A 50,696-nucleotide genomic window follows, 5' to 3' on the forward strand; every position below is an offset into this window, starting at 1 on the left:
GCACCCCGACGCCGTCAGCTCCGCGATCTGCTGCAACGTCGCACCCACGTCCGACGTCCGCGTCGTCGTCATCGACTGCACCGACACCGGCGCATCCCCACCCACCGCCACCGACCCGACCTGGATCTGCCGGCTCTTGCGGCGCTCGGCGAGCTTGGTCGGAACGGACGGCATGCCGAGAGAAATCGCAGTCATCTGCTGTGCAACCCCAAGTCGTGGATCAAGGTCCGGCCCCGTCAGCGGCGGGCTCCAGGCTTCGAGATTACGGCACCGGTGCGCGCCGGAGCACATCCCACCCGGCAAACCCACTCGATGGAAGGCGGCCGGGCGGAGGTCCGCCCGGCCGCCCTGAACAGCGGGTGACTAGGAGATTTTCACCGGATTGACGACGTCCGCGATGAGCACGAGGATCGTGAAGCAGATGAAGATCCCGGCCACCACGTAGGCCACCGGCATCAGCTTCGCCACGTCGAACGGACCCGGGTCCGGGCGGCGCAGCACCCGCGCCAGGCTGCGGCGCAGGGACTCCCACAGCGCGCCCGCGATGTGACCGCCGTCGAGCGGGAGCAGCGGGAGCATGTTGAAGAGGAACAGGGAGAGGTTGAAGCCGGCCACCAGCATCAGGGCCATGGCCAGCTGCTGGGTGGGCGGGATGTCCAGGGTGAAGATCTCGCCGCCGACGCGGGCCGCGCCGACCACGCCCATCGGGGAGTCGGGCTGGCGGGGGGCGCCGTCGAAGGCCGCGTTCCACAGGGCGGGGATCTTGCCCGGCAGGCTCGCGATGGAGTCGACGGCCTCGCCGATGCGGTCGCCCATCCAGGCCGTGGACTGTCCGAAGTCCTGGCGGACGATGCCGGTGGCGGCGCTGAAGCCGAGGAAGCCGGCGGTGACGTACTGGCCCTGGACGATCTGGCCGTGGGCGTCCTTCCTGGCGACCTGGTTGGTGGCGATCTTCGCGTGCAGGGTGACGTCCTGGCCCTTGCGGTCGACGACGATCGGCACCTCCTTGCCGGGGGTGGAGCGGATCAGGTCGGACAGCCGGTTCCAGTCGTCGGTGGCGACCCCGTCGAAGGAGACGATCCGGTCGCCCGGCTTCAGGCCCGCGGCCGCGGCCGGCGAGGCGGCGTCGGACTTCTTGCAGGTGTCGCGGTTCTGGCTCTGTGCGATGACGCACTGGGAGACCGAGCTGACCGTGGTCGTCTGCTGGGAGATGCCGAAGCCCATGAGGACCGTGAGGAACAGCGCGACGGCGAGGACCAGGTTCATGAAGGGGCCCGCGAACATCACGATGACCCGCTTCCACGGGGACCGGGTGTAGAAGAGGCGGCTCTCGTCGCCGGGCTCCAGCTCCTCGAAGGCCGCCGAGCGGGCGTCCTCGATCATGCCGCGCCAGGGCGAGGTGGAGCGCGCCTCGATCCGGCCGTCCGGACCGGGCGGGAACATGCCGATCATGCGGATGTAGCCGCCGAAGGGGATGGCCTTGACGCCGTACTCCGTCTCGCCCTTCCTCCGCGACCAGACGGTCGGGCCGAAGCCGACCATGTACTGCGGGACGCGGATGCCGAAGAGCTTGGCGGTGGAGAGGTGACCCAGCTCGTGCCACGCGATGGAGACCAGCAGGCCGACCGCGAAGACGACTATGCCGAGGATCATCATCAGGGACGTCATGCACGCGCCTCCGCGGTCGTCTGCGCCGTAAGTTCGCGGGCCCGGGCCCGCGCCCAGGTCTCCGCTTCGAGGACGTCCGGCACGGTGAGAGAAGTTCCCGTGCCGGGGGTGCCGTGCTCCTCGACCACCCGGGTCACGGTGTCCATGATCCCGTCGAACGGCAGCGCGCCGCGCAGGAACGCGTCGACGCACTCCTCGTTGGCCGCGTTGAAGACCGCCGGGGCGGTGCCGCCGAGACCGCCCACGTGCCGGGCCAGGCCGACGGAGGGGAACGCGTCGGTGTCGAGGGGGAAGAACTCCCAGGTCGAGGCGGTGCTCCAGTCGAAGGCGGGGGCTGCGTCGGGGACGCGTTCGGGCCAGCCGAGACCGATGGCGATGGGCCCGCGCATGTCGGGGGGCGTCGCCTGGGCGAGTGTGGATCCGTCGGTGAACTCAACCATCGAGTGGACATACGACTGCGGATGCACGACCACCTCAATGCGGTCGAAGGGAATGTCGTAGAGAAGGTGCGCCTCGATGACCTCCAGCCCCTTGTTGACGAGGGTGGCGGAGTTGATCGTGATCACCGGGCCCATGGCCCAGGTGGGGTGGGCGAGGGCGTCCTCGACGGTGACGTCCGCCAGCTCCGCCTTCGACCGGCCGCGGAAGGGGCCGCCGGAGGCGGTGACGACGAGCTTGCGGACGTCGGCACGGGTCCCGACGGCCAGCGCCTGGAAGAGGGCGGCGTGCTCGGAGTCGACGGGGATGATCTGGCCCGGCTTGGCGAGCGCCTTGACCAGCGGGCCGCCCACGATGAGCGACTCCTTGTTGGCGAGCGCGAGGGTGCGGCCCGCCTCCAGGGCGGCGAGGGTCGGGGCGAGGCCGATGGAGCCGGTGATGCCGTTGAGGACGGTGTGGCCGTCGGACGCGGCGAGCCCGGCGGCCGCGTCCGCTCCGGCGAGGATCTCGGGGAGCGGCTCGGAGGTGCCGTACTGCACGGTCAGGGCCTCGCGCAGGGCCGGCACGACGTCCTCGCGCGCGACGGCGACGGTCCGCACGCGGAGCCGGTACGCCTGCTCGGCGAGGAGGCCGACCCGTCCGCCGTTGGCGGAGAGCCCGGTGACCCGGAAGCGGTCCGGGTTGCGCAGCACGAGGTCGATGGCCTGGGTGCCGATGGACCCGGTGGAGCCGAGGACCACCACGTCCTTCGGCCCGTCGCCGGCGACGGGGTCGAAGACGAGGTGCGGGTCGGCGAGAGGGGCTGGACTGTCGCTCATCCCTCCATTGTTGCCGCAACCGCGGCCGGGAAGGACAGCACGTCCCCCGGGAGGGTGCCCCGCGGGGCGCCCACGGGCGGCGGCGGGGCCGCGTCCGCCGGGGGCGGGGCGATCAGGAGTGCGGCCGGGATGGGCCGGTCCGGGGTGACGCCGGCCGGGCGCGAGGCGTGCTCGCGTCCCGGCCGGCGGCGGTCACCGGACGGGCCGGTGCATGTTCTCCCTGCGGCTTTCGCCCGGTGACGTGTCCGCGATCCACGGGCCGTCGTCGGAGGGGTCGATCACGCCTTCCTCCAGCCAGGTGTAGGCGCCGCCGAGGACGCCCTTGACGACCTTGCGGTCGAGGTCGTCGGTGTTGGTCCACAGGCGGTCGAAGAGTTCCGCCACCCGGATGCGGGACTGCCGGCAGAAGGCGTCGGCGAGCTGGTAGGCCTCGCGGCCGTGGTCGCCCTGGCTGCGCAGCAGCTCGGCGCGCACACAGGCCGCGCTCATCGCGAACAGCTCGGCTCCGATGTCGACGATCCGGCCGAGGAAGCCCTGTTTGGTCTCCATCCGGCCCTGCCAGCGGGACATGGCGTAGAAGGTGGAGCGGGCGAGTTTGCGGGAGTGCCGTTCGACGTGGCGCAGGTGCGTCGAGAGGTCGACGTGGCCCGCCGGGTGGAACTCGGCGTACGAGCGCGGGAGCTGGCCCGGCCCGGCGACGAGCTTCGGCAGCCATTTGGCGTAGAAGACGCCGGCGTTGGCGCCCGCCCTCGCCTTGTCGGACAGGGACTTGTCGGGGTCGATGAGGTCGCCGGCGACCGACAGGTGGGCGTCGACGGCCTCCCGCGCGATCAGCAGGTGCATGATCTCGGTGGAGCCCTCGAAGATGCGGTTGATGCGCAGGTCGCGCAGCATCTGCTCGGCCGGGACCGCGCGTTCGCCGCGGGCGGCGAGGGACGCGGCGGTCTCGTAGCCGCGGCCGCCGCGGATCTGGACCAGTTCGTCGGCCATCCTCCAGGCCATCTCCGAGCCGTAGAGCTTGGCGAGGGCGGCCTCGATGCGGATGTCGTTGCGCTGCTCGTCGGCCATCTGCGACGACAGGTCGAGGACGGCCTCCAGGGCGAAGGTGGTGGCCGCGATGAAGGAGATCTTCGAGCCGACCGCCTCGTGCAGCGCGACGGGCCGGCCCCACTGCTCGCGGACCGCGGACCACTCGCGGGCGATCTTCAGGCACCACTTGCCGGCCCCGGCGCACATCGCGGGCAGCGACAGCCGCCCGGTGTTCAGGGTGGTCAGGGCGATCTTCAGGCCCTGGCCCTCGGCGCCGATGCGGTGGGCGGCGGAGACGCGGACCCGGTGGAAGCGGGTGACGCCGTTCTCGATGCCGCGCAGGCCCATGAAGGAGTTGCGGTTCTCGACGGTGACGCCCTCGGAGGCCGCCTCGACGACGAACGCGGTGATGCCGCCGGGGTGGCCCTCGGACTTCGGGACCCGGGCCATGACGACGAGCAGGTCGGCCACCACGCCGTTGGTGGTCCACAGCTTGACCCCGTCGAGGACGTAGTCGTCCCCGTCCGGGACCGCGGTGGTCGCCAGGCGCGCCGGGTCCGAGCCCACGTCCGGCTCGGTGAGCAGGAAGGCGGAGATGTCGGTGCGGGCGCAGCGGGGCAGGAAAATGTCCTTCTGCTCCTGGGTGCCGAAGATCTTCAGCGGCTGCGGCACGCCGATCGACTGGTGCGCGGAGAGCAGCGCGCCGATCGCGGGGCTCGCCGAGCCGGCCAGGGCGAGGGCCTTGTTGTAGTAGACCTGGGTGAGGCCGAGGCCGCCGTACTTGGTGTCGATCTTCATGCCGAGGGCGCCGAGCTCCTTGAGCCCGGTGATGACGTCGTCGGGGATCCGCGCGTCGCGCTCGATCCGCGCCGCGTCGACCTTCGTCTCGCAGAAGTCGCGCAGCTTGGCCAGGAACTCCTCGCCGCGCTGGACGTCGTCGTCGGCGGGAAGCGGGTGCGGATGCACCAGGTCGAGTCGGAGGCGGCCGAGGAACAGCTCCTTGGCGAAGCTGGGCTTGCGCCAGTCCTGTTCCCGGGCGGCCTCCGCCACCTGGCGGGCCTCACGTTCGGTGACGGTCGGCCGTTTGGTCGGTGGTGCGGACATGAGGCTCACCTCGCCGCGAAGAGGGATCTGTGGGCAGTACGTTACCGATCGGTGCTACTGGAACGTATGTACCCGATACCGGGCGCACCCACCACCCCTCGCGCACGAGCCGGAGCGACCCGCCGCCTGTTTCGGTGCGGTTTCACCCGGCATCACGTGTCCGGAGCGTGAAGGCACGATGTGAACTCCTTCACCGAATTCCTATGAATTTCTCGAAAACGGCGGTCGATGCAGACCGATGTGTCGTAGGGTCCTCGATCACTTGGGCGCATCCGCTCGGTGGGGAGCGGCAGGACGCGGATGGGCCCGTGACCGCGACGTATGGCTGGGGGGCACATGCGGGATGTCGGCGTGTCCGAGTCCGCCGGAGAACCGGGAGCGAGGACGCCCGGGAACGGGACCGGGGTGACGCGTGTGACACGCGTGACGGGGGCGACGGAGGAAACGATTCGGCGGGCGGGAGGCCCGGCGCCGGGCGCCGCGGAGGGCCCCGGGGGGCCCGTGCCGGACCGGTCCCGGAGGGCGCTCCGCGTCCGGTCCGGGAACCGGATCCGCCCGGGGGGCCGAACGGGTGACGGCAAGGCCCGCTGGTACGGGCCGCTGACGGTGCTGACCGACACCTGCGGCATCGGCATCCCGCTCGCCGCGGCGCTCGCCGCCGACGGCCGGGAGGTGCCGCTCGCGGGCGGCCTGGCCGGCGCGGGCGCCTGGACGGCCATCCGGGCGCTGCGGCGCCGCTACGCCGCCCAGCGGCTCGGGGAGTCGTGGGGCGTGCTGGCCGCGTTACGGGACTGGGTGCTGCTGGCCGGGCTGCTCGCGCTGGCCCTGACCCTCTCGGACGCGCAGGGCGGGCCGCGGCCCACCCTGGCACTGGCCGCGCTGACCCCGGGCCTGTTGCTCAGCGCGACGGTCGCGCCGATGACCAGGCTGCACCTGAACCGGCAGCGGCGGGAGGCACGGGCCGTCCGCAGGGCCCTGGTGGTGGGCGAGCCGGCCGCCGTGGACCACGTGGTGGGGCGGCTGGCCGCCCGCACGGACCACGCCTACGTGGTCGTGGGGGCGGTGCCCGTGGGCCTCCAGTCCCTCCAGTGCGGCATGCCGGTCGCGGGGCGGCTCCCGGCCGCGGGCGCGGACCGCGGCCGGGACGCGGACGCCGTGCTGCGGGCCGTGGCGGACTCCGGGGCCGACGTGGCCCTGGTGGCGCCGGGGCTGCGGATGACCGGCGAGCGGCTGCGGCAGGTGATCTGGGCGCTGCACGGGGCCGGGCTGCAGCTGGCGGTGGTGCCGGGGCTGACGGAGGTCGCCGAGGCGCGGGTGCGGCCGACCACGGCCGCCGGGCTGACGGTGCTTCAGGTAGCGCCGCCGGCGCAGCAGTTCGGGCAGCCCTGGCTGAAGTCACTGGCGGACCGGCTCGGCGCCGCCCTCGGGCTCCTGGTCCTGGCCCCGCTGTTCGGGGTGCTGGCGCTGGCCGTGCGGGGCACCTCGCCGGGGCCGGTGTTCCATCGGCAGACCCGGTGCGGGCTGCGCGGAACCCCGTTCACCATGTGGAAGTTCCGCACCATGGTCGCCGACGCGGAGGCCCGCCGGGCCGAGCTCGCGCGCTCCGGGGCCAACCAGCACGACGGGCACATGTTCAAGATGCGCCGCGACCCGCGCGTCACCCCGCTCGGCGCCGTGCTGCGCCGTCTCTCCCTGGACGAGCTTCCACAGCTCCTCAACGTCCTCAGGGGTGACATGTCCCTGATCGGACCACGCCCGCCGCTGCCCGACGAGGTGGCCCACTACAGCCCGACCGAGCTGCGGCGGCTGGCGGTCAGGCCGGGCATGACCGGGCTGTGGCAGGTCAGCGGGCGCTCGGACCTGTCGTGGGACGAGACGGTCGCGCTCGACCTCTGGTACGTCGACAACTGGTCCGTCGCCACGGACGTGGAGATCATGACCCGGACCCTGCGCGCCGTCGTCGACGGCCGCGGGGCGTACTGAGGGGGCGCCGGTGCGCCGCCACCACCCCGGGCCGCCGCCTGCGCCCGGCGGGTGCCGACCCGCGCCCGCGAAGCCCTCCGTGCATGCGTCCGCGCCGCCGCGGATGTGCGCCCCTGCAGTGTGGCGCCCGGCCGGACCCGGCCCGGCGGCCGGTCCGCCGGGGACCGCCGCGGAACCGGCCCCGAGCCGGTGGGCCGCCGCCGCAGGGCCCGCGGCCGGACGCCTCCCGGGCCGACGGGCCGCCGACGGCCCCGCCCCGGACGGACGGGCCCCCCGGGTCCGGGGCGCCGGGGGCCCGGCCCCGGGCGGACCGGCCCGCGGCCGGCGGGCCGTCGGGGCGCGGCCGGCAGGGCGGGCCCGGGACCGGACGGCCGGGCCGGGGGCGTCAGGGGGTGGGACGGGAGCGCCACCATGCGTACGTGGCGGCGATGCCGTCCCGCAGCGGGACGGCCGGCTTGAAGCCGAGGCCGGTCAGGCGGGAGACGTCCAGCAGCTTGCGCGGGGTGCCGTCGGGCTTGCCGGTGTCCCAGGCGATCTCGCCCCGGTAGTCCGTCACCTCACGGACGAGGGAGGCCAGTTCGCTGATCGGGAGGTCCTCGCCGCAGCCGATGTTGACGGGGGCGTCGCCGTCGTAGCGCTCCAGGAGCAGCGCGCAGGCCGCGGCCACGTCGTCGACGTGGAGGAACTCCCGGCGGGGCGTGCCCGTGCCCCACAGCACCACCCGGGGCGCGCCCGACTCGCGGGCCTCGTGGAAGCGGCGGATCAGCGCGGGCAGCACGTGCGAGGTGGCGAGGTCGAAGTTGTCGCCGGGACCGTACAGGTTGGTCGGCATGGCGCTGATGTAGGCGGCGCCGTACTGGCGGCGGTAGGACTGGACCTGGGTGATGCCCGCGATCTTGGCGATGGCGTAGGCCTCGTTGGTCGGCTCCAGGGGGCCGGTGAGCAGCGCCTCCTCGCGGATCGGCTGCTCGGCGAGCTTCGGGTAGATGCAGGACGAGCCGAGGAACAGCAGGCGCGGCACCCCGGCGGCGTACGCGCCGGCGATCACGCCGAGCTGTATCCGGAGGTTGTCCTCCAGGAACTGCACCGGAGAGGTGCTGTTGGCCATGATGCCGCCCACCCTGGCGGCGGCCAGCACGACGGCGTCCGGCCGGACGTCGCACAGGAATGCCTCGGTCCGCGCGGCGTCGCGCAGGTCGAGCTGCTCCCGGCCGCGGGTGACGACCTCGTGTCCGTCGGCCGCGAGCCGGCGGGCCACCGCGGACCCGACCAGGCCGCGGTGACCGGCGACGAACACGCGCGCCGCGCGCGGGAGCAGCGGGGACGTGGGCTGGGGCGAAGCGTCAGCAGTCATGCGCGGATTGTGCCAGCGGCCGGGGCCCTCGGGGGACATTCCTCTGAATATCAGGGCACATCACAGGCAAGCGTGACCTGTTGGTCACGTCCGAGGGGGTACTGCATGGGCAAGTCGGCACTCATCACCGGGGTCACCGGCCAGGACGGCTCCTACCTGGCGGAGCTGCTGCTCGGCAAGGGCTACACGGTGCACGGCCTGATCCGCCGCTCGTCGAGCTTCAACACCGAGCGGATCGACCACATCTACCAGGGCCCGGACCGGCCGGAGCGGTCCTTCGTGCTGCACCACGCCGACCTGTCCGACGGGGTGGCCCTGGTGAACCTGCTGCGCGACCTGCGTCCGGACGAGGTGTACAACCTCGGCGCGCAGTCGCACGTCCGGGTCTCCTTCGACGCCCCGCTGTACACGGGTGACGTGACGGGCCTGAGCACGATCCGGCTGCTGGAGGCGGTGCGGGCCAGCGGCATCGAGACCCGGCTCTACCAGGCGTCGTCGTCGGAGATGTTCGGCGCGACCCCGCCGCCGCAGAACGAGCGGACGCCCTTCCACCCCCGCAGCCCCTACGGCTGCGCCAAGGTCTTCGGCTACTGGGCGACCGTCAACTACCGCGAGGCGTACGACATGTTCGCGGTCAACGGCATCCTCTTCAACCACGAGTCCCCGCGTCGCGGCGAGACCTTCGTGACCCGGAAGATCACCCGCGCGGTGGCCCGGATCGGAGCCGGCCTGCAGGACCGCCTGTACCTCGGCAACCTCGACGCGGTGCGCGACTGGGGGTACGCACCCGAGTACGTCGAGGCCATGTGGCGGATGCTCCAGCGCGACGTGCCCGACGACTACGTGGTGGCGACCGGCGAGGCGGCGAGCGTCCGGCAGTTCCTGGAGGTCGCCTTCTCCCACGCCGGCCTCGACTGGACCGAGTTCGTCCGCTACGACCCCAAGTACGAACGGCCCAGCGAGGTCGACGCCCTGATCGGCGACGCCTCCAAGGCCGGGGAACTGCTGGGCTGGAAGCCCTCGGTGAAGGTGCAGGAACTCGCCCGGATCATGGTGGACGCCGATGTGGCCCGCCTGGAGGACGAGTTGGCCGGCACCGCCGTCCGCGTGGACCGCTGACCCCGGTCCGGCGCCGGACGTCCCCGACCGGTTCCGTCCGCGACCGCCGGCCCCTCGGTCCGCCCTCCCGCGCCGTGCGGCCCGGGACTCCCCTCCCCCGGGCCGCACGGCCTCCCGTGCCCGCGCGGCACGTCCCCCACACATCCCAGGGACACCCCCCACTGCGCACGACGTACCACCCGCTCGCACCGCAAGGAGAAGCCATGCACGGCAGATCGACCCGACCCAGACTCCTGAGCCGCAGGTCCCGGTACCGGCGGAGCCTCACCGCACTCGTGCTCGCGAGTGCCGCTCCGCTGCTGTGCCTGCCGCTCACCGCATCCGACGCCGCCGCGCTCACCCCGCCGGTGGCACTGACCGCCGACAGCCTGCCGACCTGGCAGACCAACGGCATCGTCTACGCCCTCGCCCAGGCCGGAGGGACCGTCTTCGCGGGCGGTACCTTCTCGGCGGTCCGCCCCGCGGGCACCTCCGCCGGGGACCCGGCCGAGCGGTCCGCGGTGAACTTCGCGGCCTTCGACGCGGCCACCGGCGCGCCCACCGGCTGCTCGCTGTCCTTCACGGTCGGCAGCGGCACCGCCACCGTGCGGGCGCTCGCGGTGTCGCCGGACGGGCGGACCCTGTACGCCGGCGGGTACTTCGGCGCGGTGAACGGGGTGGGCACCAGCAGCCTCGCCGCCATCGACATCGCCACCTGCACACCCCGCACCGACTTCCGCCCCTCGGTGCCCGCGACCGTGCGGGCTCTGGCCGTGACGGGGTCCACCGTGTACGTCGGCGGCGACTTCACCAGCGTGGACGGGGCCACGCGGCAGCGGTTCGCCGCCGTCGACACCTCCGGCGCCCTCACCCCGTGGACCGCGAACGCGGACGCCCCGGGACGGGCCGTCGCGGTCACCGCGGACGGGCGGCACGTGGCCGTCGGCGGCGACTTCTTCACCGTCAACGGCAGCGACTCGCACGCCCTGGCCGTCACCGACGCCGCCACGGGCGCGGTGACCCGGAACTACCCGCGGGGCTTCTTCCCGGACACCTCCGTCGTGAAGGACATCACCGCCGACGCCTCCGGCGTCTACACCGCCAACGAGGGCACCGGCGGCGGCGTCTTCGACGGGCGGACCGCCTTCGACCCGGACACCTTCGCGGAGCGCTGGCGCGACACCTGCCTCGGTGCCACCCAGGCGCTCCAGCTCTACAAGGGCCTGCTGTACAGCGCCTCGCACGCGCACGACTGCTCGTCGATGGGCGAGTACCCGGACGGGCAGCGCCGGCACCTGCTGGCCGAGGGCACGAACGACCCGCACCTGGTGGGCTGGGCCCCGGACACCAACGACGGCATCGGCGAGGGCATCGGCCCGCGGGTGTTCGCCCTCGCCCCGAAGGGCGGCACCGACTACCTGTGGGTGGGCGGCGAGTTCACCACCGTGGGCGGCGTGGCGCAGCAGTCGCTGACCCGGGTCTCCTCCGGTCCGGACACCGGCGCGCCGACGCTGCCGCAGGTGAAGGTGGAGAGCATCGAGCCGGGCAGGGTCGCCGTCCACTGGCGCTCCAGCTACGACACCGACGACAGCCACCTGACCTACAGCGTCTACAAGGACGGGGGCACCACACCGGTGTACCAGGTCGCCGGGGACTCGCTGCCGTGGTCGCGGCCGCAGCTGACCTGGACCGACACCGCGGTCGCGCCCGGGGAGACCCACTCCTACCGGGTGAGCGTCAGCGACGGCACCAACACCTCGGCGAAGTCCGCCGCGCAGTCCGTGAAGGTGGCCTCCGCGGCCGACTCCTACGCGGCGGCGGTCCGGGGCGACGGGGCCTCGCTGTACTGGCGCTTCGGCGAGACGTCGGGCGCCTACGCGGCCGACAGCTCCGGCGGCGACGACAGCGGCGTGCACTGGAACGCCCCGGGCCAGGGCGTGTCCGACGGGGCGGCCGGGTCCGGCTCCTCGGTGAACTACACCGGCTCGCAGGGCGAGTGGACGTACAGCGACAAGCTGCACAGCGCCCCGTCGGCGTACTCGCTGGAGCTGTGGTTCAAGACCACCTCCACCACCGGCGGCAAGCTGATCGGCTTCGCCAACAAGGTGCAGCTGCCGTCCACCCGCTTCGACAAGCACGTCTACATGACCGACGGCGGGCAGCTGGTCTTCGGCGCGTACCCCGGGGCGGTGCGCACGATCACCACGGTCCAGCGGTACAACGACGGCAAGTGGCACCACGCCGTCGCCACCGAGGGCTCCGACGGCATGAAGCTGTACGTGGACGGCGCGCTGCGCACCTCCAACCCGTTCGTGACCACCAGCGAGGCGGGCTCCGGGTACTGGCGGGTCGGCGGCGACAACCTGGACTCGTGGACGAACCGGCCGTCGAGCCGGTTCTACACCGGCCAGCTCGACGAGGTCGCCGTGTACGGCAAGGTGCTGTCGTCGAGCCAGGTCCTCGCCCACTACAAGCTCGGGACGGGCGCTTCATGAAGAGAAGTGCGCTCGCGGCACTTGCCCTCCTGCCCCTGCTAGCCGCCTGCGGCAGCCCGGGCGGGCACGGCCGGCCGGCCGGGGCGGCGGGGGGCGGCTCCGCGCTCCCCGCCGTCCCGGCGGGCACGGCACCGTCCACCGGCACCGCCTCCGGCGCGTCCTCGGGGCCCGCCTCGCCGGGCGCCGCGGGGGCGCCGCGGAACACCCGGCCCGACGGGCCCGCCGCGCCGGCGGCCGGTTCGTTCACGAAGAAGGAGAAGAAGTACCTCGCCGGGCGGGTGCCGCGGGGCACCGACCCGGCGGCGATCCTGCAGTCCGGGCAGGACACCTGCGACCGGCTCGCGTACACGGTCAGGATCGACCGGGACGCGGCCGTCGGCGCGGTCATCGCCGGGGACGTCAAGGGGGCGCAGGCGGCCGTGGACAGTCTGTGCCCGGACCTGAAGCCGGTCGTCGCGGCGACCCGGGGCGGCTACGCGGACGGCACGCACGCCTCCCCCGCGCCCGGCACCTACCGTGCGCTCACCCCGTCGGCGGACTGCTCCTGGTCCCTGGACGGCACGAGCGGCTCCGGGCACACGCTCACCGTCCGGAAGGGCACACGGACGTTCACGTCCACCGGGTGCTACGCCTGGGCCCGGACCTGATCCGCCGGGTGGAGCAGCACACCGTGGGGGCCGCCGGACGGCGGCCCCCACGGTGTGCTCAGACCAGCGACTCGTAGAGGGTGTGGAGGCGGTCGGCGACCGCGTCCAGCGAGAAGGAGGTGCGGGCGAGCTGCCAGGCCGCGGCGGACGCACGGTCGTTGGCGGCCGGGTCGAGCAGCGTCAGGATCTGCCCGGCCAGATGCCCGGGGGTGCCGGCGACACGGCCCGCTCCGGTCCGGGAGAGGTCGTCGGCGAGTCCGTTGGTCGGGGTCACGACCGACGGCACGCCCAGGGACAGGGCCTCCAGCACCGACATGGGGAACGGCTCGTCCACCGACGGCAGCACGTGCACGTGGGCGCGGCGCAGCTCGTCCGCGACGGCGTCCGGCGCGAGGGCGCCGAGGTACTCGACGGAGCCGGCGACGCCGAGGGACGCCGCCAGTTTCAGCGCGCCGTCCAGCTCGCCCTCGTCGGCCCCGGCCAGCACGAACCGGGCGCCGGGGTGGCGGTGCAGCACCTCGGGGGCGGCGGCGACGAAGTCCGCGGGGCGCTTGCGGGCCTGCATCCGGGCCAGGAGGAGCAGCCGGGGCGGGCCCGGCGGCCGGGGCCGCCGCTCCTGTGCGGGCACCCCGTTGACCAGCCGGACGCCGTTGCCGGGGTCCGGGGTGCCGAGGACGGCGTCCAGCGCCCGCCGCTCGTACGGCGTCAGGTGCAGTACGGCGCCGGCGCGGCGCAGCACCCGGCGCACGGCGACCGCGTCGAGCAGCCGGGCGAGCGCCTTGTCGCTGGGGTCGACCATGCCGTGGGTCTGCACCACCAGCGGGCGCCCGGCCCTCAGCGCGGCCAGTGCGATCGGCAGGGTGACCAGGTCCCGGGCGAGGTGCACGTGGACCACGTCGGCGGCGCGCACCAGGCGCCGGGCGCCCGCCAGCAGGCCGGGCGAGGTGATGCCGCTGAAGCCTGCGCCGGGCAGCACCCGGCGGGCCGGGTAGAGGCGGGCGGGGCGGCCGTCGACGTGGTCCGGCAGCGGTCCGTCGAAGCCGGAGCCGAGGGCGACGATGCGGCTCTCGACCCCGCGGTCGGCGAGGCCCGCGGTGAGGTTGACGGCGACCCGGACCGGGCCGCCGAAGGCCTGGGCCGGGGTGTGCAGGGTGACGGCGTGCAGGGCTCTCACGGGGTGGGCTCCTTCAGCGCGCGGGTGCCCTCCGCGGTGTGGAGGGTGAGGTCCGGCAGGTCGCGGGCGAGGACCGTGCCCGCCGACACCACGGCGTGCCGGCCGACCCGCACCCCGGCGAGCACGGTCGCGCGGGCGGCGATCCAGGCGCCGTCGCCGACGTGGATGGGCGCGTTGCGGTACCGGAAGTCGGTGGTGCGGTGGTCGTGGCTGCCGGTGCACAGCAGCGCCTCCTGGGAGACGCAGACGTGGGCGCCGAGGGTGACCGGCTCCAGGTTGAGCAGCCAGGCGCCCTCGCCGATCCAGGTGTGGTCGCCGACGGTCAGCTTCCAGGGCCACAGGACGCGCACCCGGTGCCGGACCAGCACGCCCTCGCCGATCGTCGCGCCGAAGGCCCGCAGCAGCGCGACACGCAGCCGGGCCGGGCAGCACCAGGCCATGAAGAGCGTGTTCATCACGCAGAACCAGAGCGCCTGGGCGACGAACCCGCGCCCCTTGTCGTACCCGGACAGTGTGAACGTTCGCAGATCGCGCAAGAGTTCCCCCCTCCTGAGCGATCCACCCTAGGCATTCCGCACCCGGTTCGTACGGGAATCCGTAGACTCTGTGAACGAATCGTGGAGGGGGACTTATGGCGGCGGGAACACCGGCTGCCGGATCACCGGCTGCCCTGCGTCCGTGGCGGTCAACCGCGGCCCGGGCGGACCGCGGTTCGCCGCGGGGCGCCCTGCGCCGGGTGCTCGCCCTGCCCCTGGTGCTGGGGCTGACGGTGCTGCTGCCCGCGTTCGTCGCGCTGCGGCCGGGCGCGGGCCTGCGCGACCAGGCGTACTGGCTCCAGCTGGTGCTGACGGTGTACGCGGGGGCGCGGCTGTCCGCGATGATCCTCGGCCGGCACCGCAAGCTGCTCCAGGGCACCTTCTGGCTCTTCGTCTACATGGCCATGGGGATCGCGCCGCTCGCGCAGACGGTGGTGGGCAAGTACCCGGTGCCGGTGGCCGGTTCGCGGTCCGACCTGGCCCTCGCCGTCGGGCTGGTGCTGGTCGCGTGCGCGGTCTTCGACGCCGGGGCGCTGCTGGTGCGGCCGGGCGTGCGGCCGACGGCGCGCACCGTCTTCCGGCCCGCGGTGGTCGCACGGCGGCGGGTGGCGCTGCTGGTGGCGCTGGCGTTCGCGGGCAGCGGGCTCTTCGTGGCGAAGCTCGGTGGGCTCGGGGTGTTCTTCTCCAGCCGGATGGAGATCAGCGAGGCGGTCGGCAACAGCGGGGTGGCCGGGGCCGGTTCGCAGGCCGGCACCGCGATGCTGCGCGGTTTCGGCACGGTCCCGGCGCTGCTCGCCCTGATGGTGGTGACCCGCTGGCTGATCACCTCCCCGGCCGCGCGGCGCCGCCCGCTCCCCTGGCTCACCCTGGTGGCCCTGGCCGGACTGAACGGCATCGTCAACAACCCGATCTCCAACCCGCGTTACTGGTTCCTGACGGTCCTGCTGGCGCTGCTGTTCACCGTGTTCCCGCAGAGCCCCGCGATGTACCGGGCCGCGCTGACGCTGGGTGTGGCCGCGGCCGTGCTGATCTTCCCGTTCGCGGACCGGTTCCGCTACGACAGCGCGAACACCCCGGCCGCGGCGCAGACGTCGTCGGTGCTCGACCCGCTGGTCCTGAAGGACTACGACCAGATGGCGATGTTCGCCAACACCCTCACCTACGCCGACGCGGGCAACGGCCACACCTACGGCCGCCAGCTCGCCGGTTCCGTGCTGTTCTTCGTGCCGCGGTCGGTGTGGACGGCGAAGCCCCGGGACACCGGGGTGATGGTGAGCGAGTGGATGGCGGCGGCCAACACCAACCGCTCCTCGCCGCTGTGGGCGGAACTGTGGCTGGACTTCGGCCCGGTGGGCATGGTGGCCGGGTTCGGGCTGATCGGCTGGACGGCGGCCCGGGTCGACCGGCGCTACGCGCACGGAGTGCTGCGGGCCGGACCGGCCGGCGTCCTCACTCTCGCCGTGCCGCTGGTGGCGGGCTACTCGTTCATCCTGCTGCGCGGCCCGCTGCTGCAGGCCTCCGGGCGGATCGCGATCGGGGTCGTGTGCCTGGCGCTGATCACGACACTGCGCCCGGAGCGGTGGCGGCAGCTGCGCTGACGGCCGGCTGCGGCTCGGGCCGGCGTGCGGCCCGCAGCCAGGCGGCGGCGCCCTTGAGCACCGAGCCCGCCGCAAGGCCCCAGGCCGCGCCCGCGACCCCGGCTCCGGCGTACCCGGCGAGCAGCAGCCCGGCGGAGACCGGCGAGAAGACGAGCTGGACCGGAAGGGTGGTGCGCGGGGCGAGCACCCGCAGGGCGAGCAGCCCGCACACGCCGAAGGCCATCGCCGCGTACTGCGCACCGGTCGCCGGGAGCACCTTCGCCGCGGACTCCCAGGTGTCGCCGAGGAGTTGGCGGCCCCGGACGGGGGGCAGCGCGGAGAGGACGGCGGCCCAGCCGGCGGCGACGGCGGCGAGCGCGCAGCCCGCGGCCAGCGCGGCCCGCCGGGGCGCGTGGTACCGGGTGAGCAGCGGTGGGCCGAAGCCGGTCGCCGCGTTGAAGGCCACGTTCAGCGGTCCGAACAGGGTCGTCGCGCCGCGCAGCGCGCCGACCGCGAGCGGGGTGGCGAACAGGCCGAGGGCGAGGACGGCGAGCTGGCTGGTGGCGTTGCCGACGCCGAACTCGACCAGGAAGCGCCGGCCGAGGTGCCCGCGGGCGAGATAGCGGCGCAGGTCGGTGCCGGCGCCGCGGACGTGCGGCCGCAGCAGGGCCAGGGCGAGCAGCAGGGCGGGCAGCGCCGACAGGCCCCAGACCAGGGTGGTGCGGGCGGCGGAGGCGCCGTCGGGCTGGAGGGCCAGGAGGGCCAGTGCGGCGACGAGCCGGAGCAGGTCCGTGGTCAGCGCCAGGTGCGGCCGGCGCAGGACGGAGAAGCAGTAGCGCAGGGTGTCCTGGGTCAGCGTCACCGGCAGGACGAGGCCGAGCGCCCCGTAGACGGCCGTGTCCGAGGAGGCCAGGGCCGCCCCGCCCGCGAGCAGCGCGCCCAGCAGGGCGGAGGCGCCCGCGGTGAACGCGGCGGCGCTGCGGCACGCCCGGCCGAGGGTCTCCGGCGCACCGCGGTGCAGCACCAGCTCCTGTCCGACGTACGCCCCGAAGCCGCCGAGGAGGAGGCTGAAGACCACGTAGGCGGTGGCGAACACGGCGAAGGTGCCGGCCTCGCTGTGCCGGGCGACCAGGACCAGGACGGCGATGTTGGTGAGCGCGCTCACCGCCTGGTCGAGGACGGAGCACAGGACGGCGGTGCGCGCCCTCACCGGGTGCCCGAGGACAGCGTGTCCCGGGTGACGGTCCCGGTGGGCAGCTCCCGCTCCCGCGGCGGGGCGGCGGGCGCGGCGGCGGCGCGGCGGCGGCCCCTGCGCGCGGGGCGGGCCGGGTGCAGCACGGCGCCGAGGACCTGGCCGCCGGCCCCGTCGATGAGTTCGCGGATGCGTTCCAGCGCGGTGCGGGCGGTGGTGCGCGGGTCGCACACGACCACGACGCCGTCGACGCGGTCGACGAGCGCGAGCGCGTCGGCGTAGGACAGCACGGGCGGGGCGAGGACGACGACCGTGGTGTTCGGGGCGTCGGCCTGGTCGATCAGGCGGGTGGTGGCGGCGGAGGTGAGGGTGCGGGCCACGTGCGGCACCCGGGTGCCGGGGACGAGTTCGAAGGTGCCGGACTCGCCCGCGTCGACGGTGAGGAGCCGCCCGCCGGGCCACGGGTCGCCGTCCGCGGCGAGCACGCCGGCCCGTCCGGCGCGGGTGCCGGGCGCCTGCGGCAGCCGGCCGGCGAGGTGCGGGCGGCGCAGGTCGGCCTCGACGAGCAGGGCCGCCGTGCCGGTCTCGGCGAAGCAGGCGGTGAGGTTGGCGGCGACGGCGGCGGCCGTGGTGCCCTCGCCGCCCGGCTCGACCACCAGCAGCCGCCGGCGGTCGGCGAAGTGCCGGTCGTAGGCCAGCCGGAAGGCGACCGAGCGGTACTGCTCGGCGGGAGCGCCGTCGAGGGCGAGCAGCGGTTCCTCGGGCGCCTTCGGCAGCACGCCGAGGACGGGGGCGCGCAGCGCGCGGGCCACGGTCTCCGCGGAGCGGGCCGCCGGGTCGAAGATCATCCGCAGCCAGGCTCCGAGCAGGCCGAGCGCGAGGCCGAGGACACCGCCCAGCGCGATGAGCAGCGGGGTGCCGAGGCCCTCGGCCTTCGTGGGCGGCTCGGCGGTGACGGTGACGTAGCCGGGGTTGGTGTCCAGGGCCTTCAGCTCGCTGATGCTGTTGGTGAGCTGGGTGATCTGGCTGAGCAGGTTGGCCTGGGCGGCCAGCACGGTGCTCTTCTCCGTGTCGCCCTGGAGCCGGTCGATCTGCTTGAGCAGGTCCTCGCGCTGCCTGGTGAGCGGGTCGAGCTGGTTCTGGTAGCCCTTGACCATGGTGGCGACGGTGCCGGCGGTCTGCTTCTCGCGGTAGTCGAGGTACGCCTGCGCGAAGGCGTTGGCGCCCTGCGCGGCCGCCCCGGGGGTGTCCGCCACGTAGGAGAACTTCAGCACGAGCGTGTCCGGCGGGTTGGTGACCTGGAGGTGGCGCTGGAGGTCGCCGACGTCGCCCGGGTCGCGGCCGAGCCTCCGGGCGGCCCGCTCGGCCACCGCGTTGCCGGCGGCGGTCTGCCGCTCGCTGCCGATGTTGATCTGCTTGTCGACGGAGATCCCGGTCGCCGCGTACGGGTTGATGGTCGCCGCCCGCACGAGCACCTCGCCGGAGGACTCGTACGACGGCGCCGATCCGACGGCGTACCAGGTCCCGGCCAGCAGCCCGGCGGCCAGGCCGCCGGCCACCAGGACCCGGTGCCGCAGGACCTGCTGCACCTGGTCGCGCAGGAGTTCCGGCTCGTCCTGCTGACCGCGTGCCTCTTCGTTCATGCGCGTGCCGCTCCTTCGTGCGCGGTGGTGCCCGGGTGCAGTGCCTCGGCGAGCAGGTCGTCCAGGCGGCCGAGTCCGGCCGCGGGGCTGAGCCGCTCGTCCACGTACGCGGGGCCGCGGGCCCCGAGCCGGTCGGCGGCCGCGGGATCGGCCGCCAGCCTGCGTACCGCCGTCAGCAGGGCCGCCGGGTCCTCCGGAGGGACCAGTTCGCCCGCGCCCGAGCGGCGCACCTCGTCGGCGGTGCCGCCGCGGGCCGCGACGGAGGCGAGGACCGGCCGCCCCGCGGCGAAGTAGGAGGTGAGCTTCGACGGCACGCTCATGTCGAGCACGGACGCCCGCTGGGTGACCGCGAGGACGTCGGCGGCGGCGAGGACGTCGGGGAAGTCCGCCTCGTCGGCGGGTGGCAGGAAGTGCAGGTTGGGCAGGCCGCGGGCGCGTTCGTGGAGGGTTGCGCGCTGGTTCCCGTCGCCCATCAGGACGACGTCGACCCCGGGGTCGAGGCGGGCCGTGTCGACGAGCACCTCCAGGCCCTGCTTGAGGCCCATGTTCCCGGAGTGCAGCACGACCGGGCGGTCGTCCCGCCAGCCGAGCCGGGCCCGTGTCTCGGCGCGCGGCCGCGACGGCCGGTCCACGTGCGACCAGTTGGGGACGAGGCGGATGCGTGCGGGGTCGACGCCCATCGCCTCCACCCGCGGCCGGAAGCTGTCGTGGATGACGCCGACCAGGGCGGCCCGGCGCAGTGCGTGCCGCTCGGCGCGGGCGGCGACGGCGGCCGCCCGGTCCCCGCCGCTGATGCCGCTCTGGGCGGCTGCCGCGCCCATCAGGTCCTGTACCACCGGCACGAAGGGTGCCCCGTGGCGGCGGGCCAGGCGGGCGGCCGCCACGGCGCCGGCCAGGCTGGGCATCTGGGCGACGACGGCGTGCGGGCGGGGCATGCGGGGCGGGGCGGCGAGCTGGTGGGCGAGCAGGGACGCCTCGAACAGGGCGCGGCGCACGGCGGTCTGCCGCGCGGGCACGGTGTGTCTTCGCCGGTGCACGGTGACCCCGCCGCGCTCCTCCGTGGTCCGCCAGAAGCCGGCGTAGGACGGGTCGAGGCGCCAGGACGGGTAGTGCGGCATGCCCGCGAGGACGTGCATGTCGGCGCCGCGGGCCGCCCAGTGCTCGGCCAGTCCCGTGGCGTAGGGGCCGATGCCGGTGTGCTCGGGTGCGTAGTTGGTGGACACCAGCAGCAGGCAGCGGCCGGCGAGGGCCCCGCCGCGCGGGTGGTGGTGTCGGTGGTGCTCCGTGCGCTGCTCGTCGTCGCTGTCGCTGCGCGCGTGTTCGGGCTCGAATCCGGTCAACGCCGGTCCCCTTCCCCCCAGAAGCGATCCGGACCCACCTTAACCGTTCACCGGATCTCCAGGAGGGCTTCACAGTAAGGTCGGTGGTCCGTCAACTGCGGTTGCGAGAAGCCACGTTCACCATGGGGGGAGAACGCATGGTCCATCGAGTCGGTTATGCACCCGGGGTATACGACCTGTTCCACATCGGCCACCTGAACATCCTCCGGCACGCCCGCAGCCGGTGCGACTACCTGGTCGCAGGGGTGGTCTCGGATGAGATGGCCGAACGGGCCAAGGGACGCAGACCGGTGGTCCCGCTGCCGGAGCGGCTGGAGATCGTGCGCAGCGTCCGGCACGTGGACGCCGCGTTCGTCGAGACCGTGCCGGACAAGCGCGAGACCTGGCAGCAGGTCCGCTTCGACGTCCTCTTCAAGGGGGACGACTGGCGGGGCACCGAGAAGGGCGAGCGGCTGGAGCGCGACTTCGCGGCCGTGGGGGTGGAGGTCGTGTACTTCCCGTACACCGTGCACACCTCCAGCACCCTGCTGACCCGTGCCCTGGACGCGCTGGTCACGCCGGGTTCCGGGGAAGCGCGGACAGCTCCCTGAACCACTTGGCGAGGAAGGCCGCGAGGAACAGCAGGTGCACGGCCGCGAGCACGGCGTAGGCCGTCCGGAACAGCGCCGGCGCGCCCAGGGTGAGGAACACCAGGCAGAAGACCCCGTAGTCCACCGGCAGCAGGGCGACGGCCCGCAGCCGGGAGGGCGCGGCCGCGGCGCCGCCGGACGGCGTGCGGCCCCGCTTGAGCTGCTCGGTCAGCAGTCCGGCGCAGAAGGTCAGCACGGCCGCGAACTGGAAGACGAGCGGCACGAGCAGCCAGCCCGCGCCCGGCAGGTCGAAGAAGCGGTGGAAGGAGATCAGGACCGCGGTGTGCAGCGCGACCATCTTCGCGCAGTCCACCACGTGGTCCAGCCACTCCCCCGCCGGGCCGCCCGCCCCGGTGAGCCGGGCGAGCTGCCCGTCGGCCGAGTCGAAGGCGAAGCCGGCGAACAGGGCGGCCCACACCCCGGCCGCCAGCGGCCACGACGGCCGCACCAGCGCCACCGCGGCGACACCGCAGAAGGTGAACACGGCACTGATCAGGGTGACTTGATTGGGCGTCAGACCCGCCCGGTACGCGCCGGCCGCGAGGTGGCGGCCCGCCGGCCGGTTCACGTACCGCGAGTACAGCGACACGCCCTTCGCCGACTTCTGCGCCCCGCGCAGCTCCCCCAGCACCGTCGTCCCCACGAGCCCCCCTCGTGCCCCGGCGCGACGCCGCCCCCGGCGCCACGGTGACCGCCATGATGACACGCCGTCACCGGACATGTGCGGATGTTCGAGGACCGGACGGGCGGTCCCCGGCCGTGTCGTGCGCCCCGCACGCGACGGGGGCCCGGCACCGCCGGAGCGGTGCCGGGCCCCCGGGGGGAGCCGCGGTGAGCGGATCCGTGCGGGCCGGCCGGGACCGGCCCGCGGTCAGAGCGCGAGACCGGTCAGGACGAGGACCCGCTCGTAGGTGTAGTCGTCCATCGCGAAGCGCACGCCCTCGCGGCCCACACCGGACTGCTTGACGCCGCCGTACGGCATCTGGTCGGCACGGTAGGACGGGACGTCGCCGACCACGACGCCGCCGACCTCCAGGGCGCGGTGGGCGCGGAAGGCGGCCTGCAGGTCGCGGGTGAACACACCTGCCTGCAGGCCGTACTTGGAGTCGTTGACCGCGGCGAACGCCTCCTCCTCGCCGTCCACCTTCTGCACGGTGAGGACCGGCCCGAAGACCTCCTCGCAGGCCAGCGTCGCCCCGGCCGGGACGTCGGTCAGGACGGTCGGCGCGTAGGTGGCGCCGTCGCGCTCGCCGCCGGTGACCAGGGTGGCGCCGGCCTCGACGGCCTCGCGCACCCAGGACTCCACGCGCCGGGCGGCGTCCTCGCTGACCAGCGGGCCCACGTCGGTCTTGTCGTCGGCGGGGTCGCCGGTGACCTGGGCCTCGACGGCGGCGACGATGCGCGGCAGCAGCCGGTCGTACACGGCGGCGTCGGCGATCACGCGCTGCACCGAGATGCAGGACTGGCCGCCCTGGTAGTTGGAGAACGTGGCGATGCGGCTCGCGGCCCAGTCGAGGTCGGCGTCGCTCGCGTAGTCGGCGAGGACCACGGCCGCGCCGTTGCCGCCCAGCTCCAGGGTGCAGTGCTTGCGCGGCACCGAGTCCATGATCGAGTAGCCGACCTTCTCGGAACCGGTGAAGGAGATGACCGGCAGGCGCTCGTCCTGGACGAGGGCGGGCATCCGGTCGTTGGCGACCGGCAGCACGCTCCAGGAACCGGCCGGCAGGTCGGTCTCGGCCAGCAGCTCGCCGAGGACCAGCGCGGAGAGCGGGGTCGCCGGCGCCGGCTTGAGGATGATCGGCACACCGGCGGCGATCGCCGGGGCGACCTTGTGGGCGCACAGGTTCAGCGGGAAGTTGAACGGCGCGATGCCGAGCACGACGCCCTTCGGGAAGCGGCGGGTGAGCGCGAGCCGGCCCTGGCCGCCCGCGTCGGTGTCCAGGCGCTGCGCGTCGCCGCCGTTGAACCGGCGGGCCTCCTCGGAGGCGAAGCGGAAGACGGAGACGGCACGGCCGACCTCGCCCCGGGCCCACTTCACCGGCTTGCCGTTCTCGGCGGAGATCAGCTGCGCGATCTCCTCGGTGCGCTCCGCCAGCCGCCGGGCGACGTGGTCGAGGGCGGCGGCCCGTACGTGCGCCGGGGTGGCGGCGAACTCGTCCCGCACGGCGTACGCGGCGGCCACGGCCTCCTCGACCTCGGCGTCGGTGGGCACGCCGACCGTGCCGACCGTGCGCCCGTCCCACGGGTTGGTGACGTCGAAGGTGTCCTGGCCGGTGACCTGGCGGCCGGCGAGCCAGAAGGCGTGGGTGGAAGTCATGTACGAGTCCCGGCCCTTCCGCGTTGGGGGTGAGTGGTTGCTGGCGTCCACGGTAGGGCGGGACCGCCCGGAGGGCGTTTGTCCGCGTCGTAGCAGTGCGGGCCCGGCACGCGCCGAATTGGCCTAGGTGGGCCTCCGTCCGCCGTCCGGAGGGTGCGCGGGGCGCCGGGCGGGCTCACTCCGTCGAGGTCGCCTTCAGGGCCAGCCACAGCTCCATCCGCACGTCCGGGTCGTCCAGGGAGCGGCCGAGGATCTCCTCCACCCGGCGCATCCGGTAGCGCAGCGTGTGCCGGTGCACACCGAGGTCGGCGGCGGCCGCGTCCCACTGGCCGTGCCGGGAGAGCCAGGCGCGCAGCGAGGCCACCAGGTCGCCGCGGCCGGTCGCGTCGTGCTCGTACAGCGCCCGCAGCAGCCCGTCGGCGAAGGCGCGGACCGCGTCGTCGGCGAGCAGCGGCAGCACCGAGCCGGCGGCGAGCTGCTCGTGCTCCACGCAGACCCTTCCCCGGCGCCGGGCCACCGACAGGGCCTGCTCGGCCTGCCGGTAGGCGCCGGCGGCGGCGATCGGCCCGGCGGGCGCGGAGAGGCCGACGACCGGCTCGTCCTCGTCGGCGCCCGGCTGCTCGCGCACGGCCGCGGCGCGGGCGGCCTCCAGCGCGGCCGCATGGTCCGCGCACGCCGTGACGGCGGCGCCCCGGTCCGCGGCCAGCACCACCAGCCGCTCCCCCTCGGGCACCACCAGCACCGCCTCCCCGGACCGTGCCGCCGCGGCCTCCACGGCCTCGGCGAGCGCCGCCAGCGGACCGCTCCCGCCGCCCGCGGGGGCGGGGGCCGCGGGCGCGGCCGGCCCGCGGGCGTCGGCGTGCGCCCGCGCGGCCGACGCCGGGGCCGCCTCGGCGACGATCACCCGGAACGGCGCGTCCAGCAGGCTCCCGTACAGGTCCCCTGCGACGGCGCGGGCGTGGTCCGGCTGTCCGGCGAGCAGCATCCGCAGCACCGCGGAGCCGACCCGCTGCTCGGCCGCGTGCAGCGAGCGGGAGCGTTCCGTGGTGAGGGTGAGCAGGGCGATGGCCGAGTGGACGGCGTAGCGCTCGGCGGTGCCGAGGGCGGCGGCGGTGCCGACGGCGAGCGCCGCCCGCGGACGCCGGCCGGTGCCGAGCGAGTGCAGCTCGACGCGGTCCTCGCTCTCGGGCACGCCGACCACGGAGCTGGCGGGCGCGGGCCGGTCCCGCAGCCGCTCCACCTCGGCGGTGAGCCGGGCGGCCCTGCGGCCCGCCCACTCCGGGGCGGTGGCGACGACGGCGCCCGAGGCGTCGTAGAGGGCGGCCCAGCCGTCGACCTGGGCGGCCAGCGCGGCGAGCAGGCCCTCCGGCCCGGCGCTCAGCGTCTGCCGGGTCAGTTCCCGCTGTGCGGCGAAGCCCGCGGTGACCGCGCGGTACTGGTCGGCGGCGATGGCGGCGGAGACGGCCTTGCTGATGGCGAGGAAGGGGGTGCGGCGGGGCACCTCCAGCAGCGGCAGGCCCTCCTCCCGGGCCGCGTCGACGAGGGCCGCGGGGATCTCCTCGTAGGTGACCCCCACCGCGAAGCCGAGTCCGACCACCCCCGCGCCGGCCAGCCGCTTGACGTAGCGGCGCATGGCCTCGGGATCGTCCGCGTCCAGCTTGAGGGCGGTGATCAGCAGCAGCTCGCCGCCCTCCATGTAGGGCACCGGGTCGGCGAGCTCGCTGACGTGCGCCCAGCGGACGGGCACGTCCAGGCGGTCCTCGCCCGCGCGCACGGTCAGCTTGAGCGCGGAGTGGTGCACGAGCGAGGCGAGCGTCGGGGGCATCGGGCCTTCAGGTCTGCGGAGATCGGGTGATCGTGGTGATCTTTTGGCCGCCGCGTACGAACGGCCACTGCCGATTCTGCCTCACCGTACGGTGGCCGCGGGCCCGGCGGACGGATGTCCGGCCGGTCAGCCCCGCAGGTCCACCAGCAGCGGCGGCGCGTGCTCGCCCTGCACGTCGGTCAGCGACAGCACCGCGTGCCCCGGCGGCACCTCATGGGCCAGCCGGGACGCCGACCAGCGCTCCCGCTCGACCTGCTTCGTGGTGACCGCGTCGGTCGTCACCGCCTTGCCGGTGGCCAGCTTGCGCAGGGCGTGCAGGGCACGGGTCATCGGCTGGTCGGCGAAGACGGTGTGCTTGGCGACCTCCTTCGTCTCCACCCACTCGGTGCCCCAGGCCTGGGCGAACCGGCTGCCGTCCCAGGTGGTGACTCCGCACAGCGCCATGCGGCAGCCGACGGCGCCGAGCAGCGGGCCGTGCAGCGCCTCGGGCACGTCGGCGACGGTGCGCAGGGCGAGGACGACGCCCGCGTTCTGGGAGCGCAGCCGCTGGATGCGGCGGACCGACTCGGGGGTGACGGTGCCGGTGGCGTCGTCGAGGACGAGGCAGGCGAAGTGCGGGCGCCGGGCCTCCCGGACCACGCTGTGGAACTGCGCGAGGACCAGCCGGGTGATCAGCCGGGACGCCTCCTCGTGCCCTCCTTCGGGCAGGTCGACGCGGACCCGCAGCGGGTGGTGGGCCACCGCGCGCAGCGAGAAGGGCCGCCCGCCGCCCCCGGCGCCGAAGAAGTCGGCGAAGACCGGCCGGTCGAGGAGGGCCAGCCGGTCGGCGAGGGCGGGTCCGGCGTCGGCCGCGGTGCCGGCCTGCCGCATCCGGGCGTCGAGTTCGCGGCGCATCACCGCGTGGCCGTCCCCGGCGAGCGCCGCGCGCAGGGCGGCCACGGCGCCCGGATCGCCCTCCAGGAGCGCGCGCAGCACCGGCAGCGGCGGGAAGTGGCCGTGCACGGCCCGGTAGGGGCCGAGCAGCTGGGCGAGCGCGGTGGCGGCGCTCTGGGTGCCGGCGGTGTCGAGGTCGCCCACCAGGGCCTCGGCGAGGAAGGCGGCGGCCTCGTCGGCGTCGTCGGTCTCCGCGTACGGGTCGAGGTCGTGCACGGAGCCGGGGTCGCCGATCCGGACCACCACGTCGTAGGCGGTGTCGGGGCCGAGCGCGGACCCGGCGGCGGAGACGGCGACGACCGCGCACCGGCCGGTGAGGGCCTGCAGGGCGAGCGCCTCGGTGACCGGTTCGACGACGTGCCGGGTCTTGCCCGAGCCGGGCGGCCCCACCAGGAGCAGCGAGGTGCCGAGGACGTCCGGGCCGAGGGCCGCGCCCGCGCCGTGGTACGGCCGCGGGGCGCGCTCCCCCGGCACCCAGGTGCCCAGGCGCACCTGCTGTTCCAGCAGGTCGTGGCGGGCGGTGCGGCGGGGCAGGTCGCGGGATCCGGACGGGTGGGTCCAGGCCGCGGCGCCCTGCTGCAGGACGGTGTCGGAGAAGGGGGCGAGGCGCCCGCCGCGCCGGGCCTCGGCGAAGGCCCGGTCGATCCGGGCGCAGTCGACGTCGTTCATCCGGCCGCCGGCCGCCTCGGCGGCCAGGGCCTCGGCCGCCCGGTGCTGGCCGGCCTGCCGGAGCTCCGGCCACTGCGACCGGGGCGGCTCGGCGGCCTGCGGGGCGGCGGGCCCGGCGGATGTGCGGCGGCGGGCCAGGAGCCGCGTGCCCCAGCCCCACCAGTCGCCGAGCCGGGCGAAGGGCCACACGACGAGGAGCGTGACGGCGGTGTAGAGCCCGTCGGTGAACAGCTGGGAGGCGAACAGGTCGTAGCCGCCGGAGATCAGGACGACCAGGGAGAACACCGGATCGACGACCGGCACGGGGTCCCAGCCCGCCCAGAAGAACGCCCCGGGGAAGACCAGGCTCAGCGCGATCAGGGCGCCGGCGGCGGCGAGCAGGGCGCGGGCGGGCTGGGGGCGGCCGCCGACGGAGTGCCGGAGCACCTCGGCCCAGCTGCCGAGGCGGCCGACCGCGAGGACCAGGACGGCGAAGAAGACGCCGTTGTAGACCACGACGGCCTCGCGGCCCTGCATGCCCTTGGCGGAGACGGTGCCCGCCCACCACCAGCCGGCGGGTGTGAACAGCTTCAGCACGGCCCACTGGTAGGGCACGCTGCCCTCGCTCCACAGCGACCACACGAGCAGTGCGACGGCCAGCGGGACGAGGAGGCCGACGATCGTGATCGGGGGGAGCCGGTCCGCGGCGCGGGCGCCCTTGGGCGGGCGGTAGCCCAGGCGCCAGACGCCGGTGGGGGCGTCGGGGCGGGGTTCGTCGAGCCAGGCGGCCGTGGCGCTGCGCGAACCCGGTGCCGCGCCCGGCGGGCCGCCCGCCCGCTCCGCCTGCGCGCCGGGCGCGCCCGGCGGCCGGGCCGGGCGCGGCGGCATCGCGGGAGCGTCCCGCGGCACCGCCGGGCGCGGCACCGGGTTCGCGTGCGTGCCCCGGGCTTCCTGCGTCCCGTCGTCCATCGCCCTGCCCCCTGACCAGCCGGTCGTCCGCCTTCAGCGAGTCAATGTAACGCCCGGCGCAGGGGAGTTCACCGATTGAGTGCCCTTGCCGCGTGCCGATCGGCGCGTACCCCGCCCCGGGGCACCCATGACGGTTCTATGTCCACTGCGGACAACGGCGTCCGCGGACAACGCCCACATGGAGCATGCCCACCCCCCTCGCGCGGACCTAGCCTGCGAGAGGAGAAGGTATGCGTCCGCAGCACCGCCCGCCCGGAACGCCCCGGGCCGCCGGCGTCGGGCACGCCGGACCGTCCGGTACGCAAGATCATCAGGGAGCCCCCATGACCGCACTTCCGCAGGAGCGCCGCGTCGTCACCGCCATTCCCGGCCCGAAGTCGCAGGAGCTGCAGACCCGCCGCCTCGCCGCGGTGGCGCAGGGCGTCGGCTCCACGCTGCCGGTGTTCGTCACGCGTGCGGGCGGCGGCGTCATCGAGGACGTCGACGGCAACAGCCTCATCGACTTCGGCTCCGGCATCGCCGTGACCTCCGTCGGCGCCTCCGCCGAGGCCGTCGTCCGGCGCGCCTCCGCGCAGCTCGCCGACTTCACCCACACCTGTTTCATGGTCACGCCCTACGAGGGCTACGTGGCCGTCGCCGAGGCGCTGGCCGAGCTGACGCCGGGCGACCACGCGAAGAAGTCCGCGCTGTTCAACTCGGGCGCCGAGGCCGTCGAGAACGCCGTCAAGATCGCCCGTGCGTACACCAAGCGCCAGGCGGTCGTCGTCTTCGACCACGGCTATCACGGCCGCACCAACCTGACGATGGCGTTGACCAGCAAGAACATGCCGTACAAGAACGGCTTCGGCCCGTTCGCGCCCGAGGTCTACCGCGTGCCGGTCGCCTACGGCTACCGCTGGCCGACCGGTGCCGAGAACGCCGGTCCGGAGGCGGCCGAGCAGGCCATCGACCAGATCAGCAAGCAGGTCGGCGCGGACAACGTCGCCGCGATCATCATCGAGCCGGTGCTCGGCGAGGGCGGTTTCATCGAGCCGGCCAAGGGCTTCCTGCCCGCGATCCGCCAGTTCGCCGCCGACCACGGCATCGTCTTCGTCGCCGACGAGATCCAGTCCGGCTTCTGCCGCACCGGCCAGTGGTTCGCCTGCGAGGACGAGGGCATCGTCCCGGACCTGATCACCACCGCGAAGGGCATCGCGGGCGGTCTGCCGCTCGCCGCCGTCACCGGCCGCGCCGAGATCATGGACGCGGCGCACGCGGGCGGCCTCGGCGGCACCTACGGCGGCAACCCGGTGGCCTGCGCCGGTGCGCTCGGCGCCATCGAGACGATGAAGGAGATGGACCTCAACGCCCGGGCGAAGGCGATCGAGGCGGTCATGAAGTCCCGCCTGAACGCCATGGCGGAGAAGTTCGACATCATCGGCGACGTCCGTGGCCGCGGCGCCATGATCGCGATCGAGCTGGTCAAGGACCGCACGACCAAGGAGCCGAACCCGGAGGCGACCGCCGCGCTGGCCAAGGCCTGCCACCAGGAGGGACTGCTGGTCCTGACCTGCGGCACCTACGGCAACGTGCTCCGCTTCCTGCCGCCGCTGGTCATCGGCGAGGACCTGCTCGCCGAGGGCCTCGACATCATCGAGCAGGCGTTCACCCGCATCTGAAGCCGCCCGCCGCCGTCACGGCCGGAACGAGTCCGGCCGTGACGGCAGAGCCTGTGAAGAAGGTGTGCGGGGTGGATGTCGGCCCGCGATTCCGGCTGTCGCACCGCGACCGGCTGTCGTAGGTTCTACCCAGATGAGAGATACACCCCGCCCACAGGGGACTGTGGGCGACACCGGGGCGAGGCCTCCCCAGCTTCGACCTGGCCGTGCCCTCGCGCACAACACCGGAGCTTCCGGCTCCGGGTCTCCTCACCGATCGGACCGTCGCCCGCCCCAAACCCCCCGGGGCGCGCGGCAATCCGATCAGGACGGCCGCCCCGGAACTTCCCCCCCTGTTCCGGGGCGGCCGACCTTCCTCCGCTCACGGGCTCTCCTCCTCCTCGGCCTCCCGGCCGCCCTCTTCGCGCTGATCACGTGGCAGGTCGTCGCCAACGGCCCGCTCCTGCGCACGGACAGGGCGGTCAGCCGGTCCCTCCTCCACCCGGACCGGTTCTCCGAACGCCTCGCCGACCTCGGCAACGTCCAGATCGCCGTCCCGGTGCTGGTCCTGGTCCTCGGGTACGCGGCGCTGCGCGACCGCGCCGGTGGTGCGGACCGCTGGTGGCTGCCGCCCGCCGCGGCGGCCGTGACCATGGCCGCGGTCCCGGCGTGGGTCCTGCCCCTGAAGGACTGGACGGCCCGCCACGGCACGTCGGCCGTGCCGCCCGGCGTCGGCTACTTCCCCTCCGGCCACACGGCCACCGCCGCGGTCGCCTACGGGGCCACGGCGCTGCTGCTCCTGCCCGGCCTGCGGACGGTGGGCGCCCGCCGGGCGGTCGTCGCAGGATGCGCCGTGCTCGTCCTCGCCGTCTCCTACGGCCTGGTGCGGAGGGGCTACCACTGGCCCCTGGACGTCGTGGCCGCCTGGTGCCTGGGCGTGCTGCTGCTGGCCCCCCTGTTCCTCCTCTCCCGCCGTATGCCGCGCCGCGGGCCGGGCGCACCTCCGCGGGCCTGACCGGCCGCCGTCAGCCTGCCTCCCCCGCGGCCAGTCCGGCCGCCGCCTCGTGCATCGCCAGCTCCAGCAGCGCCGGATCGGTGAGCGTGCCCGAGCCGTCCGGCGGGACCAGCCAGCGCACCCCGCCGGTGGTGCGCCCCGGGTACGGCACCACGATCCAGGTGCCGGCGCCCGCGGTGCGGATCCCGGTGCCCAGCCAGCGGGCCGCGGTGCCCGGCGGCACGAGGAAGCCCGTCCGGGCGTCCCCGAAGTCCACCAGCACCGGACCCGGCTGGTCGAGGACGCGGGTGAGCACGTCGAGGGTGGGACGGCCGAGCCGTCCCGGCAGGATCAGCACGTCCCAGGCCCGGCCGGCGGGCAGCAGGGCGACCCCCTGCGGATGGCGCTCCCACTCCCAGCGGCAGGCCTCGGGGTCCGGTGCGACCGATGCCAGCCACTCGACCGCCGTCTTCGCCCCAGTCATGAGACGACCTCACTCTCTCTCCCGGACGCGGGTCGCGTCACGGAGGGAGAGCGAGGCGCCACGCGGGCATTACGCGGGTCACGGGCCCTCGTTGGAGTGAACCCGATCACAGCGCCGATCACCGCGGGTGCGCGTCCGGCGCCCGGCTCAGCTGTCGAAGCCGAGGCCCAGCCGGTCCATCGCCCGCAGCCACAGGTTGCGCCGCCCGCCGCGGGCGTCGGCGCGGGCCAGGGACCACCGGGTGAGCGCGATGCCGGTCCAGGCGAAGGGCTCGGGCGGGAAGGGCAGCGGCTTGCGGCGGACCATCTCCAGTTCGGTGCGCTCGGTGCGCTCGCCGGAGAGCAGGTCCAGCATCACGTCGGCGCCGAACCGGGTCGCGCCGACGCCCAGGCCCGTGTACCCGGCCGCGTAGGCCACCTTCCCCTGGTGGGCGGTGCCGAAGAACGCGGAGAAGCGGGAGCAGGTGTCGATCGCCCCGCCCCAGGCGTGAGAGAAGCGGACGCCCTCCAGCTGCGGGAAGCAGGTGAAGAAGTGCCCGGCCAGCTTGGCGTACGTCTCCGGGCGGTGGTCGTACTCGGAGCGCACGCGGCCGCCGTAGGGGTAGATCGCGTCGTAGCCGCCCCACAGGACGCGGTTGTCGGCGGAGAGCCGGAAGTAGTGGAACTGGTTGGCGCTGTCCCCGAGCCCCTGGCGGTTCTTCCAGCCGACGGAGGCCAGCTGGTCGTCGGTGAGCGGCTCGGTCATCAGGGCGTAGTCGTAGACCGGGACGGTGTACGGGCGGACCCGTCTGACCAGGCTGGGGAAGATGTTGGTGCCGAGGGCGACCCGGCGGGCGCGGATCCGGCCGTAGGGGGTGCGGACGGCCATGCCGGCGCCGTACGGCTTCAGGGACAGCGCGGGCGTGTGCTCGTGGACGCGCACGCCGAGGCCGATGCAGGCCCGTTTGAGCCCCCAGGCCAGCTTGGCCGGGTGGACCATCGCCACGCCGCGGCGGTCCCACAGCCCGGCCTCGAAGGTGGGTGAGGCGACCTGCTCGCGGACCGCGTCCCGGTCGAGGAACTCGGTGCCCCCGGCCAGGCCGCGGCGCTCCAGCTCCCGGTACCAGTCCCTCAGCTCCCGCGCCTGGTAGGGCTCGGTGGCGACGTCGATCTCGCCGGTGCGCTCGAAGTCGCAGTCGATGCCGTAGTGGGCGACCGCCTCCTCGATGGCGTCGAGGTTGCGGGCCCCCAGCTCCTCGAGCTTGTGGATCTCCCGGGGCCACCGGGAGATCCCGTTGGCCGTGCCGTGGGTGAGGGAGGCGGCGCAGAAGCCGCCGTTGCGGCCCGAGGCGGCCCAGCCCGCCTCGCGGCCCTCCACCAGCACCACGTCCGTCGCGGGGTCGCGCTCCTTGGCGAGCAGCGCGGTCCACAGTCCGCTGTAGCCGCCGCCGACGACGAGCAGGTCGCAGCTCTCGTCGCCGGTGAGCGCGGGCTCCGGGCGGGGACGGCCGGGGTCGTCCAGCCAGTACGGGACCGGCTGTGCTTCACAGAGAGAGGTCGTCCAACGGGTCATGGCGCTCGGGGCCATGATTTCAACTCCCCACGGGGTGGTTGCGGTGTGCGGTCAGGCCTTCTGGCGGTTGCGGCGGTTTCCGAGGGCCATGGAGACCAGGACGAGGAGCACGGCGACGACGAACATCGTCGTGCCGATGACGTTGATCTGGACCGGTGTGCCGCGCTGCGCCGATCCCCAGACGAACATCGGGAAGGTGACGGTCGAGCCGGCGTTGAAGTTGGTGATGATGAAGTCGTCGAAGGACAGCGCGAAGGCGAGCAGGGCACCGGCCGCGATGCCGGGGGCCGCGATCGGCAGGGTCACCCGGAGGAAGGTCTGCAGCGGACCGGCGTACAGGTCCTGCGCCGCCTGTTCCAGCCGCGGGTCCATCGACATCACGCGTGCCTTGACCGCGGTCACCACGAAGCTGAGGCAGAACATGATGTGGGCGATGAGGATGGTCCAGAAGCCGAGCTGCGCGCCCATGTTGAGGAACAGGGTGAGCAGCGAGGCGGCCATGACGACCTCGGGCATCGCCATCGGCAGGAAGATCAGCGAGTTCACCGCGCCGCGGGCGCGGAAGCGGTAGCGGACCAGCGCGAAGGCGATCATCGTGCCGAGCGCGGTCGCGCCGAGCGTCGCCCAGACGGCGATCTGGAGGCTGAGCGAGAGCGAGCCGCACATGTCGGCGACGCCGCAGGGGTCCTTCCAGGCGTCGGTGGAGAACTGCTGCCACTCGTAGTTGAAGCGGCCCTTGGGCTTGTTGAAGGAGAAGACCGTGACGACGACGTTCGGCAGCAGGAGGTAGCCGAGCGTGAGCAGTCCGGCGACGACGACGAGGTGGCGCTTGAGCCAGTTGACGAAGGCCATTTAAACCAGATCCTCCGTGCCGGACTTGCGGATGTAGAGCGTGACCATCAGCAGGATCGCGGCCATCAGGATGAAGGAGAGGGCGGCGGCCGTCGGATAGTCGAGGATGCGCAGGAACTGCGTCTGGATGACGTTGCCGACCATGCGGGTGTCGGTGGAGCCGAGCAGGTCGGCGTTGACGTAGTCGCCGGCCGCCGGGATGAAGGTCAGCAGCGTGCCGGAGACCACGCCCGGCATCGACAGCGGGAAGGTGACCTTGCGGAAGGTGGTGAAGGGCTGCGCGTACAGGTCCCCCGCCGCCTCGTGCAGCCGCGGGTCGATGCGCTCCAGCGAGGTGTACAGCGGCAGGATCATGAAGGGCAGGAAGTTGTACGTCAGACCGCAGACCACCGCGAGCGGGGTGGCCAGCACGCGGTCGCCGGCCGTCCAGCCGAGCCAGTTGGTGAGGTCCAGGACGTGCAGCGCGTTCAGCGCGCCGACCACCGGGCCGCCGTCCGCGAGGATCGTCTTCCAGGCCAGGGTGCGGATCAGGAAGCTGGTGAAGAACGGCGCGATCACCAGGATCATGATCAGGTTCCGCCAGCGGCCCGCGCGGAAGGCGATGAGGTACGCCAGCGGGTACCCGAGCAGCAGGCACAGGATCGTGGCGGAGGCCGCGTAGAGCACGGAGCGCACGAACTGCGGCCAGTACTGCGACAGCGCGTCCCAGTAGGTGGCGAAGTGCCAGGTGACCTTGTAGCCCTCCTCCAGGGAGCCCGTCTGCACGGAGGTGGACGCCTGGTAGAGCATCGGGAGCGCGAAGAAGACGACCAGCCAGAGGATGCCGGGGAGCAGCAGCCAGTACGGCGTCCAGCGGCCCCGGCGGCGCGGGGGCTTCGTCTCGGGCGCGGGCGTCAGCTCCGGCGCCTCGGCCCGGGTGATCGTCGACATCAGGCGGCCTCTTCCCCGACCGTCCCGACACCGGCGTCGATGTCCTGGGCCGCGTCGAGGCCGAAGGTGTGGGCCGGGTTCCAGTGCAGGACGACCTCGGTCCCGGGGACCAGCCGCGGGTCGCGGTCGATGTTCTGCGCGTACACCTCGAACTCCGGGCAGACGGGGCTGTCGATCACGTACTGCGTGGAGACGCCGATGAAGCTGGAGTCGGCGATGCGCCCGGTGATGCGGTTGCGGCCGTCGGGGATCTCTCCGGCGTCGTCGGCGTGGGTGAGGGAGATCTTCTCCGGGCGGACGCCGACCAGCACCTTGCCGCCGGTCGTCGCCTGCGCGGAACACCGCGCCCGGGGCAGCGTGAGCTTGCCGCCGCCCGCCCTCAGGACGACGTCCTCGCCGCTGCGGGAGTCGACCTCGGCCTCGATGAGGTTGGAGGTGCCGAGGAAGTTGGCCACGAAGGTGGTCTGCGGGTTCTCGTAGAGGTCGGTGGGCGCGCCGAGCTGCTCGACGCGGCCGGCGTTCATCACGGCGACCGTGTCGGCCATGGTCATGGCCTCCTCCTGGTCGTGCGTGACATGGACGAAGGTGATGCCCACCTCGGTCTGGATCCGCTTGAGTTCCAGCTGCATCTGGCGGCGCAGCTTGAGGTCGAGGGCGCCGAGCGGCTCGTCCAGGAGCAGCACCTTGGGGTGGTTGATCAGCGCGCGGGCGACCGCGACGCGCTGCTGCTGGCCGCCGGAGAGCTGGTGCGGTTTCTTGCGCGCCTGCTCGCCGAGCTGGACCAGCTCCAGCATCTCCTCGACCTGCTTCTTCACCGACTTGACGCCCCGGCGGCGCAGGCCGAAGGCGACGTTCTCGAAGATGTCGAGGTGCGGGAAGAGGGCGTAGGACTGGAAGACCGTGTTCACCGGCCGCTTGTAGGGCGGCAGGTGGGTCACGTCCTGCTCGCCGAGGTGGACGGTCCCGGAGGAGGGCTCCTCCAGGCCGGCGATCATGCGCAGGGTGGTGGTCTTGCCGCAGCCGGACGCGCCGAGCAGGGCGAAGAAGGAGCCCTGCGGCACGGTGAGGTCGAGCGGGTGGACGGCGGTGAAGCTGCCGTAGGTCTTGCTGATCCCGGAGAGGCGGACGTCGCCGCTGTTGTCTGTCGTCATGGTGGTCGTCACGCCCCTGTGAGCTTCGCGAACTTCTCTTCGTAGGCCGTCTCTTCCTTCTGCGTCAGCGAGCGGAAGGCGTGGGACTTGGCGGCCATGGCCTTGTCGGGAATGATCAGCGGGTTGTCCGCCGCCGACTTGTCGATCTTGGCAAGGTAGGGCTTCACGCCGTCGACCGGCGACACGTAGTTGATGTAGGCGGCGAGTTCGGCGGCCGGTTCGGGCTCGTAGTAGAAGTCGATGAGCCGCTCGGCGTTCGTCTTGTGGCGCGCCTTGTTCGGGATGAGCATGTTGTCGGTGGACGTCATGTAGCCGCTGGCGGGGATGACGAAGTCGACGTCGGGGCTGTCCGCCTTGAGCTGCACGATGTCGCCGCCCCAGGCCACACAGGCGGCCAGGTCGCCCTTGCTGAGGTCGGACGTGTAGTCGTTGCCCGTGAAGCGGCGGATCTGGCCCTTGTCGACGGCCTTCTGCAGGCGGGCTATGACCGCGTCGAAGTCGTCGTCGGTGAAGTGCGCGGGGTCCTTGCCCATGTCGAGCAGGGTCATGCCGATGCTGTCCCGCATCTCCGACAGGAAGCCGACCCGGCCCTTGAGCCGGGGGTTGTCGAGCAGGTCGGAGACGGACTTGACCTCGATGCCGTCGAGGGCCTTGCGGTTGAAGGCGATGACCGTGGAGATGCCCTGCCAGGGATAGGAGTAGGCCCGGCCCGGATCCCAGTCCGGGTTGCGGAACTGCGGCGACAGGTTGGTGTAGGCGTGCGGCAGGTTCGACGGGTCCAGCTTCTGGGCCCAGCCGAGCCGGATCAGCCGGGCCGCCAGCCAGTCGGTGAGGACGATGATGTCGCGGCCGGTGTCCTGGCCCGCGGCGAGCTGCGGCTTGATCTTGCCGAAGAACTCGCTGTTGTCGTTGATGTCCTCGGTGTACTTGACCTGGATGCCGGTCCGGCGGGCGAACGCCTCCAGGGTGGGGTGGCGCTTGCCGCTGCTGTCGACGTCGATGTACTCGGGCCAGTTGGAGAAGTTGACGACCTTCTCCTTGGCCGAGTGGTCCTCGGCGGCCGTGCCGCCCGCGGTCCGGCCGGCCGCGGGGATCCCGCAGGCGCTCAGCGCCCCGAGTCCACCGGCCGTGAGCGCGCCGCCCGCGGAGGCGCGCAGCAGCGAACGCCGGGTGAGGGAGGCCCGGCCGTTGCGGAGGCTGCGCCGTGTCGCGGCCGCTTGGGCCGGGGTCAGGCGGTCGGGCTCGTACTGCTCCATGCGCGTGGTGCCCTTTCAGGAGGGTTGGGCCTGGTCGTCGGCCGGTCGTCCCACACGGTGGTGGCCGGCCCGCGGGGAGGGGCTACGGCCGGTCCCCGAAGACCGTGCGGTGCCAGTCCTTTCCGGCGACCGCGGTGTTGTCGAACATGACGTGCTTGATCTGCGTGTACTCGTCGAACGAGTACGTGGACATGTCCTTGCCGAAGCCGGACTGCTTGTAGCCTCCGTGCGGCATCTCGCTGATGATCGGGATGTGGTCGTTGATCCACACGCATCCCGCCCGGATCTCCCTCGTCGCGCGGCCGGCGCGGTAGACGTCGCGGCTCCACGCCGAGGCCGCCAGCCCGTACGGGGTGTCGTTGGCCAGCCGGATGCCTTCATCATCGCTGTCGAACGGCAGCACGACCAGCACCGGGCCGAAGATCTCCGCCTGGACGATCTCGCTGTCCTGCGGGGCGTCGGCGACCAGAGTGGGGCGGTAGTACGCGCCGTTCTTCAGCTCGTCCTGTCCGGCGGCGCCGCCGGTGACCACGCGCGCGTAGCCGCGGGCCCGGTCGACGAAGCCGGCCACCCGGTCGCGCTGCGCGTGCGAGATCAGCGGGCCGAGGTCGGTGCCGGGGGCGAAGGGGTCGCCGAGCCGGACGGTCTCCATGAGGGCGGCCGTGCGGGCCACGAACTCCTCGTAGAGGGGGCGCTGCACGTACGCGCGCGTGGCGGCCGTGCAGTCCTGCCCGGTGTTGATGAGCGCCCCGGCGACCGCGCCGTGCACGGCGGCCTCCAGGTCGGCGTCGTCGAAGACCAGGAAGGGGGCCTTGCCGCCGAGTTCCAGGTGCAGGCGCTTGACGGTGGCCGTGGCGATCTCCGCGACGCGGCGGCCGACGCCGGTGGAGCCGGTGAAGGACGTCATGGCCACGTCCGGGTGGCCGACAAGGTGCTCGCCCGCCTCCCGTCCGGTCCCGGTGACGATGTTGACGACGCCGTCCGGGATGCCCGCCTCGGTGGCGGCCTGCGCGAACAGCAGCGAGGTCAGGGGGGTCGTCTCGGCGGGCTTCAGCACGATGGTGTTGCCCGCGGCGATCGCCGGGAGGACCTTCCATGCGGCCATCTGGAGCGGGTAGTTCCAGGGTGCGATGGAACCGACCACGCCGATGGGCTCGCGCCGGACGTAGGAGGTGTGGTCGCCCGAGTACTCGCCCGCGGACTGGCCGGCCAGGTGCCGTGCGGCGCCGGCGAAGAAGGCCGTGTTGTCCACGGTGCCCGGGACGTCGAACTCCCGGCTCAGCTTCAGGGGCTTGCCGCACTGCAGCGACTCGGCGCGGGCGAAGTCCTCCGCGCGCCCGGCGAGCACGGCGGCGAAGCGGTGCAGGGCGTCCGAACGCTCGCCGGGCGTGGCGCCCGCCCAGCCGGGGAAGGCGGCGCGCGCGGCGGCGACCGCCGCGTCGACGTCCGCGGTCCCGGCCAGCTCGTAACGGAACACCTCCTCGCCGGTGGCGGGGTCGACGACCGCGTGGAAGCGGCCGGAGGTGCCCCTGGTCAGCCGGCCGTCGATGTACTGCGCGCCGTCCGCGAAGCGTTGCTGTGCGGGAAATCGGTCCGGGGTGGCGGTGCCCGGGTTGTGCATGTCGCTCTCCTCCGCCGTCGTCCACCCCGGCGTTCCCGGGGGTGGGTGGCGTAGCTCCAGCTCGATTTGAGTGCCGATCCTGGCAGAGGCATGGGACTCCAACAAGTGATTCCGTTGTTGCCTTTTGGTTACGCGACGGAATCTGTCGACCAGATGTCGAGTCGGGCGTGAAAAGGGAGGACGGAATGTCCGTGGTGCGTGCCACACTCGCGTGCATGGGGGTGATCGACTCGCGCGAGGCGCTGATCAGGGAGGTCCGGGACGGGGCCGCGGTGCGGTACCTGTACTTCTGGGGACACCGCCCGCGGCCCGACGGCCGGGTGGGCACGAGCTGCCTGAGCCAGTGGTGGCCGGCGCCGTTCACGGCGGACGGCGTGGCCTACGCGGGCGCCGAGCACTGGATGATGGCTAAGAAGGCGCGGCTGTTCGGGGACGCGGAGGCGGAGCGCCGGGTGCTGGCCGCCGGGCATCCGGCCGAGGCGAAGAAGGCCGGGCGACTGGTGCGCGGCTTCGACGAGGGCACCTGGGAGCGGGAGCGGTTCCGGATCGTGGTGGAGGGCAGCGTCCACAAGTTCGCCGCCCATCCCGCGCTGCGGGAGTTCCTGCTGGCCACCGGCGACCGGGTGCTGGTGGAGGCCAGCCCGGTGGACCGGGTCTGGGGCATCGGCCTCGCCGCGGACGACGAGGCGGCCGCCGACCCGGAGAGATGGCGCGGCCCGAACCTGCTGGGCTTCGCCCTGATGGAGGCCCGCCACCGGCTGCGGACCGCCGCGAGGACGGCGACCGGCTGACCCCCGGCCCCCGACCTGACAACGCGACGCGTCCTCCCGGGGAGCGCCGCCGGTTCCACCGCGGGCCGCTCCGGACGCCGGCCGGTCCGCCGGTTCGGGGCCTGACCGCGCGGCGCCCCCGGGTGACGGGGGCGCCGCGCGGTCAGGCGGCGGTACGGAGCGGTGCGGTCGCCGCGGAGCCGTGGGCGCCGTAGGACGGACTCTCGTCCACCTGCTCGTGGTGGACGGCCCTGGTGATGACGATGGCCATGACCGCGATCGCGGCGATGCCGAGGACGATCCCGACGATGCCGGTGATCAGTCCTGCCTGGGCCTGGCCGTGGTTGTCGGCCAGGCCCTGCTGGGCCCGGCGCCGCCCCTTGATCCCGAAGATCACGGCGAGGATGCCGAGCACCAGCGACACGATGCCGTACAGGCAGAACAGGCAGCAGGACAGGATGCCCAGCACCAGGGCCGCGGTGCCGAGCCCGTTCTGCGGGGCCATGGGCCCGCCGGGCCAGCCGTAGGAGGGGTAGCCGGGCTGACCCGGGTACCCCGGCTGGCCGGGGTAGGCGGGCTGCCCGGGGTAGCCGTAGCCGGCGGCCGCGGGCGGCGCCGCCGTCCGGGGGTCGATGCCCGGGGCCGGCGGCGGAGGCGGTACGGCCCCCTCCGCGCCCGGCGCCCCGTAGCCGGCCTGCGGGTAGGCGGGCGGCGGGAAACCGGGGGCCGGCATCGAGGCCATCGTGGCCTGGTCGTGCACGGACGGCGGCTGCGCCGGGGGCTGCCCGCCCGGCGCGGCGGGCGGCGGCCAGGCGGACGGCTGCCCGTCCTGCACCGGCGGCTGCGGCGTCCAGGGCTGCGCCGCGGGCGACGGCGGCCTCTTCTCCAGCGAGGGCCCGCTCTCGGGCGGTGCCCAGGGATCGTGCTCGGCGTCCTCGTCCGGCCGCGTTCCGTCGGTCATTCTGGCCGCCATCCCCCTCGATCGATCGTCCCGCCATGCTACGACCCGGGCCGACGCGCCTCCTCGGGCGGGTCCCGCCCCCACCCGGCGGCCGGGCGGGGCGTGCCGGGACCCGTCCCGCGGCGGCCGGGAGCGGCGGCCGGGCAGCGGGGCCCTGCGCCTACCATGTCCGTGCATCCGATCAGCCGATCACCCGCGCCGCGCCCCTCGGGGCCCGCGGCGCCGTTCCCGGGGAGGGATCCCTTGACCGACCAGCGCGCACCCCGCGACCTGACCGCCTTCATCGCCGGACTGCCCAAGGCCGAACTGCACGTCCACCACGTCGGCTCCGCCTCCCCGCGCATCGTCTCCGAGCTGGCCGCCCGGCACCCCGACTCCCGGGTGCCCACCGACCCGGAGGCGCTGGCCGACTACTTCACGTTCACGGACTTCGCGCACTTCATCGAGGTGTACCTGTCCGTCGTCGACCTGGTCCGCACCCCGGAGGATGTGCGGCTGCTGACGTACGAGGTGGCGCGCGAGCTGGCCCGGCAGCAGGTCCGCTACGCCGAGCTGACGATCACGCCGTACTCGTCCACCCGGCGCGGCATAGACGCGCTCGCCTTCATGGAGGCGATCGAGGACGCGCGCAAGGCGGCCGAGGCGGAGTTCGGGACGCTGCTGCGCTGGTGCTTCGACATTCCCGGCGAGGCCGGTCTGGAGTCGGCCGAGGAGACCACGCGGCTCGCCACCGACGACCGGATCCGGCCCGAGGGCCTGGTCTCCTTCGGGCTCGGCGGACCGGAGATCGGCGTGCCCCGGCCGCAGTTCAAGCCGTACTTCGACCGTGCGATCGCGGCCGGGCTGCGGTCCGTCCCGCACGCCGGGGAGACCACCGGCCCGGAGACCGTGTGGGACGCCCTCACCGAGCTGCGCGCCGAGCGCATCGGCCACGGCACCAGCGCCGCCGGGGACCCGAAGCTCCTGGAGCACCTCGCGGAGCACCGGATCGCGCTGGAGGTCTGCCCCACCTCCAACGTCGCCACCCGCGCCGTGCGCACCCTGGACGAGCACCCCCTCGCGGAGTTCGTACGGGCCGGTGTCCTCGTCACCGTCAACTCCGACGACCCGCCCATGTTCGGCACCGACCTCAACACCGAGTACGCGGTGGCCGCGCGGCTGCTGGACCTCGACGAGCGCGGCCTGGCCGACCTGGCCGGGAACGCGGTCCGTGCCTCCTTCCTGGACGAGGCCGGCCGGGCCCGCATCCTGCGCGAGATCGACGACTACACGGAGGGGTGGCTCGCGCGCTGAGCGCGCCGCCGCCCGGGTCCGCCGCCTGCGGGCGGCGGTCCGCAGCCCCCGCGGGCCGCGCCTCCGGCCGGGCGTCCGCGGGTGGCCGGCGGGCGTACCCGGCACGAACGGGGGTCCTCGCGCAGGCGCTCCGTCGCGCGGGGCGGCGGCGGGCCGGGCGTCCCGCGTGCCGTGTCCCTGCCTCCGCCACAATGGGCGCATGCAGACCGTGACAGCAGTGGCCCACCGCGGCGACCCGTACCGCTTCCGTGAGAACACCACCGACGCGCTGCGCTCCGCGCTGGACCGGGGCGCGGACGCCGTGGAGATCGACGTGCGGCTCACCCGGGACGGCGTCCCGGTGCTGCTGCACGACGAGACCCTGAAGCGGCTGTGGAACCGGCCCCGGCCGCTGCGCACGCTGTCGGCCGAGGAGGTCCGCGGGCTCACGGACGGCCTGCTGCCCACCCTGGCCGACGCGCTCGCCGCGACCGGCGGCGCCCGCGTGATGATCGATCTGCCGGGCTCCCCGGGGGTGCCGGCCGTGCGGCGGATCGTGGACGTGGTCCGTTCCTGCGGGGCCGAGGACCGCGTGTACTACTGCGCCGGCGCCGAGGTCATGCTCGCGGTCCGCGCGGTGGACGCGTCCGCGGAGATCGCGCTCACCTGGACGACCCTCGCCCCGCCGCGGCCGGGGCTGCTGCACGCGGTGCGTCCGCGGTGGCTGAACTACCGTTTCGGGCTGGTGAACCGGGAGCTGGCGGCCCGGGTGCACCGCGACGGCTACCTGCTGTCGGTGTGGACGCCGGACACCCGCCGCTCGCTGCGCCGCCTGCTCGACCACGGCGTCGACTCCGTCACGACCAACCGCGTCGACCTGCTGTGCGCGCTGCGCGGGGAGTCCGGCCGGGCGGCGGACGCCGCCCCGGCCGCCTCGCGCTGACCACGGTGTGCGGTCAAGGCTTCGCCCCGGCCCGCCCGGCACGTCGTCGAGGCCCCGGACGCGGGCGGATCCCGGAGTGGCCGCCCGGACCCGCCGGGCCGGGCTCCGGACGCACCGCGGCCCCGGACGGTCCGTCCTCCGTCCGGGGCCGCGCGTCACCGGCACCGTGTCCGCGCGGGCCGCTCGGCGCATGACGCGGGGTCATGCCGGGCGGGGGCCCGCGCGGTGGGGCCTCACGCGTCGAGCGAGGTCATCACGTGCTTGATCCGGGTGTAGTCCTCGAAGCCGTAGCCCGAGAGGTCCTTGCCGTAGCCGGACTTCTTGAAGCCTCCGTGCGGCATCTCCGCGACCAGCGGGATGTGCGTGTTGATCCACACGCAGCCGAAGTCGAGCTTCTTGGACATCCGCATGGCGCGGCCGTGGTCCTTGGTCCACACCGAGGAGGCGAGCGCGTACTCGACGCCGTTGGCCCACTCGACGGCCTGGTCCTCGTCCGTGAAGGACTGGACGGTGATGACCGGGCCGAAGACCTCCTTCTGGACGATCTCGTCGTCCTGCTTCAGGCCGGAGACGACGGTCGGGGCGAAGAAGAAGCCCTTGTCGCCGACCCGCTGGCCGCCGGCCTCGACCTTGGCGTGCGCGGGCAGCCGCTCGATGAAGCCGGTGACCTGCTGGAGCTGGTTGGGGTTGTTCAGCGGGCCGAAGAGGACGTCCTCGTCGTCCGGCTGACCGGTCTTCGTCTCGGCGGCGGCCTTGGCCAGCGCGGCGACGAACTCGTCGTGGATGGACTCCTGGACGAGGACGCGGGTGGCGGCCGTGCAGTCCTGGCCGGCGTTGAAGAAGCCGGCGACGGAGATGTCCTCGACGGCCTTGGCGATGTCGGTGTCCTCGAAGACCACGACGGGCGCCTTGCCGCCGAGCTCCAGGTGGACGCGCTTGAGGTCCTTCGATGCGGACTCGGCGACCGACATGCCGGCGCGCACGGAGCCGGTGATCGACGCCATCGCCGGGGTGGGGTGCTCGACCATCATGCGGCCGGTGTCGCGGTCGCCGCAGACGACGTTGAAGACGCCCTTGGGCAGGATCGAGCCGAGGATGTCGGCGATCAGCACCGTGGAGGCGGGGGTGGTGTCCGACGGCTTCAGGACGACGGTGTTGCCGGCCGCGAGCGCGGGGGCGAACTTCCACACCGCCATCATCATCGGGTAGTTCCACGGCGCGACCTGGGCGCAGACGCCCACCGGCTCACGGCGGACGATCGACGTCATCCCCTCCATGTACTCGCCGGCCGAACGGCCCTCCAGCATGCGCGCCGCGCCCGCGAAGAAGCGGATCTGGTCGACCATCGGCGGGACTTCCTCGGAGCGGGTGAGCCCGACCGGCTTGCCCGTGTTCTCCACCTCGGCCGCGACCAGTTCCTCGGCCCGCTCCTCGAACGCGTCCGCGATCTTCAGCAGGGCCTTCTGCCGCTCGGCCGGGGTCGTGTCGCGCCAGGCCGGGAAGGCCGCGGAGGCGGCCGCCATCGCGGCGTCCACGTCCGCCTGCCCGGACAGCGGCGCGGTCGCGTACGCCTCGCCCGTCGCGGGGTTGACCACCTCGGTGGTCCGTCCGTCGGCGGCGTCCCGGAACTCACCGTCGATGTAGTTGCGCAGACGACGCAGCTCGGTGCTCACTGCCGGCCTCCTGTCAGGTCTTGGCTGCTCACGTAGGTCTCCGGGGGCCTCGGGAGAGGTCCACCCACTGAGACGCCCCCACCCTAGTCGGCGGACCCACGTTTTCAACACCCCTGATCGCAACACGGCTGCGAAATCCGTAGGTCTCGGTCTCGTAAACGACGAATTTCATCGCTGGAACCTTGCGGAACTGTCGAGACGTCGTGCACAGTGAGGTCGTGGCCAGTCGAAGCGCAGACCAGAGGGACTCCCGCGAGTCCAGGAACGGCAACCCCCACCTGGACGCCGTCTCCCTCGCCATCATCGAGCAGCTCCAGCAGGACGGCCGCCGGCCGTACGCCGCGATCGGCAAGGCCGTCGGCCTCTCCGAGGCGGCCGTGCGCCAGCGCGTCCAGAAGCTGCTCGACCAGGGCGTGATGCAGATCGTCGCCGTCACGGACCCGCTCACCGTGGGGTTCCGGCGGCAGGCCATGGTCGGCGTGAACGCCGAGGGCGACGTGGAGGCCATCGCGGACGCGCTGTCCGACATGTCGGAGGTCGAGTACGTGGTGATGACCGCGGGCTCGTTCGACATCCTCGCCGAGATCGTGTGCGAGGACGACGACCACCTGCTGGACGTCATCAACAAACGCATCCGGGCCCTCCCCGGCGTGCGCTCCACCGAGAGCTTCGTCTACCTCAAGCTCAAGAAGCAGACCTATATGTGGGGAACCCGATAACCGTGAGCAAGGACCTCAGCCGCACCGCGTACGACCACCTGTGGATGCACTTCACCCGCATGTCCTCGTACGAGAACTCCCCCGTCCCGACCATCGTCCGGGGCGAGGGCACCCACATCTACGACGACCGCGGCCGGCGGTACCTCGACGGCCTCGCGGGGCTGTTCGTGGTGCAGGCCGGCCACGGCCGCACGGAGCTGGCCGAGACCGCCTTCAAGCAGGCGCAGGAGCTGGCGTTCTTCCCGGTGTGGTCCTACGCCCACCCCAAGGCCGTCGAGCTGGCCGAGCGTCTCGCCCACCACGCCCCGGGCGACCTGAACAAGGTCTTCTTCACCACCGGCGGCGGCGAGGCCGTCGAGACCGCCTGGAAGCTCGCCAAGCAGTACTTCAAGCTGGTCGGCAAGCCCACCAAGTACAAGGTGATCTCCCGCGCGGTCGCCTACCACGGCACCCCTCAGGGCGCCCTGTCCATCACCGGACTGCCGGGCCTGAAGGCCCCGTTCGAGCCGCTGGTGCCGGGCGCGCACAAGGTCCCCAACACCAACATCTACCGCGCGTCGCTCTTCGGCGACGACCCGGAGGCCTTCGGCCGCTGGGCCGCGGACCAGATAGAGCAGCAGATCCTCTTCGAGGGCCCGGACACGGTCGCCGCCGTCTTCCTGGAGCCGGTGCAGAACGCCGGCGGCTGCTTCCCGCCGCCCCCCGGCTACTTCCAGCGGGTGCGCGAGATCTGCGACCGGTACGACGTGCTGCTCGTGTCGGACGAGGTCATCTGCGCCTTCGGCCGCCTTGGCACCACGTTCGCCTGCGACAAGTTCGGCTACGTCCCGGACATGATCACCTGCGCCAAGGGCATGACCTCGGGCTACTCCCCCATCGGCGCGTGCATCGTCTCCGACCGCCTGGCCGAGCCGTTCTACAAGGGCGACAACACCTTCCTGCACGGCTACACCTTCGGCGGCCACCCGGTCTCCGCCGCGGTGGGCCTGGCCAACCTCGACCTCTTCGAGCGCGAGGGCCTCAACCAGCACGTCCTCGACCACGAGGCCGCGTTCCTGTCGACCCTGCAGAAGCTGCACGACCTCCCGATCGTCGGCGACGTCCGCGGCAACGGCTTCTTCTACGGCATCGAGCTGGTCAAGGACAAGCACACCAAGGAGTCCTTCAACGAGGAGGAGACCGAGCGCGTCCTCTACGGCTTCCTGTCCAAGGCCCTCTTCGACAACGGCCTGTACTGCCGTGCCGACGACCGCGGCGACCCGGTCATCCAGCTCGCCCCGCCGCTGATCTCCAACCAGGAGACCTTCGACGAGATCGAGCAGATCCTGCGCGCGACGCTGACGGAGGCGTGGACCAAGCTCTGACGCGGTGACTCCCGTACCTCCGATCAGCTGATCATCACCGGCCCCGGGCCGTCCGTTCGAGTGAGAAACGGCGGCCCGGGGCCGCGTGCTGTCCGGCCTCCCGCCCGTGGCTGCCTAGCGTGCCAGTGACCGATCGGCTCTGCCTTCGTTCCCCCGCACGGGGGATTTTCGCGGATCGCGCACGGCATTTCTGATGTGAACCGAGGTGTACGCCATGGTGGCCCCGCCGGACAACGACGTGCTCTGGGCACGCGCCCTGCACTTCACCCACAACGACGGCTCGCCCGCGCTCAGCGGTGTCTCGCTCGGCGTCCGGCAGGGCGAGATCCTCGCCGTCGGCGGCCCGAGCGGCAGCGGCAAGACGACCCTGCTGCGGTGTCTGTCCGGGCTGGTGCCCGCGCAGCGCGGCGAGGTCTGGTTCAACAGCACGCCCGTGCACACCATGGGCCCGCTGGCCCGCGAGCGGATGCGCCGCGACCGGTTCGGCTGGATCGACCCGGTCCCGGCCCTCGTCCCGGAGCTGAACGTCTGGGAGAACACCGCCCTGCCCCTGATGCTGCGCGGCACCAGCCGGCGCCGGGCGCGGACCGCGGCCCAGGAGTGGCTGGAGCGCCTCGACGTCGGGGAACTGACCCGCAGGCGCCCCCACCAGCTGCGTCAGGCGGAGCGCCAGCGGGTGTGCATCGCCCGCGCCCTGGCGCCCGCGCCGACGGTCCTGTTCGCAGACGAGCCCACGGCACCGCTGCACCGCGCCGACCGCGCCCACGTGCTGCGCACCCTGACCACGGCGGCCCGCTCGCACGGCATCACCGTCGTGCTCGCCACCCACGACGCGGAGACCGCGGCCCTGGCCGACCGCACAGTGCCGCTGCTCGACGGGCGGTGCGTGAGGACGGTGCACCTGCCGCCCGTCCAGGACACGGAAGGCCGGGCGGCGTGCTCGCTCTCCGTCTGAGCCGCGTCGCCCATCCGGCCGTCCAGCTGCGCCGCCTGGCCGTCGCGGCGGCCTCGGCGGGCACGGGCTTCCTGCTGCTGTGCACCTTCGGCTACGCGCTCGGCGAGCCCGAGCACTCCGGTGCCGCCGTGCTGCGGCTGTCCTGGTGCGCGGTGCCCCTGGCCGCCACGGTGTACCTCGCGCTGGCGGTGGCCCGCACCGACCCCGGCACCCGGCCCCGCCCCGGCCTGTCGGCCCTCGGGCTCGGACCGGGACGCATGATGGCCGTCTCGGCGGCCACCACGGCGCTGGCCTGCTCGCTGGGCTCGCTCGGCGCGCTGCTGCTGTTCGTGCAGCTGCGCGGCGGCCTGCGGGCCCTGCCGCTGGACGGCGGTGCCGCCCGGGTCCTCGCCGCCGGCCGGCCGCTGCCGGTCCCGGCGACGCTGACCCTGCTCGTCCTCGTCCCGGTCGTCGCGTCGGTGGCGGTGGCACTGTCGCTGCGCCCGCGCGACCCCCGGCGCCCGGCCGCGGGCCGCGGCTACGGCCGCTTCGGGGCGTACGGGACGGCGGGCGCCCGCGAGACCTTCGGCGCGTACGGGCGGTTCGGTGCGCGGCTCCGCAGCGGTACCGGTCCGCAGGCGCCCGCCGCGGCCGAGGGCGCCCGTCCGGCCTCGGGGGCCGCGGGCGGGCGCACGGCCGTGGCGGTGCCGGCCGGACCGGCGCCGGGCACCGCCACGGTGTCCGGACCGGCGGACGCCCTCGCACCGGCGGACGGCCCGGCGGACACGGACAGGGAGGACGCGGACGGCCCGGCGGACGCGGAAGGCCTGGGGTCCGAGGCCGACCCGCACCGTCCCCCCGCCCCCCGCAAACCGCCCGCCGGGCTCCCCTGGGGCGTCGCCGTCCTCGCCGCCGGCCTGGCCGTGGAGGCGTACACGAGCCGCGCCGTCACCCTGTCCGGCCCCGCCCTGTCCGGCACACGGACCGGTTCCGGCCCCGCTCTGCCCGGCGGACTGGACGTGGGCTCGGTGCCCGTCCTGGTGGGCTGGCTGCTCACCACCTTCGGCCTCGCCCTGGCCGGGCCCGGCCTCACCCACCTGTGCGGCCGGCTGCTCCAGGCGGTGCGGCCGGGCCCCCTGCGGCTGCTGGCGGGCCGCGCGCTGATGGAGGAGGCGGGCCGGATCGGGCGCCCGCTGGGCGTGGTCTGCGCGGTGCTCTCGGGCACGTTCGCCCTGCTCGTGCTCGGCCGCGGCCCCGCCTCGGCGCTCGGCCCGCTGACCGCCCTGGGCACGCTCGTCGTGCTCGGCTGCACGGTGGGCACCCTGCTGACCGCGGCCGTCGAGGCGCGGCAGGACCGCAGCGCCACCACCGCGGCACTGGTGCGGATCGGCGCGCCCGGCACGACCCTGCGCACCGCGGCCGGTCTCCGCGCCGCCGCCCTGCTGGTCCTGTTCGGCCCGCTGACCCTCGTCGTCGCCTACCTCTCCGCCCTGCCGCTGGCGCCCTGACCGGGCGGCGGCGGGGCGCCCGGCGGCACCCGGGAACGGACCGGCCGGGCACCGATGAGTTTTGTGCGGCCCCGGGGTCCAACCCGTCGTACGCACACCGCCCGAGGGAAGAGGCCCCGCATGTACCAGCAGATGATCTTCGTGAACCTGGCCGCCCGTGACGTCGAGGCGTCGAAGGCGTTCTTCACGGCGCTCGGCTACACCATCAACCCCCGGTTCACGACCGACGAGTGCGCCTGCGTCGTCATCAGCGACACGATCGTGGCGATGCTGCTCAGCCGGCAGCGCTACGCCGACTTCACCAAGAAGGAGATCGCGGACTCGACCACGACCAGCGAGGTGCTGCTGTGCCTGAGCGCCGAGAGCCGCGAGAAGGTGGACGAACTGGTCGACCGCGCGGTCGCGGCCGGCGGCACCCCGGCCGGCGAGGCGCAGGACCACGGCTTCATGTACGGGCGGGCCTTCGACGACCTCGACGGGCACACCTGGGAGGTCATGTGGATGGACCCGGCGGCCGTGCAGGGCTGACGGCCGCCGCGCGGGCGCTCTCTAGCATGGGCGGGTGCATCCGATACCCGCCCAGCCGCTCGACGGCTCCCACGACCGCGAGATCGAGTCCCTCGCCGAGTTCGACGAGGTCGTCTCCGCGCACGGCACACTGACCCACTACCGCGTCCAGGCCGTCGACCTGACGGACCGTACGGGCGTCCTCACCTCCCTGGACTCCTCGGGCGCCGTCTACCTCGGCTGCCCGATGGCCCCCGATGCCGCCGCGGCGGTGCGGGCCTGCGGGGCGCTGGTCTTCCCGCCGGTCCCCGACCTGCCCTTCGACCCCTACCGGGGCCGGCTGTACGCGCCCGACGAGCTGTTCGACCGCCTCGGCGAGGGGTACGAGGCCACACCGGACGCCCGCGCGTACGCCTGGTTCCGGCGGACGCGGGGCGACGGGGACGTCTTCGCCTCGATGCTCCGCTCGATCCACGACGACGCCGTCTCCGACGCGCTCGACGAACTCCTCGCCGGTTCCCGGGTGGTGGGGGTGATGGGCGGGCACGCCGTGGCGCGCGGCACCGACGCCTACGCGGGGACCGCCCGCCTCGGACGCGAACTGGCCCGGTCGGGGCTGACGGTGGCCACCGGCGGCGGTCCCGGCGCGATGGAGGCGGCGAACCTCGGCGCCTACGCGGCCGGCTTCGACGACGCGATGCTGCGCGAGGCGCTGCATCTGCTCGCCAAGGCCCCGTCGTTCACCCCGTCGGTCACCGACTGGGCGCAGGCCGCCTTCGAGGTCCGCGGGCGCTGGCCCGGCGGTGGCGCGTCGGTGGGCATCCCCACCTGGTTCTACGGCCACGAGCCGCCGAACGCCTTCGCCGCGCACATCGCCAAGTACTTCGCCAACGCCACCCGCGAGGACGGCCTGCTGGCCCGTTCCACCGCGGGCGTCGTCTTCCTGCCGGGCGCCGCCGGCACGGTGCAGGAGATCTTCGACAACGCGACCCCGAACTACTACGAGTCCCGGGGAGAGCCGACGCCGATGGTCCTGGTCGGCCGTGCGCACTGGACGGAGCACCTGCCCGCCTGGCCGCTGCTGCGGTCCCTGGCGCGGGACCGGCCGATGGAGCACCGCATCGCCCTGGTCGACCGGATCGAGGAGGTCCCGGAGGCGTTGAAACGTCTGGGCGATTAACAAGAAGGTAAAGTCAAGGCCCCCGGAGGGCATATGCATTGACACCCCGTGGGGCCCGCCCATAGACCTGTGAGCCTCCCGGGATCGCTGGGGCGCCCGTTCATGGAGCGGCCCAACTCCCGGGAAGCCCCCCTCAATTGCACATCCCCGAAGGGCAAAGTGGCCATCTTGTCCATATCCCGACGTAGCGCGCGCTCCGTGCGCATCCTCGGCGTCGCCTCGGCGACCGCCGCCCTCGCGCTCGGTGCCGCGGGCAACGCGCTCGCCTGCAACATCTCCGAGTTCTCCGCCGAGGCCAAGTGCGAAGGCGGCAAGGGCGTCATCGTCGTCACCGACAAGGACGTCTCGAAGACCCCTGCGGCCGTCTCCGTCTTCCTGGAGAACAACGGCGCCGACGCGCGGAAGGTGGGCGAGCAGACGGCCACCGGTTCACTCGTGGGCACCACCGTGTCCTTCCAGGAGGACTGGCAGCCGAACGCCATCTACCGGATCCACGTCGTCGCGGCCGGCAAGAACAAGAACAAGCCCCTGGTCGACGCGGACATCACGTCGAACCTGATCACGTCCGCCACGGCCTGCCGGTCGGAGAGCTCCACCCCGAAGCCCTCCGCGACGCCGTCGAAGTCGGCGACCCCGACGTCCCCGGCCTCCAGCGCCCCCGCCCCGTCCGCGTCGTCGAGCAGCACCGCTCCGGCGAGCGGCGCGGGCAACGCCCCCTCGCCCGCGGCAGGTGACTCCAACCTGGCGGAGACCGGAGCGAACTCCAACACCGGCCTGATCGCCGGTATCGCGGCCGCCCTGGTCGTCGTCGGCGGCGGAGCCGTCTTCTTCGGCCTGCGCCGCCGCGGGGCGAACGGCGGACGCTGATCCCCTCGGGCGGCGGCCCCGTGCCGCCGCCCCGCACACCTGCCGTGGGGGGGCCCCCCCCCCCGGGGGCGGGGGGGCCTCGGCGTGTCCCGTTCCGGCTCCCGC

General features: G+C 73.8%; 40 protein-coding genes and 1 pseudogene. 18 read left to right on the forward strand and 23 right to left on the reverse strand.

The window, feature by feature from the left end:
- The 4 genes from P3H78_RS29565 to P3H78_RS29580 form a co-directional block, all read right to left on the reverse strand.
- Positions 1-195 (reverse strand): flavodoxin-dependent (E)-4-hydroxy-3-methylbut-2-enyl-diphosphate synthase (locus P3H78_RS29565; RefSeq protein WP_276112244.1); only part of this gene is annotated, 195 nt, incomplete at its 3' end.
- A gap of 168 nt (positions 196-363) precedes the next feature.
- Positions 364-1,668, reverse strand: coding sequence for a M50 family metallopeptidase (locus P3H78_RS29570; RefSeq protein WP_498073054.1), 1,305 nt, complete (start codon positions 1,666-1,668; stop codon positions 364-366).
- A complete protein-coding gene (gene dxr / locus P3H78_RS29575) occupies positions 1,665-2,924 on the reverse strand; it encodes a 1-deoxy-D-xylulose-5-phosphate reductoisomerase (protein WP_276112245.1) in 1,260 nt (419 codons plus the stop codon). Before dxr ends, P3H78_RS29570 begins: the two co-directional genes overlap by 4 nt.
- 192 nt (positions 2,925-3,116) lie before the next feature.
- Positions 3,117-5,057: an acyl-CoA dehydrogenase family protein gene (locus P3H78_RS29580; protein WP_276112246.1), complete on the reverse strand. Its 1,941-nt coding sequence runs from the start codon at positions 5,055-5,057 to the stop codon at positions 3,117-3,119.
- Between the two features lie 606 nt (positions 5,058-5,663).
- Here P3H78_RS29580 and P3H78_RS29585 point away from each other — a divergent pair.
- Entirely contained in the window at positions 5,664-7,040 is a 1,377-nt protein-coding gene (locus P3H78_RS29585) for a sugar transferase (protein ID WP_276112247.1), read from the forward strand.
- Positions 7,041-7,425: 385 nt separating this feature from the next.
- Here P3H78_RS29585 and P3H78_RS29590 read toward each other — a convergent pair whose 3' ends face one another.
- Positions 7,426-8,394, reverse strand: coding sequence for a GDP-L-fucose synthase family protein (locus P3H78_RS29590; protein ID WP_276112248.1), 969 nt, complete (start codon positions 8,392-8,394; stop codon positions 7,426-7,428).
- Positions 8,395-8,499: 105 nt separating this feature from the next.
- Between P3H78_RS29590 and gmd the strand changes: the two genes are divergently transcribed.
- From gmd to P3H78_RS29605, 3 genes are all read left to right on the forward strand, one after another.
- Positions 8,500-9,513, forward strand: coding sequence for a GDP-mannose 4,6-dehydratase (gene gmd, locus P3H78_RS29595; RefSeq protein WP_276112249.1), 1,014 nt, complete (start codon positions 8,500-8,502; stop codon positions 9,511-9,513).
- Between the two features lie 203 nt (positions 9,514-9,716).
- Complete coding sequence (locus P3H78_RS29600) at positions 9,717-11,987, forward strand: LamG domain-containing protein (protein ID WP_276112250.1); 2,271 nt, start codon at positions 9,717-9,719, stop codon at positions 11,985-11,987.
- Entirely contained in the window at positions 11,984-12,634 is a 651-nt protein-coding gene (locus P3H78_RS29605; protein WP_276112251.1) for a hypothetical protein, read from the forward strand. Before P3H78_RS29600 ends, P3H78_RS29605 begins: the two co-directional genes overlap by 4 nt.
- A 58-nt stretch (positions 12,635-12,692) precedes the next feature.
- Here P3H78_RS29605 and P3H78_RS29610 read toward each other — a convergent pair whose 3' ends face one another.
- Complete coding sequence (locus P3H78_RS29610) at positions 12,693-13,808, reverse strand: glycosyltransferase (RefSeq protein WP_276112252.1); 1,116 nt, start codon at positions 13,806-13,808, stop codon at positions 12,693-12,695.
- The gene (locus tag P3H78_RS29615) at positions 13,805-14,344 is read right to left on the reverse strand and encodes a WcaF family extracellular polysaccharide biosynthesis acetyltransferase (protein ID WP_276112253.1); all 540 of its coding nucleotides are present in this window, start codon (positions 14,342-14,344) and stop codon (positions 13,805-13,807) included. Before P3H78_RS29615 ends, P3H78_RS29610 begins: the two co-directional genes overlap by 4 nt.
- A 95-nt stretch (positions 14,345-14,439) precedes the next feature.
- On the opposite strand from P3H78_RS29615, the gene P3H78_RS29620 reads away from it, so the two are divergent.
- Complete coding sequence (locus P3H78_RS29620; RefSeq protein WP_276112254.1) at positions 14,440-15,942, forward strand: hypothetical protein; 1,503 nt, start codon at positions 14,440-14,442, stop codon at positions 15,940-15,942.
- On the opposite strand, the gene P3H78_RS29625 is transcribed toward P3H78_RS29620, so the two are convergent.
- From P3H78_RS29625 to P3H78_RS29635, 3 genes are read right to left on the reverse strand one after another with little or no spacing between them, the layout of a single operon-like run.
- Complete coding sequence (locus P3H78_RS29625; RefSeq protein ID WP_276112255.1) at positions 15,902-17,131, reverse strand: MATE family efflux transporter; 1,230 nt, start codon at positions 17,129-17,131, stop codon at positions 15,902-15,904. The two genes, P3H78_RS29620 and P3H78_RS29625, sit on opposite strands and share 41 nt — an antisense overlap.
- Positions 17,128-18,756 (reverse strand): lipopolysaccharide biosynthesis protein, encoded by a 1,629-nt coding sequence (locus tag P3H78_RS29630; protein ID WP_276112256.1) that lies wholly within the window; start codon positions 18,754-18,756, stop codon positions 17,128-17,130. The genes P3H78_RS29625 and P3H78_RS29630 overlap by 4 nt, the downstream gene beginning before the upstream one ends.
- Positions 18,753-19,982 carry a glycosyltransferase gene (locus P3H78_RS29635; protein ID WP_276112284.1) on the reverse strand — a complete coding sequence of 410 codons (1,230 nt, stop codon included), beginning with the start codon at positions 19,980-19,982 and terminating at the stop codon, positions 18,753-18,755. The genes P3H78_RS29630 and P3H78_RS29635 overlap by 4 nt, the downstream gene beginning before the upstream one ends.
- Before the next feature lie 251 nt (positions 19,983-20,233).
- Here P3H78_RS29635 and P3H78_RS29640 point away from each other — a divergent pair, with 251 nt between their 5' ends.
- On the forward strand, positions 20,234-20,686 hold the full coding sequence (locus P3H78_RS29640) for an FAD synthase family protein (protein WP_276112257.1): 453 nt from the start codon (positions 20,234-20,236) through the stop codon (positions 20,684-20,686).
- On the opposite strand, the gene P3H78_RS29645 is transcribed toward P3H78_RS29640, so the two are convergent.
- From P3H78_RS29645 to P3H78_RS29660, 4 genes are all read right to left on the reverse strand, one after another.
- Positions 20,649-21,356, reverse strand: a complete 708-nt coding sequence (locus P3H78_RS29645) for a CDP-alcohol phosphatidyltransferase family protein (protein WP_438828068.1) — start codon at positions 21,354-21,356, stop codon at positions 20,649-20,651. The two genes, P3H78_RS29640 and P3H78_RS29645, sit on opposite strands and share 38 nt — an antisense overlap.
- A gap of 240 nt (positions 21,357-21,596) precedes the next feature.
- Positions 21,597-23,042 (reverse strand): aldehyde dehydrogenase family protein, encoded by a 1,446-nt coding sequence (locus P3H78_RS29650; RefSeq protein WP_276112259.1) that lies wholly within the window; start codon positions 23,040-23,042, stop codon positions 21,597-21,599.
- 175 nt (positions 23,043-23,217) lie between these two features.
- A complete protein-coding gene (locus P3H78_RS29655) occupies positions 23,218-24,867 on the reverse strand; it encodes a PucR family transcriptional regulator (protein ID WP_276112260.1) in 1,650 nt (549 codons plus the stop codon).
- A 126-nt stretch (positions 24,868-24,993) separates the two neighbouring features.
- Positions 24,994-27,417, reverse strand: coding sequence for a DEAD/DEAH box helicase family protein (locus P3H78_RS29660; RefSeq protein ID WP_276112261.1), 2,424 nt, complete (start codon positions 27,415-27,417; stop codon positions 24,994-24,996).
- Positions 27,418-27,740: 323 nt separating this feature from the next.
- Here P3H78_RS29660 and gabT point away from each other — a divergent pair, with 323 nt between their 5' ends.
- The gene (gabT, locus tag P3H78_RS29665) at positions 27,741-29,075 is read left to right on the forward strand and encodes a 4-aminobutyrate--2-oxoglutarate transaminase (RefSeq protein ID WP_276112262.1); all 1,335 of its coding nucleotides are present in this window, start codon (positions 27,741-27,743) and stop codon (positions 29,073-29,075) included.
- A 538-nt stretch (positions 29,076-29,613) separates the two neighbouring features.
- Entirely contained in the window at positions 29,614-30,069 is a 456-nt protein-coding gene (locus tag P3H78_RS33620) for a phosphatase PAP2 family protein (protein WP_438828067.1), read from the forward strand.
- A gap of 10 nt (positions 30,070-30,079) precedes the next feature.
- Here the strand turns inward: P3H78_RS33620 and P3H78_RS29675 are convergent, their stop codons facing one another.
- From P3H78_RS29675 to P3H78_RS29705, 7 genes are all read right to left on the reverse strand, one after another.
- Positions 30,080-30,532: a bifunctional DNA primase/polymerase gene (locus P3H78_RS29675; protein WP_276112264.1), complete on the reverse strand. Its 453-nt coding sequence runs from the start codon at positions 30,530-30,532 to the stop codon at positions 30,080-30,082.
- Between the two features lie 147 nt (positions 30,533-30,679).
- Entirely contained in the window at positions 30,680-32,098 is a 1,419-nt protein-coding gene (locus P3H78_RS29680; RefSeq protein WP_276112265.1) for an NAD(P)/FAD-dependent oxidoreductase, read from the reverse strand.
- A gap of 36 nt (positions 32,099-32,134) precedes the next feature.
- On the reverse strand, positions 32,135-32,935 hold the full coding sequence (locus tag P3H78_RS29685; RefSeq protein WP_276112266.1) for an ABC transporter permease: 801 nt from the start codon (positions 32,933-32,935) through the stop codon (positions 32,135-32,137).
- Positions 32,936-33,865, reverse strand: coding sequence for an ABC transporter permease (locus tag P3H78_RS29690; protein ID WP_276112267.1), 930 nt, complete (start codon positions 33,863-33,865; stop codon positions 32,936-32,938).
- Positions 33,865-35,016 carry an ABC transporter ATP-binding protein gene (locus P3H78_RS29695; RefSeq protein ID WP_276112268.1) on the reverse strand — a complete coding sequence of 384 codons (1,152 nt, stop codon included), beginning with the start codon at positions 35,014-35,016 and terminating at the stop codon, positions 33,865-33,867. Before P3H78_RS29695 ends, P3H78_RS29690 begins: the two co-directional genes overlap by 1 nt.
- Positions 35,017-35,024: 8 nt before the next feature.
- Positions 35,025-36,272: an ABC transporter substrate-binding protein gene (locus tag P3H78_RS29700; protein ID WP_276112269.1), complete on the reverse strand. Its 1,248-nt coding sequence runs from the start codon at positions 36,270-36,272 to the stop codon at positions 35,025-35,027.
- 82 nt (positions 36,273-36,354) lie between these two features.
- Positions 36,355-37,893: a gamma-aminobutyraldehyde dehydrogenase gene (locus P3H78_RS29705; RefSeq protein ID WP_276112270.1), complete on the reverse strand. Its 1,539-nt coding sequence runs from the start codon at positions 37,891-37,893 to the stop codon at positions 36,355-36,357.
- A gap of 185 nt (positions 37,894-38,078) precedes the next feature.
- On the opposite strand from P3H78_RS29705, the gene ybiA reads away from it, so the two are divergent.
- On the forward strand, positions 38,079-38,684 hold the full coding sequence (gene ybiA / locus P3H78_RS29710; RefSeq protein ID WP_276112271.1) for a riboflavin biosynthesis intermediates N-glycosidase: 606 nt from the start codon (positions 38,079-38,081) through the stop codon (positions 38,682-38,684).
- A gap of 142 nt (positions 38,685-38,826) precedes the next feature.
- Here the strand turns inward: ybiA and P3H78_RS29715 are convergent, their stop codons facing one another.
- Positions 38,827-39,624: a DUF4190 domain-containing protein gene (locus P3H78_RS29715; protein ID WP_276112272.1), complete on the reverse strand. Its 798-nt coding sequence runs from the start codon at positions 39,622-39,624 to the stop codon at positions 38,827-38,829.
- 188 nt (positions 39,625-39,812) lie between these two features.
- Here P3H78_RS29715 and P3H78_RS29720 point away from each other — a divergent pair.
- Together P3H78_RS29720 and P3H78_RS29725 are read left to right on the forward strand one after the other, a co-directional pair.
- Positions 39,813-40,917 (forward strand): annotated as a pseudogene (locus P3H78_RS29720) (adenosine deaminase).
- Between the two features lie 199 nt (positions 40,918-41,116).
- Complete coding sequence (locus P3H78_RS29725) at positions 41,117-41,839, forward strand: glycerophosphodiester phosphodiesterase (RefSeq protein WP_276112274.1); 723 nt, start codon at positions 41,117-41,119, stop codon at positions 41,837-41,839.
- Between the two features lie 233 nt (positions 41,840-42,072).
- Here the strand turns inward: P3H78_RS29725 and P3H78_RS29730 are convergent, their stop codons facing one another.
- Positions 42,073-43,512 carry a gamma-aminobutyraldehyde dehydrogenase gene (locus tag P3H78_RS29730; RefSeq protein ID WP_276112275.1) on the reverse strand — a complete coding sequence of 480 codons (1,440 nt, stop codon included), beginning with the start codon at positions 43,510-43,512 and terminating at the stop codon, positions 42,073-42,075.
- 203 nt (positions 43,513-43,715) lie between these two features.
- Here P3H78_RS29730 and P3H78_RS29735 point away from each other — a divergent pair, with 203 nt between their 5' ends.
- From P3H78_RS29735 to P3H78_RS29765, 7 genes are all read left to right on the forward strand, one after another.
- Complete coding sequence (locus tag P3H78_RS29735; protein WP_276112276.1) at positions 43,716-44,231, forward strand: Lrp/AsnC family transcriptional regulator; 516 nt, start codon at positions 43,716-43,718, stop codon at positions 44,229-44,231.
- On the forward strand, positions 44,216-45,595 hold the full coding sequence (locus P3H78_RS29740) for an aspartate aminotransferase family protein (RefSeq protein ID WP_276112277.1): 1,380 nt from the start codon (positions 44,216-44,218) through the stop codon (positions 45,593-45,595). The genes P3H78_RS29735 and P3H78_RS29740 overlap by 16 nt, the downstream gene beginning before the upstream one ends.
- Positions 45,596-45,809: 214 nt before the next feature.
- Complete coding sequence (locus P3H78_RS29745; RefSeq protein WP_276112278.1) at positions 45,810-46,550, forward strand: ABC transporter ATP-binding protein; 741 nt, start codon at positions 45,810-45,812, stop codon at positions 46,548-46,550.
- A complete protein-coding gene (locus P3H78_RS29750) occupies positions 46,532-48,037 on the forward strand; it encodes a hypothetical protein (RefSeq protein ID WP_276112279.1) in 1,506 nt (501 codons plus the stop codon). The genes P3H78_RS29745 and P3H78_RS29750 overlap by 19 nt, the downstream gene beginning before the upstream one ends.
- Positions 48,038-48,157: 120 nt before the next feature.
- Entirely contained in the window at positions 48,158-48,565 is a 408-nt protein-coding gene (locus P3H78_RS29755) for a VOC family protein (RefSeq protein WP_276112280.1), read from the forward strand.
- Positions 48,566-48,599: 34 nt separating this feature from the next.
- Complete coding sequence (locus tag P3H78_RS29760) at positions 48,600-49,724, forward strand: LOG family protein (RefSeq protein WP_276112281.1); 1,125 nt, start codon at positions 48,600-48,602, stop codon at positions 49,722-49,724.
- Between the two features lie 168 nt (positions 49,725-49,892).
- Positions 49,893-50,591 carry an LAETG motif-containing sortase-dependent surface protein gene (locus P3H78_RS29765; protein ID WP_276112282.1) on the forward strand — a complete coding sequence of 233 codons (699 nt, stop codon included), beginning with the start codon at positions 49,893-49,895 and terminating at the stop codon, positions 50,589-50,591.
- The last annotated feature ends 105 nt before the right edge of the window (positions 50,592-50,696 follow it).

It is taken from the genome of Streptomyces tropicalis, assembly GCF_029269835.1.
Lineage (GTDB): Bacteria > Actinomycetota > Actinomycetes > Streptomycetales > Streptomycetaceae > Streptomyces > Streptomyces tropicalis.

Excerpts from the sequence above, each read along its gene's own strand:
- P3H78_RS29650 (WP_276112259.1), bottom strand. The coding sequence starts at position 23,042 with ATGACTTCCACCCACGCCTTCTGGCTCGCCGGCCGCCAGGTCACCGGC.
- P3H78_RS29660 (WP_276112261.1), bottom strand. The coding sequence starts at position 27,417 with ATGGACGACGGGACGCAGGAAGCCCGGGGCACGCACGCGAACCCGGTG.
- P3H78_RS29690 (WP_276112267.1), bottom strand. The coding sequence starts at position 33,865 with ATGTCGACGATCACCCGGGCCGAGGCGCCGGAGCTGACGCCCGCGCCC.
- gmd (WP_276112249.1), top strand. The coding sequence starts at position 8,500 with ATGGGCAAGTCGGCACTCATCACCGGGGTCACCGGCCAGGACGGCTCC.
- P3H78_RS29600 (WP_276112250.1), top strand. The coding sequence starts at position 9,717 with ATGCACGGCAGATCGACCCGACCCAGACTCCTGAGCCGCAGGTCCCGG.
- dxr (WP_276112245.1), bottom strand. The coding sequence starts at position 2,924 with ATGAGCGACAGTCCAGCCCCTCTCGCCGACCCGCACCTCGTCTTCGAC.
- gabT (WP_276112262.1), top strand. The coding sequence starts at position 27,741 with ATGACCGCACTTCCGCAGGAGCGCCGCGTCGTCACCGCCATTCCCGGC.
- P3H78_RS29680 (WP_276112265.1), bottom strand. The coding sequence starts at position 32,098 with ATGGCCCCGAGCGCCATGACCCGTTGGACGACCTCTCTCTGTGAAGCA.
- ybiA (WP_276112271.1), top strand. The coding sequence starts at position 38,079 with ATGTCCGTGGTGCGTGCCACACTCGCGTGCATGGGGGTGATCGACTCG.
- P3H78_RS29695 (WP_276112268.1), bottom strand. The coding sequence starts at position 35,016 with ATGACGACAGACAACAGCGGCGACGTCCGCCTCTCCGGGATCAGCAAG.
- P3H78_RS29755 (WP_276112280.1), top strand. The coding sequence starts at position 48,158 with ATGTACCAGCAGATGATCTTCGTGAACCTGGCCGCCCGTGACGTCGAG.
- P3H78_RS29590 (WP_276112248.1), bottom strand. The coding sequence starts at position 8,394 with ATGACTGCTGACGCTTCGCCCCAGCCCACGTCCCCGCTGCTCCCGCGC.
- P3H78_RS29700 (WP_276112269.1), bottom strand. The coding sequence starts at position 36,272 with ATGGAGCAGTACGAGCCCGACCGCCTGACCCCGGCCCAAGCGGCCGCG.
- P3H78_RS29570 (WP_498073054.1), bottom strand. The coding sequence starts at position 1,668 with ATGACGTCCCTGATGATGATCCTCGGCATAGTCGTCTTCGCGGTCGGC.
- P3H78_RS29715 (WP_276112272.1), bottom strand. The coding sequence starts at position 39,624 with ATGACCGACGGAACGCGGCCGGACGAGGACGCCGAGCACGATCCCTGG.
- P3H78_RS29675 (WP_276112264.1), bottom strand. The coding sequence starts at position 30,532 with ATGACTGGGGCGAAGACGGCGGTCGAGTGGCTGGCATCGGTCGCACCG.
- P3H78_RS29620 (WP_276112254.1), top strand. The coding sequence starts at position 14,440 with ATGGCGGCGGGAACACCGGCTGCCGGATCACCGGCTGCCCTGCGTCCG.
- P3H78_RS29640 (WP_276112257.1), top strand. The coding sequence starts at position 20,234 with ATGGTCCATCGAGTCGGTTATGCACCCGGGGTATACGACCTGTTCCAC.
- P3H78_RS29725 (WP_276112274.1), top strand. The coding sequence starts at position 41,117 with ATGCAGACCGTGACAGCAGTGGCCCACCGCGGCGACCCGTACCGCTTC.
- P3H78_RS29605 (WP_276112251.1), top strand. The coding sequence starts at position 11,984 with ATGAAGAGAAGTGCGCTCGCGGCACTTGCCCTCCTGCCCCTGCTAGCC.
- P3H78_RS29745 (WP_276112278.1), top strand. The coding sequence starts at position 45,810 with ATGGTGGCCCCGCCGGACAACGACGTGCTCTGGGCACGCGCCCTGCAC.
- P3H78_RS29580 (WP_276112246.1), bottom strand. The coding sequence starts at position 5,057 with ATGTCCGCACCACCGACCAAACGGCCGACCGTCACCGAACGTGAGGCC.
- P3H78_RS29655 (WP_276112260.1), bottom strand. The coding sequence starts at position 24,867 with ATGCCCCCGACGCTCGCCTCGCTCGTGCACCACTCCGCGCTCAAGCTG.
- P3H78_RS29705 (WP_276112270.1), bottom strand. The coding sequence starts at position 37,893 with ATGCACAACCCGGGCACCGCCACCCCGGACCGATTTCCCGCACAGCAA.
- P3H78_RS29630 (WP_276112256.1), bottom strand. The coding sequence starts at position 18,756 with ATGAACGAAGAGGCACGCGGTCAGCAGGACGAGCCGGAACTCCTGCGC.
- P3H78_RS29685 (WP_276112266.1), bottom strand. The coding sequence starts at position 32,935 with ATGGCCTTCGTCAACTGGCTCAAGCGCCACCTCGTCGTCGTCGCCGGA.